Source organism: Methylobacterium sp. NPDC097929, from assembly GCF_049543375.1.
In the GTDB taxonomy this organism is placed as follows: Bacteria; Pseudomonadota; Alphaproteobacteria; order Rhizobiales; family Beijerinckiaceae; genus Methylobacterium.
Genome location: NZ_JBMVEP010000005.1, coordinates 224055 through 279083, shown reverse-complemented (window position 1 = coordinate 279083; position 55029 = coordinate 224055). Strand labels below are relative to the sequence as shown.

General features: G+C 70.1%; 53 protein-coding genes (2 of these 53 running past the window's edge). 23 read left to right on the top strand and 30 right to left on the bottom strand.

The window, feature by feature from the left end; translation table 11 throughout:
• Window positions 1-501, top strand: the 3' end of a protein-coding gene (locus tag ACPCJR_RS15350; RefSeq protein ID WP_391513774.1) for a DNA topoisomerase IB. It extends 681 nt beyond the left edge of the window; only the last 501 of its 1182 coding nucleotides appear in the window; its start codon lies off the left edge, out of view; its stop codon occupies window positions 499-501.
• Window positions 502-523: 22 nt separating this feature from the next.
• Here the strand turns inward: ACPCJR_RS15350 and ACPCJR_RS15345 are convergent, their stop codons facing one another.
• Window positions 524-1606: a methyl-accepting chemotaxis protein gene (locus ACPCJR_RS15345; RefSeq protein ID WP_391513776.1), complete on the bottom strand. Its 1083-nt coding sequence runs from the start codon at window positions 1604-1606 to the stop codon at window positions 524-526.
• Between the two features lie 262 nt (window positions 1607-1868).
• On the opposite strand from ACPCJR_RS15345, the gene ACPCJR_RS15340 reads away from it, so the two are divergent.
• The gene (locus ACPCJR_RS15340) at window positions 1869-3284 is read left to right on the top strand and encodes a cytochrome ubiquinol oxidase subunit I (protein ID WP_391513778.1); all 1416 of its coding nucleotides are present in this window, start codon (window positions 1869-1871) and stop codon (window positions 3282-3284) included.
• Between the two features lie 10 nt (window positions 3285-3294).
• Here ACPCJR_RS15340 and ACPCJR_RS15335 read toward each other — a convergent pair whose 3' ends face one another.
• The 4 genes from ACPCJR_RS15335 to ACPCJR_RS15320 form a co-directional block, all read right to left on the bottom strand.
• Window positions 3295-3981 carry a response regulator transcription factor gene (locus tag ACPCJR_RS15335; RefSeq protein ID WP_391513779.1) on the bottom strand — a complete coding sequence of 229 codons (687 nt, stop codon included), beginning with the start codon at window positions 3979-3981 and terminating at the stop codon, window positions 3295-3297.
• A gap of 185 nt (window positions 3982-4166) precedes the next feature.
• On the bottom strand, window positions 4167-5063 hold the full coding sequence (locus ACPCJR_RS15330; RefSeq protein ID WP_391513780.1) for a GGDEF domain-containing response regulator: 897 nt from the start codon (window positions 5061-5063) through the stop codon (window positions 4167-4169).
• 104 nt (window positions 5064-5167) lie between these two features.
• A complete protein-coding gene (locus tag ACPCJR_RS15325) occupies window positions 5168-5593 on the bottom strand; it encodes a hypothetical protein (protein ID WP_391513782.1) in 426 nt (141 codons plus the stop codon).
• A gap of 184 nt (window positions 5594-5777) precedes the next feature.
• Complete coding sequence (locus ACPCJR_RS15320) at window positions 5778-6026, bottom strand: hypothetical protein (protein ID WP_391513784.1); 249 nt, start codon at window positions 6024-6026, stop codon at window positions 5778-5780.
• Between the two features lie 442 nt (window positions 6027-6468).
• On the opposite strand from ACPCJR_RS15320, the gene ACPCJR_RS15315 reads away from it, so the two are divergent.
• A complete protein-coding gene (locus ACPCJR_RS15315) occupies window positions 6469-7302 on the top strand; it encodes an FTR1 family iron permease (protein WP_391513786.1) in 834 nt (277 codons plus the stop codon).
• Between the two features lie 90 nt (window positions 7303-7392).
• Here the strand turns inward: ACPCJR_RS15315 and ACPCJR_RS15310 are convergent, their stop codons facing one another.
• The 4 genes from ACPCJR_RS15310 to ACPCJR_RS15295 all read right to left on the bottom strand — a co-directional run bounded on the left by ACPCJR_RS15310 (window position 7393) and on the right by ACPCJR_RS15295 (window position 10543).
• Window positions 7393-7866, bottom strand: coding sequence for a low molecular weight phosphatase family protein (locus ACPCJR_RS15310; RefSeq protein WP_391513788.1), 474 nt, complete (start codon window positions 7864-7866; stop codon window positions 7393-7395).
• 236 nt (window positions 7867-8102) lie between these two features.
• The gene (locus ACPCJR_RS15305) at window positions 8103-8618 is read right to left on the bottom strand and encodes a UPF0262 family protein (RefSeq protein WP_391513789.1); all 516 of its coding nucleotides are present in this window, start codon (window positions 8616-8618) and stop codon (window positions 8103-8105) included.
• Window positions 8619-8760: 142 nt separating this feature from the next.
• Window positions 8761-10056, bottom strand: coding sequence for a histidinol dehydrogenase (gene hisD / locus ACPCJR_RS15300; RefSeq protein WP_391513791.1), 1296 nt, complete (start codon window positions 10054-10056; stop codon window positions 8761-8763).
• A 28-nt stretch (window positions 10057-10084) separates the two neighbouring features.
• Window positions 10085-10543: a DUF2948 family protein gene (locus tag ACPCJR_RS15295; protein ID WP_391513793.1), complete on the bottom strand. Its 459-nt coding sequence runs from the start codon at window positions 10541-10543 to the stop codon at window positions 10085-10087.
• A 207-nt stretch (window positions 10544-10750) separates the two neighbouring features.
• On the opposite strand from ACPCJR_RS15295, the gene ACPCJR_RS15290 reads away from it, so the two are divergent.
• Window positions 10751-11122 carry a hypothetical protein gene (locus tag ACPCJR_RS15290; RefSeq protein ID WP_391513794.1) on the top strand — a complete coding sequence of 124 codons (372 nt, stop codon included), beginning with the start codon at window positions 10751-10753 and terminating at the stop codon, window positions 11120-11122.
• A gap of 78 nt (window positions 11123-11200) precedes the next feature.
• On the opposite strand, the gene murA is transcribed toward ACPCJR_RS15290, so the two are convergent.
• A complete protein-coding gene (gene murA / locus ACPCJR_RS15285) occupies window positions 11201-12490 on the bottom strand; it encodes a UDP-N-acetylglucosamine 1-carboxyvinyltransferase (protein ID WP_391513795.1) in 1290 nt (429 codons plus the stop codon).
• 179 nt (window positions 12491-12669) lie between these two features.
• On the bottom strand, window positions 12670-12837 hold the full coding sequence (locus ACPCJR_RS15280; protein ID WP_391513797.1) for a hypothetical protein: 168 nt from the start codon (window positions 12835-12837) through the stop codon (window positions 12670-12672).
• A gap of 526 nt (window positions 12838-13363) precedes the next feature.
• Here ACPCJR_RS15280 and hemA point away from each other — a divergent pair.
• From hemA to ACPCJR_RS15265, 3 genes are all read left to right on the top strand, one after another.
• Window positions 13364-14752, top strand: a complete 1389-nt coding sequence (hemA, locus tag ACPCJR_RS15275) for a 5-aminolevulinate synthase (RefSeq protein ID WP_391513799.1) — start codon at window positions 13364-13366, stop codon at window positions 14750-14752.
• Window positions 14753-14891: 139 nt separating this feature from the next.
• Window positions 14892-15461, top strand: coding sequence for a hypothetical protein (locus ACPCJR_RS15270; protein WP_391513800.1), 570 nt, complete (start codon window positions 14892-14894; stop codon window positions 15459-15461).
• On the top strand, window positions 15458-15901 hold the full coding sequence (locus ACPCJR_RS15265; protein ID WP_391513801.1) for a hypothetical protein: 444 nt from the start codon (window positions 15458-15460) through the stop codon (window positions 15899-15901). Before ACPCJR_RS15270 ends, ACPCJR_RS15265 begins: the two co-directional genes overlap by 4 nt.
• Here the strand turns inward: ACPCJR_RS15265 and ACPCJR_RS15260 are convergent, their stop codons facing one another.
• Complete coding sequence (locus tag ACPCJR_RS15260; RefSeq protein ID WP_391513803.1) at window positions 15902-16444, bottom strand: DUF2059 domain-containing protein; 543 nt, start codon at window positions 16442-16444, stop codon at window positions 15902-15904. It abuts the gene before it with no gap.
• Window positions 16445-16503: 59 nt separating this feature from the next.
• On the bottom strand, window positions 16504-17247 hold the full coding sequence (locus ACPCJR_RS15255) for an MBL fold metallo-hydrolase (RefSeq protein WP_391513804.1): 744 nt from the start codon (window positions 17245-17247) through the stop codon (window positions 16504-16506).
• Between the two features lie 362 nt (window positions 17248-17609).
• Between ACPCJR_RS15255 and ACPCJR_RS15250 the strand changes: the two genes are divergently transcribed.
• The 3 genes from ACPCJR_RS15250 (at window position 17610) to ACPCJR_RS15240 (ending at window position 20764) form a co-directional block, all read left to right on the top strand.
• Window positions 17610-18758, top strand: a complete 1149-nt coding sequence (locus ACPCJR_RS15250) for a helix-turn-helix transcriptional regulator (RefSeq protein WP_391513805.1) — start codon at window positions 17610-17612, stop codon at window positions 18756-18758.
• A 192-nt stretch (window positions 18759-18950) separates the two neighbouring features.
• Entirely contained in the window at window positions 18951-20333 is a 1383-nt protein-coding gene (locus tag ACPCJR_RS15245; protein WP_391513806.1) for a class II 3-deoxy-7-phosphoheptulonate synthase, read from the top strand.
• Window positions 20334-20533: 200 nt separating this feature from the next.
• Window positions 20534-20764 (top strand): hypothetical protein, encoded by a 231-nt coding sequence (locus ACPCJR_RS15240; protein ID WP_391513808.1) that lies wholly within the window; start codon window positions 20534-20536, stop codon window positions 20762-20764.
• Window positions 20765-20955: 191 nt separating this feature from the next.
• Here ACPCJR_RS15240 and ACPCJR_RS15235 read toward each other — a convergent pair whose 3' ends face one another.
• Both ACPCJR_RS15235 and ACPCJR_RS15230 read right to left on the bottom strand, forming a co-directional pair.
• Window positions 20956-21948: a PAS domain-containing protein gene (locus ACPCJR_RS15235; protein ID WP_391513810.1), complete on the bottom strand. Its 993-nt coding sequence runs from the start codon at window positions 21946-21948 to the stop codon at window positions 20956-20958.
• 585 nt (window positions 21949-22533) lie between these two features.
• Window positions 22534-23079 (bottom strand): hypothetical protein, encoded by a 546-nt coding sequence (locus tag ACPCJR_RS15230; RefSeq protein WP_391513812.1) that lies wholly within the window; start codon window positions 23077-23079, stop codon window positions 22534-22536.
• Window positions 23080-23407: 328 nt separating this feature from the next.
• Between ACPCJR_RS15230 and ACPCJR_RS15225 the strand changes: the two genes are divergently transcribed.
• The 3 genes from ACPCJR_RS15225 (at window position 23408) to ACPCJR_RS15215 (ending at window position 25505) form a co-directional block, all read left to right on the top strand.
• A complete protein-coding gene (locus ACPCJR_RS15225; RefSeq protein ID WP_391514067.1) occupies window positions 23408-24271 on the top strand; it encodes a YicC/YloC family endoribonuclease in 864 nt (287 codons plus the stop codon).
• A 34-nt stretch (window positions 24272-24305) separates the two neighbouring features.
• Window positions 24306-24974 carry a guanylate kinase gene (gene gmk, locus ACPCJR_RS15220; protein WP_391513814.1) on the top strand — a complete coding sequence of 223 codons (669 nt, stop codon included), beginning with the start codon at window positions 24306-24308 and terminating at the stop codon, window positions 24972-24974.
• Window positions 24975-25232: 258 nt separating this feature from the next.
• The gene (locus tag ACPCJR_RS15215; RefSeq protein WP_391513816.1) at window positions 25233-25505 is read left to right on the top strand and encodes a hypothetical protein; all 273 of its coding nucleotides are present in this window, start codon (window positions 25233-25235) and stop codon (window positions 25503-25505) included.
• A gap of 6 nt (window positions 25506-25511) precedes the next feature.
• Here the strand turns inward: ACPCJR_RS15215 and ACPCJR_RS15210 are convergent, their stop codons facing one another.
• A complete protein-coding gene (locus ACPCJR_RS15210; RefSeq protein ID WP_391513817.1) occupies window positions 25512-27260 on the bottom strand; it encodes an ABC transporter ATP-binding protein in 1749 nt (582 codons plus the stop codon).
• A 118-nt stretch (window positions 27261-27378) separates the two neighbouring features.
• Window positions 27379-28605 carry an MFS transporter gene (locus ACPCJR_RS15205; protein WP_391514069.1) on the bottom strand — a complete coding sequence of 409 codons (1227 nt, stop codon included), beginning with the start codon at window positions 28603-28605 and terminating at the stop codon, window positions 27379-27381.
• A gap of 344 nt (window positions 28606-28949) precedes the next feature.
• Here ACPCJR_RS15205 and ACPCJR_RS15200 point away from each other — a divergent pair, with 344 nt between their 5' ends.
• The 4 genes from ACPCJR_RS15200 (at window position 28950) to ACPCJR_RS15185 (ending at window position 35457) form a co-directional block, all read left to right on the top strand.
• The gene (locus ACPCJR_RS15200) at window positions 28950-29966 is read left to right on the top strand and encodes an Hsp33 family molecular chaperone (RefSeq protein ID WP_391513818.1); all 1017 of its coding nucleotides are present in this window, start codon (window positions 28950-28952) and stop codon (window positions 29964-29966) included.
• A gap of 490 nt (window positions 29967-30456) precedes the next feature.
• Window positions 30457-32286: a phosphogluconate dehydratase gene (gene edd, locus ACPCJR_RS15195; RefSeq protein ID WP_391513820.1), complete on the top strand. Its 1830-nt coding sequence runs from the start codon at window positions 30457-30459 to the stop codon at window positions 32284-32286.
• A gap of 71 nt (window positions 32287-32357) precedes the next feature.
• Window positions 32358-32975 (top strand): bifunctional 4-hydroxy-2-oxoglutarate aldolase/2-dehydro-3-deoxy-phosphogluconate aldolase, encoded by a 618-nt coding sequence (eda, locus tag ACPCJR_RS15190; protein WP_391513822.1) that lies wholly within the window; start codon window positions 32358-32360, stop codon window positions 32973-32975.
• Window positions 32976-33276: 301 nt separating this feature from the next.
• Window positions 33277-35457 carry a TonB-dependent receptor gene (locus ACPCJR_RS15185; protein WP_391513824.1) on the top strand — a complete coding sequence of 727 codons (2181 nt, stop codon included), beginning with the start codon at window positions 33277-33279 and terminating at the stop codon, window positions 35455-35457.
• A gap of 47 nt (window positions 35458-35504) precedes the next feature.
• Here ACPCJR_RS15185 and ACPCJR_RS15180 read toward each other — a convergent pair whose 3' ends face one another.
• Window positions 35505-35888 (bottom strand): DUF2794 domain-containing protein, encoded by a 384-nt coding sequence (locus tag ACPCJR_RS15180; protein WP_391513826.1) that lies wholly within the window; start codon window positions 35886-35888, stop codon window positions 35505-35507.
• Between the two features lie 427 nt (window positions 35889-36315).
• Between ACPCJR_RS15180 and bluB the strand changes: the two genes are divergently transcribed.
• On the top strand, window positions 36316-36984 hold the full coding sequence (gene bluB, locus ACPCJR_RS15175; RefSeq protein WP_391513828.1) for a 5,6-dimethylbenzimidazole synthase: 669 nt from the start codon (window positions 36316-36318) through the stop codon (window positions 36982-36984).
• A 173-nt stretch (window positions 36985-37157) separates the two neighbouring features.
• Window positions 37158-37673, top strand: coding sequence for a L,D-transpeptidase (locus ACPCJR_RS15170; protein WP_391513830.1), 516 nt, complete (start codon window positions 37158-37160; stop codon window positions 37671-37673).
• A 48-nt stretch (window positions 37674-37721) separates the two neighbouring features.
• Here the strand turns inward: ACPCJR_RS15170 and ACPCJR_RS15165 are convergent, their stop codons facing one another.
• Both ACPCJR_RS15165 and ACPCJR_RS15160 read right to left on the bottom strand, forming a co-directional pair.
• Complete coding sequence (locus ACPCJR_RS15165; protein ID WP_391513832.1) at window positions 37722-39827, bottom strand: carbohydrate porin; 2106 nt, start codon at window positions 39825-39827, stop codon at window positions 37722-37724.
• Window positions 39828-40132: 305 nt separating this feature from the next.
• Window positions 40133-40660: a DUF2147 domain-containing protein gene (locus ACPCJR_RS15160; protein ID WP_391513834.1), complete on the bottom strand. Its 528-nt coding sequence runs from the start codon at window positions 40658-40660 to the stop codon at window positions 40133-40135.
• A 315-nt stretch (window positions 40661-40975) separates the two neighbouring features.
• On the opposite strand from ACPCJR_RS15160, the gene ndk reads away from it, so the two are divergent.
• Window positions 40976-41398: a nucleoside-diphosphate kinase gene (ndk, locus tag ACPCJR_RS15155; RefSeq protein WP_391513836.1), complete on the top strand. Its 423-nt coding sequence runs from the start codon at window positions 40976-40978 to the stop codon at window positions 41396-41398.
• A 148-nt stretch (window positions 41399-41546) separates the two neighbouring features.
• Window positions 41547-41930 carry a hypothetical protein gene (locus ACPCJR_RS15150; RefSeq protein WP_391513838.1) on the top strand — a complete coding sequence of 128 codons (384 nt, stop codon included), beginning with the start codon at window positions 41547-41549 and terminating at the stop codon, window positions 41928-41930.
• A gap of 297 nt (window positions 41931-42227) precedes the next feature.
• Here the strand turns inward: ACPCJR_RS15150 and ACPCJR_RS15145 are convergent, their stop codons facing one another.
• The 7 genes from ACPCJR_RS15145 to ACPCJR_RS15115 all read right to left on the bottom strand — a co-directional run bounded on the left by ACPCJR_RS15145 (window position 42228) and on the right by ACPCJR_RS15115 (window position 49517).
• Complete coding sequence (locus ACPCJR_RS15145) at window positions 42228-43349, bottom strand: M48 family metallopeptidase (protein WP_391513839.1); 1122 nt, start codon at window positions 43347-43349, stop codon at window positions 42228-42230.
• Window positions 43350-43357: 8 nt separating this feature from the next.
• Window positions 43358-44647 (bottom strand): YjgN family protein, encoded by a 1290-nt coding sequence (locus tag ACPCJR_RS15140; RefSeq protein ID WP_391513841.1) that lies wholly within the window; start codon window positions 44645-44647, stop codon window positions 43358-43360.
• Window positions 44648-44987: 340 nt separating this feature from the next.
• The gene (locus ACPCJR_RS15135) at window positions 44988-45221 is read right to left on the bottom strand and encodes a YbdD/YjiX family protein (protein ID WP_110352515.1); all 234 of its coding nucleotides are present in this window, start codon (window positions 45219-45221) and stop codon (window positions 44988-44990) included.
• 9 nt (window positions 45222-45230) lie between these two features.
• Window positions 45231-47288 (bottom strand): carbon starvation CstA family protein, encoded by a 2058-nt coding sequence (locus tag ACPCJR_RS15130; protein ID WP_391513843.1) that lies wholly within the window; start codon window positions 47286-47288, stop codon window positions 45231-45233.
• A gap of 164 nt (window positions 47289-47452) precedes the next feature.
• Window positions 47453-48079 (bottom strand): TPM domain-containing protein, encoded by a 627-nt coding sequence (locus tag ACPCJR_RS15125; protein ID WP_391513845.1) that lies wholly within the window; start codon window positions 48077-48079, stop codon window positions 47453-47455.
• The gene (locus ACPCJR_RS15120) at window positions 48069-48854 is read right to left on the bottom strand and encodes a TPM domain-containing protein (RefSeq protein ID WP_391513846.1); all 786 of its coding nucleotides are present in this window, start codon (window positions 48852-48854) and stop codon (window positions 48069-48071) included. Before ACPCJR_RS15120 ends, ACPCJR_RS15125 begins: the two co-directional genes overlap by 11 nt.
• Window positions 48855-48881: 27 nt before the next feature.
• Window positions 48882-49517, bottom strand: coding sequence for a LemA family protein (locus ACPCJR_RS15115; RefSeq protein WP_391513848.1), 636 nt, complete (start codon window positions 49515-49517; stop codon window positions 48882-48884).
• A gap of 146 nt (window positions 49518-49663) precedes the next feature.
• Here ACPCJR_RS15115 and ACPCJR_RS15110 point away from each other — a divergent pair, with 146 nt between their 5' ends.
• Together ACPCJR_RS15110 and ACPCJR_RS15105 are read left to right on the top strand one after the other, a co-directional pair.
• Window positions 49664-49990, top strand: coding sequence for a SelT/SelW/SelH family protein (locus ACPCJR_RS15110; RefSeq protein ID WP_391514071.1), 327 nt, complete (start codon window positions 49664-49666; stop codon window positions 49988-49990).
• A 193-nt stretch (window positions 49991-50183) separates the two neighbouring features.
• The gene (locus tag ACPCJR_RS15105; RefSeq protein ID WP_391513850.1) at window positions 50184-52325 is read left to right on the top strand and encodes a sensor histidine kinase; all 2142 of its coding nucleotides are present in this window, start codon (window positions 50184-50186) and stop codon (window positions 52323-52325) included.
• A gap of 45 nt (window positions 52326-52370) precedes the next feature.
• Here the strand turns inward: ACPCJR_RS15105 and ACPCJR_RS15100 are convergent, their stop codons facing one another.
• The 3 genes from ACPCJR_RS15100 to glgA form a co-directional block, all read right to left on the bottom strand.
• Window positions 52371-53207, bottom strand: coding sequence for an aldo/keto reductase (locus ACPCJR_RS15100; RefSeq protein WP_391513852.1), 837 nt, complete (start codon window positions 53205-53207; stop codon window positions 52371-52373).
• A gap of 116 nt (window positions 53208-53323) precedes the next feature.
• Window positions 53324-54103 carry a Crp/Fnr family transcriptional regulator gene (locus ACPCJR_RS15095; protein ID WP_391513854.1) on the bottom strand — a complete coding sequence of 260 codons (780 nt, stop codon included), beginning with the start codon at window positions 54101-54103 and terminating at the stop codon, window positions 53324-53326.
• 106 nt (window positions 54104-54209) lie between these two features.
• Window positions 54210-55029, bottom strand: partial view of a glycogen synthase GlgA gene (gene glgA / locus ACPCJR_RS15090; RefSeq protein WP_391513856.1) — the 3' portion only. Its footprint extends 713 nt past the window's final position; 820 of the gene's 1533 nt are visible here — the last part of the coding sequence; the start codon falls outside the window, past its right edge — the gene reads right to left on this strand; the stop codon is at window positions 54210-54212.

Genomic DNA, 55029 nt, shown 5'->3' with positions numbered 1-55029 from the left:
GCGGGCGAGCGGCGCGACGTCACCTCCTCGGACGTGAACGCGTATCTGCGCGAGATCACGGGCGAAGACTTCACCGCCAAGGATTTCCGGACCTGGGCCGGCACGGTGCTGGCGGCGCTGGCGCTGCGCGAGTTCGAGGCCTTCGACAGCGAGGCCAAGGCCAAGAAGAACCTGCGCGCGGCGATCGAATCCGTGGCCTCGCGGCTCGGCAACACGCCGACCATCTGCCGCAAGTGCTACATCCACCCGCAGATTCTCGGCTGCTACCTCGAAGGCGACCTGCTCCTGCAGATCAAGGACGCCGTCGAGGACGAGTTGACGGACAGCCTCGAGGAGCTGCGGCCGGAAGAGGCGGCGGTGCTCAGCCTGCTGCGCGGTCGCCTCGCAGAGGTGGAGCGGGGCGCCGAGGCGCCGCGCCGGACGGGCGGCCGCAAAGGCAAGGCATCGGGGGACAAGGCATCGGGCGCCAAGCGTGCGGCCGGCGGGCGTCGGGCAGCCTAAGGCTTCACCCGCGGGCGCCCGCTCAGCCCTCGGTCTGGACGATGGCGCCGTACCAGCCGAGGCCCCGGTAGGTCTCGTATCCCGGCGTGCGGTGGAAGGCGGTGACGGTTCGCGACCGGGCGTCGCGCGCGACGCCGCTCTCGCGCCCGTCGAACCCGGCCGGCAGCGTCTCGCTGAGCACGCCCTTGCCGTCGGAGGCGGCGAGGATGCGGCGCTGCGCATCCACCAGCAGCACGCGGGTGCGGGCCCGGTCCGCCTCGCTGATGCGCACGCCCTGGACGATCGCCCGAGCCTGCGGCTCCCAGTCGAAATGGACGGCGAGGACGCCGCAGGCGGCGCCGCGGTCGTCGCGGATCGCGGCGGCGTAGGTCGCGACCTGCGCGTTGCCGAGCCGCGGCTCGGCCCGCACCTCGCTGGACACGTAGTCGTCGCCGCTGCGCTGCGCCAGCGCGTCCCGGAACCAGCGCTCGCCCGCGACGCTGGCGCCGCGCAGCTGCGGGTAGCGTCCGGGCCGGCCGTTGGCGAGCACGGTGCCGTCGCGTCCGCACAGCCAGAGATCGAGATAGACCGTATAGGCCGACAGGATCACCCCGAGCCGGGCCGCGGCATGGTCGGCGGCCTCCCGGTCGGGCCGCCCGGCGCAGGCGATCACGGCGGCGTCGGTGGCCCACCAGCGCACGTCGCAGGTGCGCTCGTAGAGATTGCGGTCGATCAGCTCGACGGCGTTGAGGGCGAGATCGACCAGGCGCTCCCCTTGCGTCCTGGCTGCCATCGCATCGACGCTGCGCTGCAAGTCGGCGATGCGGCTGGAAAGGCCGCTCTCCAGTTCCTGCGCCAAGCCCTCGATCGCGGCGCCGATCCCGCGCACCTCCTGGGCGACGACCGCGAAGCCCCGGCCCGCCTCCCCGGCCCGGGCCGCCTCGATCCGGGCATTGAGGGCCAGCATCTTGGCCTGCGCGGTGATCTGCTGGATGCGGCCGATCTTGTCCTGGGCGATGCGCCCGACCTCGGCGGTCAACTCCGCGATGGTCGCCGCCCCGCGTCGCGGGCGGCCCTCCGCCTCGTCTTCGGGGCTTGAGGAGAATGCCAATGCTGGTGCCGCCATGGCGATGACCCGGTCTGCGTGTGGACCATCGTTTCAGCAAGCGTGATTAACATAGATCTAATCCGGCGCAGATTACCGCGCAGGGCGGGTGACAAAGATCGGGCCTCCCGCCTCTCGCGAGGATCGGGGCATGGAAGAGGCAGGGCGAGGACGCATCGTCGCGTGCGCTGATCGGGAGAACCCGCCGCCGCTGAGCCCGGTTGACGGATCAAGCCGGGCGGCGGACCGCGCAGAGATCGGCCCGAATTCGGGAAGGCAGTCCATGGAACTCGATGCCCTGATGCTCTCGCGCATCCAGTTCGGCTTCACGATGGCCTTCCACATCATCTTCCCCGCGTTCACGATCGGGCTCGCCGCCTTCCTCGTTCGGCTGGAGGCGCAGTGGCTCTGGACGGGCAACCCCATGTACCGGGTGCTCTACCGGTTCTGGGTGAAGGCCTTCGCGGTCTCCTTCGGCCTCGGCGTCGTCTCGGGCATCGTGATGAGCTACCAGCTCGGCACGAACTGGTCGGTCTATTCCGATTTCACCGGCAACGTCCTGGGACCGCTGATCCAGTACGAGGTCATCACCGCCTTCTTCCTGGAGGCGGGCTTCCTCGGCATCATGCTGTTCGGCTGGGACCGGGTCGGCGACCGGCTGCACTTCCTGTCGACCTGCATGGTCTCGCTCGGCACGCTGATCTCGGCCTTCTGGATCCTGTCGGCCAATTCGTGGATGCAGACCCCGGCGGGCTTCACCATCGAGAACGGCCGGGCGGTAGCCACGGACTGGCTCGCGGTGATCTTCAATCCCTCCTTCCCGATCCGCTACGTCCACATGGTGCTCGGCTGCTTCCTCACCACCGCCTTCGCGGTGGCCGGCATGGCCGCCTGGATGATCCTGCGCGCCCGCAAGGAGCCGCCGGAGAAGGTCGCGGGCGCTCGGGTCTCGCTCTCCATGGCGCTGTGGTTCGCGGTGATCTTCACGCCGATCCAGATCTTCGTCGGCGACACCCACGGCCTCGGCGTGCTCAAGCACCAGCCGACCAAGCTCGCGGCGATCGAGGCGAACTGGGACCGGCAGGCCAACATGCCGCTGCTGCTCTTCGCGATCCCGAACATGGAGGCGGAGCGCAACGACTTCGAGATCGGGATTCCGCGGCTCGGCTCCTTCATCCTCACCCACGACTTCTCGGGGGTGGTGCCGGGCCTGAAGGACGTCACGCCCGACAAGCGCCCGCCGGTCTGGCCGGTCTTCTACGCCTTCCGCGCCATGGTCGCGATCGGCATGGCTATGCTGGCCCTGAGCCTGTGGAGCCTGTGGCTGCGCCGGAAGGGGACGCTGTTCACGAACCGCGCCTTCCTCACCTGCGCCATGCTGATGACGCCCTCGGGCTTCGGCGCGGTGATCTTCGGCTGGTTCACCGCCGAGATCGGGCGCCAGCCCTACATCGTCTACGGCTACCTCAAGACGGCGGATGCCCACTCGCCGCTCACCGCCCAGGCGGTGACGACCTCGCTGATCGCCTTCATCATCGCCTACGCGATCATCTTCGGCTTCGGCAGCTACTATCTCGCCAAGCTCCTGCGCAAAGGCCCCGAGCCGTTCGAGCCCTCGGTGTCCGGCGAGGAGGTCGGCCGCAAGCCCAAGCGTCCCCTCTCGGCGCTGGACGAGCGCCTGGAGCCGCGCGCGACCTGAGGGCCGCGGGTCAGGCGCGGGCGGCGGCGGCGGCGTGGCGGGCGCTGCCGCGCGGCATCTCGCCGTCCAGCACCGGGGCGAGGCCGAGCTGGCGGGCGAGGGCGACGAGATCCTTGAGGCGGCCGGTCTGCGTCTTGCGGCGCAGGTTCAGCCGGTGGGTCTCGACGGTGCGCACGCTGAGCGAGAGACGCCGGGCGACCTCCTTGTTGCTGAAGCCGGCGCTCAGGAAGCGCAGCACCTCCGCCTCGCGGGGCGTGAGGCCGACGCCGTCGTGCTGCGTCCCCTCGTCGGAGACGGGGCGGGGGGCGAGCGGCCGGGCCTCGGCCAGGGCGAGCACGTTGGCGCAGACCTCGTCCGCCGGCAGGCCCCCGCCGAGGAAGGCGTCGGCGCCGGCCGCGATCAGCCGGGGCATCGCCTGCGCATCGAGGGCCCGCAATACGACGAGGATGCGCAGCCAGGGGCGTCCCTCGCGCAGGGCGGCGATCCGGGCGCAGCCCAGGTCGAGCCGCCGCCCGTCGACGCAGACCAGCGCGACGACCGGCGCCGGGCCGCCCTCCGCCAGCTCGTCCTCGCCGATGGTGCGCAGGGCCGGGGCGTGTTCCAGCCCGGCCCGCATCCGCGCATCCGGGGCGGCCGGCGCCTCGACGATCAGAACCGCGACGGCCCGATCGGTGCTGTGATGGAGGGCCTGACTCATGCCGCTTCCCCTTTTCCGTTCCGCCGCGGTACGAGGCGGCGTGTGCGGACAAGGAAGAACAAGAGTCGTTCCAGCGCCTTAGGGGTGGCGGGCGGCCCCGAATCGCCCCGTTGCGGGCAGGCGGCGGCCGCTGGCGTCCCGCATCGGGACGGGCGGCGTCCTGCCGTCTCCCGGCGGGCGTCCGCTCAGCCGGCCCGGCTGAGCACGAGGTCGGTCATCGCCGAGACGACGCGGTTGCGGCCGGTCGTCTTCGCCTCGTAGAGCGCGATGTCCGCCCGCTTCAGCAGCCCCTCGACGGTCTCGCCCTCGGACCATTCGCTGACGCCGAAGCTGCAGGTCAGGCGCACCGGGCCCTTGGGCGAGCGGATGCGCAGGTCCGAGGCGTTGAGGCGCAGGCGGGAGGCGACCGCCTCGGCCTGGGTCAGGCTGTGGCCGGGGAGAACCAGCGCGAATTCCTCGCCGCCCAGGCGGCCGGCGATCCCCTCCCCCTCGATCAGGCCGGACACGGCCTTGATGGCAAGGTCGCCCACGTCGTGGCCGTGCTCGTCGTTGATGCGCTTGAAATGGTCGATGTCGAGGATCACGGCGCAGATCTGCCCGAACGAACGCGCCTTCTGCGCCGCTTCCCGGGTGCGCTGCAGGAAGGCGCGTCGGTTGAGCAGGCCCGTCAGCGGGTCCGTCTCGGCGAGCCGGATCAGCTCGCCCTGGAGCGTGGTCAGCCGCTCCGCCGCCCGCAGCCGCGCCTGCAGCTCTTCGGCGCCCGGGGGCTTGTCGATGAAGTCGTCCGCGCCGCTGTCCAGCGCCTCGGCGAGGTTGCGGGCGTTCCGAGCCGAGGACATGGCGATGATCGAGAGCGGACGGCTCGACTCGGCCAGCAGGCGCGCCGACCAGCACAGTTCGAGCCCGCTCAAGGGCCGGACCTCCAGGCTGGTGATGAGCGCGCGCACCTTGGGGTTTTCGGCGACGTAGGTCAGCGCCTCGGTCGAGTCGGTGAATTGCGACACCACGTGCCCGCGCGGTTCGAGCATGCCCGCCACGATCCGCAGGACGACCCGGCTCGAATCCACGATGACGATGTGCACGGCCGTTTCTCCCGCTCTCCCGAACGGAGTTGTGCACAAGACAAGTTAAGAGGGCCTCACGAAATCGCGCGGCCTCGTCTGCTCTCGTGGCCGTGCCGCGGCTCTCAGCGCGCCGGAACCCGCACCGAGACGACCCGGGCGCCGGTCTGCTCCGCGTCGGAACGGGGGGACGGCTCGGTCCAAGTGCCGCCCGGCTCCTTCGTCAGCACCCGGGCGCCGCGGCGGGCGGCGATCCGCCGGGCCGCGGCCGGCCGGTCGATGACGGTCAGCGTCGGGCGCGCGGCGGGCGCGTCACGGATGCCGGCGACGGTGGGCACGCCGTAGGTGCCGTAGCCCCAGGCCGGGGCAACGAGCCGGCTCGTGCTCGGAAGCCGGGTGAAGGGCGCGCCGAGATAGGCTCCCTCCAGCGCCGGGCCGGCAAAACGGTAGCCGGCATGGTCGTAGCCGTAGCCGGTGTAGGGGTCGGCCAGCGCGGTCGCGGGCAGGGCGAGGGCGAACAGGGCGGCGAGGCCGACGGAGGATGTGCGCATGGGTCGGGGCTTCTCCGGACCGTGACGTGTCCCCGCGGGACGAAGGGTTCGAGAATCGAAAGCGGGAGACCTCATGCTCGTTCCCCGCGCCCCCGCGCCGCCAGCCGATGCAGAGTGCTGAGGCAGACGCGGACCGGGCTCGTCGCGGCGCCCGGCCCGGATGGCCCCGCCTTCCGCGCAAGGATCAGCGGCAGATGGTGACGCGGCGGACGATCCAGCCCTCGCCCTCGATCCACAGGCGGCGGCGCTGCTTGTTGCAATTGGCGCTGTCCTCCTCGTTCTCGGAGGCGGTCGTGGTCTGGGAGACCTGGGCCACCTCCGCGACCTGCGTCGCGCTGCGGGTGGCGGGCGGAGCGGCCAGGGCGGGTGCGGCGGTCACGCCGATCAGGACGAGGCCGGCAAAGGCGGCCGCGACGGAGGTTTGCGCGATCATGGTATCCTGCCCGCGCGTCTCAGCGAGACGCGCTCCGTGGATTCGGTGGAGCGGCCGGTGGCCTGGGCTGCAGGCGCGGACGCGTCTTTCCTCAACAATCCCCAACGTGGCCGTTAGGTTTCGCGGCCCGCCCGTGAAAACGGCGAAAATTTGTCGGCGCGTCCGGAGGCTGCATGCGTCGCTTCGGCGCGATCTGCCGGAGCCGGTTCGGTGCTTGCGGCCGGGGTGCAAAGAGTTGTACTGGCGCAAGCAAGCGATCAACTGCCACCGTGCCGCGCTTTAGAGTGCGGCTGTTCTTTTCGAGAACGTTTCTAAACTATCATTTGCGTCGAGTGATCATTGCCGCATGACAAGTATTGCGGTGCTGTCGATCGAGGCGCCGCAAGCGACAATTCGAGGTTCGGCGTCGGGAATTCGGCCGGACCGGACCGGGAGTGTTCGGGTGATGGACGGATCGATCTTCGTACAGGCTTTCATGATCCTGTTCCGCGAGGGGCTGGAGGCGCTGCTGGTGATCGCGGCGCTCGCCGCCTTCCTGCGCCGGGCGGACGCGGCGGAGCGGATTCGGCCGGTCTATCTGGGTGCGCTCGCGGCGGTGGTCGCGAGCGTCGGCATGGCCTGGGTGTTCGAGACCTATTACGACGGCAACCACAGCGACCTGTTCGAGGCCGCGGTGATGCTCACGGCGGCCGTGCTGCTGTTCTACATGAGCGGCTGGCTGTTCATCCGGCAGGATCCGAAGGCGTGGCAGGCGGACCTCAACCGTCTCGCGGAGCGCGCCCTCGGCGCGGGCACCGTGCTGTCGCTGGCCGGCATCGCCTTCCTGGCGGTGTTCCGCGAGGGCGCCGAAACGATCCTGTTCCTGCACACCCTGGCCAAGAGCGGCAACGGCTTCGACGGCTCGCTGCTGGCCGGCTTGGCCGTCGCGACCCTGGCGCTCGGGGCGATGTTCGTGGCCATGCAGTGGCTGGCCCTGCGCCTGCCCCTGCGCCCGATGTTCATCGTGACCTCGGCCTTCCTGTTCTTCATGGGCCTGCGCATGGTCGGCGAGGCCTTCCAGGAGCTTCAGGAGCAGGCGCTGGTCCCCTTCACCACCGAGGGCGTGCCCGCCTTCGTCTCCGAGTGGGGTCTCAGCAACGGAAGCTGGGAGGCGCTCGGCACCCAGATCGCGATCCTGCTCGTGGCAGTGGCGGCCTGCCTCGTCAGCCTGACGCGCAAGGGCGGCAAGAGCGCCAAGGAGGCCCGCGAGGGCCGGCCGGTCTCTGCGGCGTCCTGATCCGCGAGCCGGCGCCCGCCCCGAGACGCGGCGGGCGCTGGTCCTGCGAAGATGTCGCCCTCGACGTAGCGGATCTTCATCGGCGGACCGTCACGATTTCAGCCGGGCCTTGATCCGGTAGGTCAGCCCGTCGCGCACGTCGCGGTAGCCGTCGAGGCGCTGCTCGCGGGTACCCTCCTGCACCAGGGTCGGGTCCGGTGTCGGCCAGTACTCGACATCCGCCGCGACCGTGTGGGTCAGTTCGAGCGCCCGGTGGTGGGCCTCCGGCGAGAGGGTGATGATCAGGTCGAAGTTCAGCCCCTCCCAATCCTCCAGCTGCTCGACCGTGCGCGGCTTGTGGCGGGAGGCATCGATGCCGATCTCGTCGAGCGCCGCGACCATGAAGGGGTCGCTCGGTTCACCCGAGCGCACGCCCGCCGACTGCACGTAGATCGACTTGCCGAAATAGTGCCGCGCGATCGCCTCCGCCGCCGGCGAGCGGACCGCGTTGAAATTGCACATGAACAGGACGGACTGTACCCGCCGCTTCTTCGGCCCGGTTCCCGGGATCGCGTCGTCCGCCATATCCCGCCTTAGAGCCTCGTCCCGAACGGGGACGGCCGAGGTTCGGAGGGAGACGATGCGAACACGATGTCCTCTCGCGACAGGCCCGCGCGATCGCGAGCGGGGCCGATGCAACCAAGATCGGGCGTTTCGTGAGGTGCTCCTGCGCAAGTCCGTATAGGACCGCGCGCCGCGTCCCGAAAGCGCATCGTTCTGCCGGACGCCCTCGCCCATCCGGCAGCATGATACCGGAAGCCTCAGCCTTTCCAGTGCAGTGCGAAGATGAGGGTGAACAAGCGCCGGGCGGTGTCATGGTCGAGGTCGACCTTGCCCTCGAGGCGCTGCCGCAGCAGCTCCGAGGCCTCGTTGTGCAGGCCGCGCCGGCCCATGTCGATCGCCTCGATCTGCGTCGGCGAGGCCGTGCGGATCGCGCTGTAATAGCTCTCGCAGATCATCTCGTAGTCGCGGATGACCCGCCGGAAGGGCGTGAGCGAGAGCAGGTGGGTCATCACCGGCTCGCCGGCTTCCGTCGAGATCGCGAAGGAGAGCTTGTTCTCGACGAGCCCGAGCACCAGCCCGTAGGGCCCGGAATCCCGCTCGGGGATGATGAAGACGTTCTCCTCCAGGATGTCGTAGATCGCGATGGCGCGCTCGTGCTCCTGGTCGGGATTGCCGCGGCCGATGGAGGCCTCGTCGAGGCGCACCGCGGCCAGCCGGTTCCGCGGCTTGCCCGGTGCCCCCTCCTGCGCCTCTTGCTTCGCTTCGGCCTTCATTGCCGCCGCCTTCCCGAGTCGGCGCCCGAACCCCCGGGCGCCCGATTGCCGTCACATGAGCCGAAAGCTGCCCTCACAGGCAAGCTTTGCCGCTGCCGAAGTCCGCAACGTGATCGCCGTCCCCCCGGGAAACGCCGTCCCGTCACAGGTTGAGGCGGATCGCCACGGACCGGGCATGCCCGTCGAGCCCCTCCGACTTGCCGAGCGCGATCGCCGCGGGGCCGAGCGCCCGCAGGGCGGCCGGATCGCACCGCAGGATCGTGGTGCGCTTCATGAAGTCGAGCACGCCGAGGCCGGACGAGAACCGGGCCGAACGGGCGGTGGGCAGGACGTGGTTGGGGCCGCCGACATAGTCGCCGATCGCCTCCGGCGTGTGCGAGCCGAGGAAGATCGCCCCGGCGTTCCGAATCTTCTTCGCGAGGGCCTCGGCGTCCTGCGTCTCGATCTCGAGGTGTTCGGGGGCGATGGCGTCGACCAGCGGCACCGCCTCGTCGAAATCACGGACGCGAATGATCGCGCCGTAGTCGCGCCAACTGGCGCGGGCGATTTTCTCGCGCGGCAGGGTCGCCAGGGCGCGTTCCACCGCAGCGTCCGTCGCTTCGGCCAGTTCGTCCGAATCGGTCACGAGCACGGACTGCGCCGCCTCATCGTGCTCGGCCTGGGCGAGCAGGTCGGCGGCGATCCAGTCGGGGTTGGCGCCGGCGTCGGCCAGGATCAGCACCTCGGAGGGGCCGGCGATCATGTCGATTCCGACCTGTCCGAACACCCGCCGCTTGGCCGCGGCGACCCAGGCGTTGCCGGGGCCGACGATCTTGGCCACCGGGGCGATGGTCTGCGTCCCGTAGGCGAGCGCGGCCACGGCCTGCGCCCCGCCGACCCGGTAGATCTCGGTGACGCCGGAGAGGTGGGCGGCGGCGAGCACCAGCGGGTTGAGGTGGCCCTCAGGGGTCGGCACCACCATGACGATGCGCGGCACGCCCGCCACGCGCGCGGGCACCGCGTTCATCAGCACGGAGGAAGGGTAGCTCGCCGTGCCGCCGGGCACGTAGAGCCCGACCGATTCGAGCGCGGTCCAGCGCCAGCCGGCGGTGACGCCGAGATCGTCGGTGGAGAGGTGGTCCTCGGGGATCTGGCGGCGGTGGAAGGCCTCGATCCGCTCGGCGGCCAGCGACAGGGCCGCGCGGGCCTCCGCCGGGCAGGCGTCCACGGCGGCCTCGACCTCCTCCGGGGTGATGCGCAGGGAGGCTTGCGAGAAGTCCTGGCCAAGCCGGTCGAAGCGGCGGGTGTAATCGACGAGCGCGGCGTCGCCGCCGGAGACGACACCGGCGATGATCCCGCGCACGGTCTCGTCCACGTCGTCGGCGATCTCGCGCTTGAGGCCGAGCAGGCGCTTGAACGCCTCGCCGAAATCGGGGGAGCGGCTGTCGAGGCGGATCATCGCAGACTATCGTTCGGTCGGAGGAAGGTCATGACGGGCGGTTCTCGACGAGGCTGCGCACGGCCTCGTGGTCCGGGCGGCCGTCGGCCTCCCAGATCGGTCCGAGATCCTTGAGGCGCACCTCGACGCATTCGAGTTCGAGCCGGATCGCGGCCCCGCCGGAGAAGACCAGCGTGGCGATGCCGGAGGGCGCCTCGGTCTCCTCGAAGGTCACCGCGAGAAGGCTCAGGGGCTCGTCGGACGGGGTGCCCGGCGTGATGCCCCTGGCCTTGACCGAGAGCACCCGCTCGAAATGCACGCCCGTGAGCCGGCGCCGGGGGGGCTGGCCCGGAGGCACGGACCAGTCGAAGCGACGGGCCGCCAGGACGAAGCGGTGCTCGTTCGGCAGCCATGCCAGATCGTCCGCCCGCAGGATCGCATCCTGGAGGTGGGCGGAGATGACGGCCAGATCCTCGGCATCGAGGGCGGCGAGCTTGAGAAGCTCCATACGGATACGCTCCGAGCTCCCCGACCGGATGCGCGGGGAGCGGATTTCGAGGCGTAGGTAGCGAGGCCACCCGGTCGCGGCAACCGCCTGCCCGGTCGTCGGGCGAGGCGACGGGGTGCCGATGGCTCTTTCGGGCTCATCGCGCGTTCATGAGCGCACGGCTACGGTGACCGGGATGGACGGAGCCGTCTGGAGGGGAAGCGGACGATGCGTAACGGAATTCTGGCCGCGGGGCGGGCCCTGGCGGTCACCCTGGCTCTCGGGTTCGTGGTGAGCCCGGCGAGTGCCCAGTATTACGGCGGCGGCTACGACGGCCCGCGCCGGTACGACGATGGTGGCCGGCGCTACCGCGACGATGACGACGGGCGGCGCCGCTACGGCGACGATTACGGCCGCCGCCGCGGCTACGACGAGGACGACGGTCCGCGCTTCCGTGGCCCGCCGCGCGGCGGTCGCGGCGGTGGCAGCCTCTGCGTCACGGCCCGCGGAAACTGTCCGACGGGCTTCGCGCCGGTCAACTCGTCCTGCGCCTGCGACATCCCCGGCTTCGGCATCAAGCGCGGCGCCGTGGCGCGCTGATCGCGCGAGAGGTTGAAGCTTTCCCCTCACCCCGGGTCGGGGTGAGGGGCTACGGCATCGAAGACGTCGCCGGGCGGTTCAGGCCCGCACGCGCTCGATCTGCGCGCCGCAGCGCCCGAGCTTGGCTTCCAGGGCCTCGAAGCCGCGGTCGAGATGGTAGACGCGATTGATCTGCGTCTCGCCCTCCGCCGCCAGCGCGCCGATCACCAGCGAGACCGAGGCGCGCAGGTCCGTGGCCATCACGGGGGCGCCCTTCAGGCGCTCCACGCCCTCGACCACGGCGAGATCCCCATCGAGACGGATCCTCGCGCCGAGGCGGGCCAACTCCTGCACGTGCATGAAGCGGTTCTCGAAGATCGTCTCGCGGATGCGCGACTGGCCCTTGGCCAGCGTCATCAGCGCCATGAACTGGGCCTGGAGATCGGTCGGGAAGCCGGGGAAGGGGTCGGTGGTCACGTCGACGGGGCTGATCCCGCCGCCGTTGCGGCGCACGCGGATGCCGTCGGGCAGGGCCGTGACTTCGGCGCCGGTGGAGGCCAGCGTGTCGAGGGCCGAGGAGAGCAGGTCGGCCCGGGTGTTGACGAGGGAGACGTCGCCCCCGGTCATCGCCACCGCCATGGCGTAGGTGCCGGTCTCGATCCGGTCGGGCAGCACCTCGTGGCGGGCGCCGCCGAGGCGGGCCACGCCCTCCACGACGATGCGGGATTGGCCCGCGCCCTCGATGCGCGCCCCCATCTTGATCAGGCATTCGGCGAGATCGACCACTTCCGGCTCGCGGGCGGCGTTGTCGATCACGGTCGTGCCGTAGGCGAGTGCGGCCGCCATCAGCGCCACGTGCGTGCCGCCGACCGTGACCTTGGGGAAGTCGATCTCGGCGCCGCGCAGGCCGTTCTTCGTGCGCGCCACGACGTAGCCGCCGTCGATCTCGATCTCCGCCCCGAGCCGCTCCAGCGCCATGAGCAGCAGGTCGACGGGCCGCGTGCCGATGGCGCAGCCGCCGGGCAGGGAGACCTTGGCCTCGCCGAAGCGGGCCAGCAGCGGCGCGATCACCCAGAAGCTCGCCCGCATGGTCGAGACGAGTTCGTAGGGGGCGGTGGTGTCGATGATGTTCGAGGCGGTGAGCCGGATGGTCTGGCCCGTCTCGGCGGTCTGGCCCGGACGCTTGCCGACGACCATGTGGTCGACGCCGTGATTGCCCAGGATGCGGGTCAGCGCCGCGATGTCGGCGAGCCGCGGCACGTTGATGAGTTCGAGCGTCTCGCCCGTCATCAGGCTCGCGATCATCAGCGGCAAGGCCGCGTTCTTCGCCCCCGAGATCGGAATGGTGCCGTTGAGCGGCGCGCCGCCGGTGATGTGGATGCGATCCATCGGAGTCCTCGGGGCGCCTCCCGGCCCGGACGGCGGAGGTCGCTTGCGTTCTGAAGGGGCGCGATGCCCCCGCGTTTCGAGGAGGAGGTATAGGCGGTATCCGGCAAAAAGAAGAAGCGTGGCCGCAACGCGTGGGACGCACCTTCGGGGCGCGCCTTCACCGCTTCGGAGAAGCGCGCCTAAGTGCCGTCCGTGCGGGGCCCGGGCGGCGATCCGGGCGCGGGCTCGGAGGGAGACTCGGCCGGCCCGTCCTCGGCGCGGCTCCGGGCCTGCGCCTTGCGCCGCCGCAGGTTGTCGCGCAGGGCCGCCTTGAGGCGGGCGGCGCGTTCCTCGTCCTTGGTCCCCATCCCGTCCCGGTTCTTCGTTCCGTTCCGCCGAACCGTGGCCGGTCCGACGGCGCTTCGATCGCTCGCGGCCCGATCCTAGCAGGAGATCGGCCGGCCTTCGATGCCGCCATCGGCACCTCGGCGGGGGCCGCGCGCCGGGCCGGTGCGCGAGCGCGACCCTTCGTCACCGATCCGTGAACGGGTGCTGTCGGGAGGGGCAATCTGCGTCGATAAGCCGGCGCAAAGCAGGAATGTCTCGAACTCACCTTGAACCAGTTCGAAAATACCTCCTATCTTGCGGTCCCAGCGGCACCGGCAAGAAACGCGTCCAAGGAACGCGTCCTTGAGAGGAAGCGGGCGCCGCCGGTCGAAGGAGATGACGCGCGGTTGACGCCGCGTCGCTCCCCGGGGGGCTGAACCTCGGGAGATCATCGCTGCGGCCGCGAACGGCTCGGCAATGCCCCGAACGGGGCAGGGGCCGGGCCCGAATTCTTTACCCGAGGCGTCCCGAGAAGAACGCCCGGCCAGCCGAAAGCGTCGAGGACGGATGCCCGTGAACCTGATGCCCGTGAACGCTGCCGACAGCGCCCCCGTGTCCGACGAGTCGATCGTCGGCGGCGATGGCGGCGTGGACGAGTCCGGCGTAAGCAACGGCCGGGCCAGGATTGAGCGCCCGCTCGCGCGACCGGCTGGTCCGCGCACCGATTACGACGGCCACTTCCGCTCTGCCCTCGACCGGCTGCACAGCGAGCGCCGCTACCGCGTCTTCGCCGATATCGAGCGCATCTCCGGCCGCTTCCCGCAGGCCACGTGGCGGCGCCCCGAGGGCGGCACCCGCGAGATCACCGTGTGGTGCTCCAACGACTATCTCGGCATGGGCCAGCACCCGGAGGTCGTCGGCGCCCTGACCCAGACCGCCGCCCGCTGCGGCGTCGGCGCGGGCGGCACCCGCAACATCGCCGGCAACAACTCGCCCCTGGTCGATCTGGAGCGCGAACTCGCCGACCTGCACGGCAAGGAGGCGGGCCTCGTCTTCACCTCCGGCTACGTCTCGAACCAGGCCGGCATCTCGACGATCGCCAAGCTGCTCCCGAACTGCCTGATCCTGTCGGACGCCTTCAACCACAATTCGATGATCGAGGGCGTGCGCCATTCGGGCTGCGAGAAGCGCGTCTTCCGCCACAACGATCTGGAGCATCTCGAGCAGCTTCTCGCCGAGGCCGGCGACCGGCCCAAGCTGATCGCCTTCGAGTCGGTCTATTCCATGGACGGCGACGTGGCGCCGATCGCCGCGATCTGCGACCTCGCCGACGCCTACGGCGCCATGACCTATCTCGACGAGGTGCACGCGGTCGGCCTCTACGGCGAGCGCGGCGCGGGCATCAGCGAGCGCGACGGCGTCATGCACCGCGTCGATGTGATCGAGGGCACGCTGGCCAAGGGCTTCGGCTGCGTCGGCGGCTACATCACCGGTTCCGCCACGCTCTGCGACGCGGTGCGCAGCCATGCGGCCGGCTTCATCTTCACCACCGCCCTGCCGCCGGCCATCGCCGCGGCCGCCCGCGCCTCGGTGCGCTACCTCAAGCGCTCGAAGACCGAGCGCGAGGCGCATCAGCGCCAGGCGGCCCGCACCAAGGCTGCGCTGGAGGCTGCCGGCCTGCCGGTGCTCGCCACAGAGACCCACATCGTGCCGGTGATGGTGGGCGACGCCGAGCTGTGCAAGGCGGCGGCCGACCATCTGCTGGAGCGCCACGGCATCTACATCCAGCCGATCAATTACCCCACGGTCCCGCGGGGCACCGAGCGCCTGCGCATCACCCCCTCGCCCTTCCACGACGACAGCCGCATCGCGGCGCTGACCGCCGCCCTGGTCGAGACCTGGGACACGCTCGACCTGCCGCGGGCGGGAACGGTGTTCGCGGCCGCGGCGGAGTAGGCTTCTCTCAGGACCCAGGCGGCCGCTAGACCATCGTGCCAGATATCGTATCCGGCACGATGGTCTAGCCTCTTGTTTCGCATCGTCTTTTTCCGAAAGCCGGCGGCCACCTTTCGGGACGATGCTCTAGAGTCCCGGCATGGCTCAGGTCTTCGATCGCACGCGCCTCGTCGAGGCCTTCGAGCTGCTCGGTGCGGATCTCTCCGCGCGGGGCCTGTTCGTGGAGATGGCGGTCTACGGCGGCGGCGCCCTGATGCTGCAATTCGCATGGCGGCGCGGCACCGACGACGTGGATGCCGTGGTGCGCGAAGGCTACGACGAGGCGGCCATCGCGCCCTCGGTCGCTCACGTGGCCGAGCGGCTGGGTCTGCAGACCGACTGGCTCAACAATGCGGTGGGCATGTTCACGCCGCTCGACGAGGACGAGGGGCTGTTCACCGCTTCCGGCCTCTACCCCGCCCACGGGACGCCCGGCCTGCGCACCGTCCTCGCGAAGCCGCACTACCTCCTGGCGATGAAACTGCACGCCCTCAGGAGTCTCGACCGCGGCGAGCGCGACCTGCGCGATGCCAGAGCGCTCGCCCAGCATCTCGGCATTCGCGACGCGGCCGCGCTCCACGAACTCTACGTCTCGGTCTACGACGAAGACCCGCCGGAGGAGGCAGGCCTTCGCTTCCCGTCCGTCCTCGACGCGGACGCCCCGCGATGAGGCCCGCCTCCCTGCGCGAGGTCGTCGAGCGGGCGCGGGAGGACGGTGACTGGGATCACCATCTGCAGAACTTCCTCGACGCCTTCTACGCCCGCGACGGCGATCTCACCGCCCAAGCCGCGATGATCGCCGAGGAGCCCGGCTTCCTGGGGCAGGCCCGGCCGGATGCCTTCCTCGGCGGGGTCGGCGAGCATCTTGCCCGGCGCTGGCGCCTACCGTCCATCCCGTCCTGGGTTCGCCACGAGGCGCGCTACCTCACGACTGCGATGTTCGTGCCGGACGAGCGGAACCTGCGACAATATCTTCTCTGCGTGAGCCCGGTCTCGTTCCGCCCGCGCCTGATCTTCACCGGCCCTGATCCGCTCCAGCGCGCCCGCTTCCCCTACCATCGCGGCGTGATCCGGATGCCGCTGACCTTTCCGCCCGCCGGCGGCGCGTGATCAGCGCGGCTTGGCCCCGTCCGTCCAGCCATGGGCCGCGGCGGCCTTGGCGATCCGGTCCTTGATCTGCGGCATCAGCCCGCCCATCCATTGCTGCATGCCCGTCAGCATGGCCTGGCTCAGGAGCGGCTGCGCCTTCACGAGACTCTTGCCCGCGGGGGTGGCGTAGAAGGCGGCGATCGCCTTCAGGTCCTCCTTGGTGAGGACGGAGGCGAAGGAGAGCGCCTGGATCGAGAGCAGGTCGTCGTAGTTCTCCGAGAGCGTCGGCATCACGACCTCGTCCACCATCACCTGGGCGCGCTGCGGGTCCTTGACGCCCATCTGCTGCATCATCCCGCCCATCGGTGCCTTCATGGCCGCCAGCACGGCGGCGCGGTCACCCTGCGAGGCCGCGACGACCTCCCGGGCGGCGGCCAGGCGCTCGGGGTCGGCGGTGACCTGCGAGGCGGCGGGTTTCGGCGGCGTCTGGGCCGTGGCCGGCATCGCGGCGGAGCCGAGCAGCAGGCCGAGGCAGCCCAGGCCGTGAAGGTAAACCGTCCGCATGATGTGCCGCTTCCTTAATGGGCGTGGGGCGCGATGAAGACGCCAGATGGCCGGTGCTGTCAAAGCGCGAGCACGAGCCCGTCCTCGGCGGCGATGTAGCCGTCGGGCGGATGGGCGATCATCTCCGGGCTCATATGGGTGAGCATCAGGCGCTTCGGCCCGATCTCGGGGAGGCGCCGCCGCAGCGTCGCCCAATCGAGATGGAACTTGACCGGGCGCTCCACGGTGTAGCCCTCAGCGATCAGCAGGTCCGCGCCCCGCCCGGCCTCGATGATCGCGTCCACCCACTCGGTGTCGCCGGTGTAGCTCACGACCCGGCCCGCGCTCTCGATGCGCAGGGCGTGCGCGGGGGCGCCGGAGGGATGGCGCATGGTGAAGGCGGTGGCCGTGGTGCCCCCGGCCTCGACCGGCCGCCCGGCCTCCATCTCCACGACCTCGACCCTGAAGCGGCGCTCGGCGGTGCTGGAGCCGGGAAACAGCACCTCCATGGCCGCCGGCAGGCGCTCGGCCGTGCCCGGCGGCCCGACCACGGTCAGCGGCTCGGTGCGTCCGCTGACGAGCTGCCCGTCGAGGATCAGCCAGGGCAGGCCGCCGAAATGGTCGCCGTGGAGATGGGTGAGAAACACCGTGCCGATGCGGTTCGGCGCGACGCCGAAGCGGCGGATCGCGATGAGCGCGGAGGCGCCGCAATCGATGAGGAAGGCGCTGCCGGGAGCATCGTCCTGCGGATCGACGTGAAAGCAGGTGTTGAAGCGTCCGCCGGAGCCGAAGGCGTCGCCGCAGCCGAGGACCTGGAGTTGCATGAGTTGTCCCTCCCGTGCCCGTCACGGCCTTCGATCTCGGTCGCGGACGGTGCGCGACAAGAGGGGCGGGCGCCGTCGCGCCGGAGATGTTCGTCGGTGACGCCTGGCGGAGTGATGCGCCGTCGGCATGGTTCGAAGAGCACTACGGAGGTCCGTCTGCGCATTCGTATCGGTGTGGATAGGGTCACGAAGCGCGCAGATGTGCTGCCGGGGTGATCTAAGATTGAACCTGTGCAGTGGATGCAGCATTCCAGCCAGGAATGAGGTGGCATGAAAACCTGCGGGATCGGCCGGATACGACGATCCGGTCCGATGCCGTTGGGGCTGTACGGCTGCGGACATTCGCCAACCTCTCCGGAATCATGTCGATCCTCTCTCACTCCCTGCCGTCCGTGATCCGCTCGGCCTCCGCGGAGCCGGACGGCGCGCTCCCGGCCGGAGCCGCCGGCCTGATCGACCGGATCTACGAGGCGGCGGCCGTGCCCGAGCTGTGGCGGCAGGTGCTGATCGACCTCGCCCGCTTCGCCGGGGCGCCGCAGGCGGTGATGATCGTCACGAGCGGCACCCATTTTCGCGATTGGGTGACGACCTCGCCGGAGTTCGACGAACTGGTGATCGGCCATTTCGAGCGCTTCCCCGACAACGTCCGCACCCGGCGCCTGCTGGAACTGCGCCATGCCGGCTTCCTCACCGACCTCGACGTGGTGTCTCGGGACGAGATCGCGACGCTGCCGCTCTATCAGGACTTCCTGATCCCCGCGGGCTACGGCGCGGGCACCGCGACGGCGGTGATGGTGCCGAGCGGCGACAGCGTGATCGTCCATTGCGAGCGCTCCCGGGCGGAGGGCGATTTCGGGCCGGAAACGATCGCCGATCTCGATATCCTGCGCCCGCACCTCGCCCGCGCCGCCCTGCTCTCGGCCCGCCTGGAGATGGAGCGGGTCTCCGCCACGACGCAGACGCTCGAAGCGCTCGGCCTGCCCGCCGCGGTCCTCGGCAGCGGCGGGCGCGTCATCGCCGCCAACCCGTCCCTCGTGGCCCTGATGCCCGACACCCTGAGCGACCAGCCCACGCGGCTCGCCGCCGTCGATCCGGCGGCCGACCAGCTCCTGCGCGAGGCGGTGGAACGCCCCGGCGAGGAGAGATCGGTGCGCTCGATTCCGATCGCGGCGCGCGAGGAGCGGCCCCCGGTGATCCTGCATCTCCTGCCGATCCGAGGGGCGGCCCACGACGTGTTCGCCCGCGCCCGCTTCGTGCTCGTCGCCACCCCGGTCGTCGCCCGCGACGTGCCGGGCGCGGAGGTGGTTCAGGGCCTGTTCGACCTGACGCCGGCCGAAGCCCGGCTCGCCGCCCTGATCGCGGCCGGCGACGCGCCGATCCCGGCCGCGGCCAAGCTCGGCATCACGCCCAACACCGCCCGCACGGTGCTCAAGCGCGTGTTCCAGAAGACCGGCGTCTCGCGTCAGGCCGAACTCGTCGGCCTGCTCGCGGGCACGGCGCTGCCGCGATAGATCCGCGCCACTCGCTCGCCTTCGACGAAGCGATCCGCTGTTCCGAGGGCGGTCGAGACAGGTTGGCCGAGACCTGCGCGGCTCGCAGGCCTCGCCGCTCGCAACTTGCAAAGATCCGCTCTATAAGCCCGGCTTCGCGCGAGGCGGGAGGGCCCGCGCGCATCACCCGGTGGGGTGAGCGGAGAGAAGATCATGGCCGAGCGGTGGACCCCCAAAACCTGGCGCAACCTGCCGATCCAGCAGGTCCCGTCCTATCCGGATGCGGGCGCTCTACAGGCCGTCGAGGCGCAGCTCGCGAGTTTTCCGCCGCTGGTTTTTGCCGGTGAGGCGCGCAAGCTGAAGGCCGCCCTGGCGCGCGTCGGGGCGGGCGAGGCCTTCCTCCTGCAAGGCGGCGACTGCGCCGAGAGCTTCGACGAGCACTCGGCCGACAACATCCGCGATTTCTTCCGCGTCTTCCTGCAGATGGCGATGGTGCTCACCTTTGCGGGCGGCTCGCCCGTGGTGAAGGTCGGCCGCATCGCCGGGCAGTTCGCCAAGCCGCGCTCCTCGCCGACGGAGACGCTCGACGGTGTGTCGCTGCCGAGCTACCGCGGCGACATCGTCAACGGCCTGACCTTCACCGACGAGGCCCGGATCCCCGATCCGAAGCGTCAGCTCGAGGCCTACCGGCAATCGGCGGCGACGCTGAACCTGCTGCGCGCCTTCGCCACCGGCGGCTACGCCAACCTCGAGAACGCGCATCGCTGGATGCTCGGCTTCGTCAAGGACAGCCCGCAATCCTCGCGCTACCGCGACGTGGCCGAGCGGATGTCGGACGCGCTCGACTTCATGCGCGCCATCGGCATCAACCCGGAGACGCATCAGGAGGTCCGCACCACGGACTTCTACACCAGCCACGAGGCGCTGCTGCTCGGCTACGAGGAGGCGCTGACCCGCGTCGATTCGACGAGCGGCGACTGGTACGCCACCTCCGGCCACATGCTCTGGATCGGCGACCGCACCCGCCAGCCGGACCACGCCCACGTGGAATATGCCCGCGGCATCAAGAATCCGATCGGCCTCAAATGCGGGCCCTCGACCACGGCCGAGGGGCTGATCCGGCTGATCGACCTCCTCAACCCGGAGAACGAGGCCGGCCGCCTCAGCCTGATCTGCCGCTTCGGCGCGGACAAGGTCGGCGACCACTTGGCCGGCCTGATCCGCACGGTGCAGCGCGAGGGCCGCAACGTGGTCTGGGTCTGCGACCCGATGCACGGCAACACCATCGCGGCGGGCCGCTACAAGACCCGGCCGTTCGAGCGGGTGATGCAGGAGATCGAGGGCTTCTTCGGCGTGCACCGCGCGGAAGGCACGATCGCCGGCGGCATCCATCTGGAGATGACCGGCAAGGACGTGACCGAGTGCACGGGCGGCGCCCGGGCTCTGACGGCCGACGACCTTCAGGACCGCTACCATACCTACTGCGACCCGCGCCTCAACGCGGAGCAGGCGCTGGAAGTGGCCTTCCTGACCGCCGAACTGGTCAAGCGCGAGCGCGCCGAGATCGAGCGCCCGCGCCTCGACGCGGCCGAATAGGCGTCCTTTTGCGGCGGCGCGCCGCTCACCGGACGGGCAAAGCGAAGGGGCGGGCGCGATCACGGGATCGCGCCCGCCCCTTCGCGTTCGAGAGGCGAGCCGCGAACGGGCACGCCCCGGCCGAGAAATCGTCGGCGAAGCACCACATCGGCCCGCGTCAAGAATGGTTCTGCGGTCCAAGCTTGGTTAACGCTTCGTGCATGATCGGTTTCGGGGACGGCATGGCGGCGCGGGCAATCAGGAAGACCTCACAGATCCGCAAGCTCTGGCCGGGCCAGGACGTGCGATCGCCCCCCGCCGCGCCCCCGCCGCCGGAGCGGGCCGAGCCCTCCGCGGTCGAACGGCCGGCAAAGCCGTCCCCGCACGAACTCACCGCGCACGAACTCATCGCGATGGCCCGCTCCGCGCGCTCGCGCCGCAGCCCCGCCTGAGAGCAGCCTCGCACCGCGACGCTTCGCGCAACGCCGTGTGGTCGGCCCGCCTCCCTGCCGCGGATCCGGCCCGGGAGGTCCACGATGCTTGCCGCTCCGCTTCATGGGCCTGACACTGCCGCGTCAGGCCGGAGAACGATCTCGCCCCCACTTGGGGGCGGCATGGGCTCGGCCGCGCGACGGCGTCGGGATCACGGCTTGCCGAGCGTCAGGGTTCCGTCATTCATGAAGGAGAAGACGACCCCGTGCTCGCGAAGGGCCGCGAGCGCGGAGCCGCGCGCGTGCTCGGAGGCGCTCGCCTCGTCGTCTTCCAGTCGGCGGACCGTCGAGTAGGACAGCCGGGCGGCGGCGGCGAGTTCGTGCATCGACCAGCCGAGCAGGGCGCGCCCGGCCCGCAGGTGCCGGCCCTGGACGAAGCGTTCCAGGCTGTCGCGCAGCGCGCTGGGGGCGCTTCCCGCCAAGTGGAGCGGGGCGACGTAGTTCATCCATCCCTCGATGCCGCCGCCGGGGCCGCGCATCGGCACCATGACCATGCGGTAGGGGACGATCTCGCCGCTCGCCAGCAGGAGGCGCGGCTGGGTGTGGACCACCTGCTTCGTGAGATAGAGTTCCCGTCCGTGGTCGCGCCAGCGCGCGCGCTCCTCCTTGAGGACCGGCAGGGTCGGCTCTTCGAGGAGAGCCTGCTTCGGCTGGCCGACCAGTTCCAGCCATTCGGGCGAGAAGTCGGTGTAGGGGTAGACCCGCGTCACGGAGGTGAAGGCGCCGGCCTGTTCGAAGATCTTCCGTTTGCGCCGCTGCTCCGCCGCCTGCGCCCGCGCCAGGATCTCGCGGTCGCTCACGTCGATCAGCACGCCCATGGCTTGGACCGGGCGCCCATCCGGTGCCGCGATGATCTCGCCGCGGCTCATCACGGTGCGCAGCGTCCCGTCCGGACGGAGGATGCGAAAGGTCTGCTGGGCCATCCGGCCCGTCTGCAGCAGGTCCGCGGACGAGGCGACGCCGGCGCAATCCTCCGGGTGAACGAGCGCGAGCAGGAGGTCGTACGCAGCCCGGGTCGAGCCGGGCTCGAGGCCGAGGATGCGGAACAGGCCCGGCGACCAGATGTGCTCGTTCGTGGCGAAGGTCCAAGACCACGTCCCGGTCAGCCCGAAGCCTTCCACCATCCTGAGGATGTTGTGAGGCAAGGAAGAACCTGCGGTCTGAAGCATCGTCGGCACGTGCTGATCGATATCGGGCGAATTTGCGTCCGCTCGCGATTTCGTTATCCCTTCGTTGCACGTTGGCGGGACAGTGACTTTTGCAGTCCCGGAACAATCCTTGCCACGCCGGAGCCGAATTGCGTGGCCGGCAGCAGGCCAGTGAGGCTGCCGAGCTGCTCCGGCATGTCCGCTGTTGCGCGCGCCGGAGACGACCTCGCCCACGGCCGTCCGGCTCGACGTCGTGACCGACCCGCACGCCGATGCCAGACAGGTCCGGCGCTCGCGAGGGTGCCCTTCACGATGCCGTCGCCGACGCGTGTCCACGCGGCCGTTCCGTCACCGAACAAGCCCATCGCGCCGATCGCGACTGTCGGCCGGGTGGAGAGGCGGAAAGCCTTCTGCGCGCCCGTCAGCAAGAGAAAGTGGCCGACCGGTCCGGCGGTTGCGTGGCTCGCATTGCGCGAGGAATCGGGCAGCGGTGGAGAGCCGCGTCCGGCGGCGCGGGCCGGCCTTCCGGGCCCGTCCGCTCGGGATCGCCGCCGACGGGGATGCCGGGCGGAGGCGCGTCGTCTACTGCACCAGCGCGAGGCGGCCTCGGGCGGAGGGGGTGTCGGTCCGGATCGGCGGCTCGGCGTGGCCGGCGAAGAAGTCCTCGACCATCTCCCGCAGCACCTCGGCGAGGTCGCCGCCGCGATCCACCTCGACATGCACGTCGTTGCCGACCGAGCGGCCGAGGCCCGGCGCGGCGCTGCTCACCAGCGAGACGAGCCGCTCGTTGTATTCCGCCCCGAGCCCCGTCACGGCGATGAAGTTGCGCCCGCCCAGGACGGGGCCGTACTTCACGATGATGCGGTGCTCGTGGTCGGAGCCGTCCTGCAGCGTTGCGGTGACGCTGACGAAGTCGTCGCGGTCCACCTCCGGGCTGGAGCAGAGTATCCGGCCGTGCTCGATGCCGTCCTCCTCCAGAACCTCGGCCATGAGGGCGAGGACTTCCGTGATCGGGGTGAGCGCCCGCGTCCCCTCTTGGAGGAGCTGGGCACGGACCCGGTTCTTCTGCGCGTCGGCCGCCCGGAGGCGGGCGCGAAAGCGATTCTTGATGTCGAAGGGGTTCGTCATGGAGGGGCCCCGTCTCGAATGTTCGGTGGTGCCGGATTGATTCCAAAGCTAGGAAGCTGACCAATAAACGTCAAGCTGATGCACAGTATTCATGCCTGCTTCGACGGTGAGCTATTGCACGCTTCCACAGCGTGCCCAATTTTTGAGCATAGTCTTCCGCGTCGATATTTGTTGCGTCGCACGCGGTGTTTCGGCCTCGGCCGACCGCGGGGCCCAGGCCGCACGTTGCGCCCGTTCGGGGAAAGCGCGTATCCGGGGGCCTGTTTCCTGCCCTGCACTGCGGGGACGAGCGAGGAGTGAGGCGGAGTTGAGCGCCACCATCGCGAGCATGACGGGCTTTGCCCGCGCCGCCGGCACCACCGGTCCGGTTCAGTGGCTCTGGGAGATCCGCTCCGTGAACGGGCGCGGGCTCGATATCCGGGTGCGCGTGCCGAACGGCTTCGAGGCGGCGGGCGAGGCCGCCCGCGCCGCCCTGTCCAAGGCGCTCTCCCGCGGCCAGTGTCAGCTCGGCCTCACCCTGACGCGCCCCGAGGCCGCGGTGCGGGTGCGCATCGACGAGGATCTGCTCGCGCGCCTCGCCGCGGCGGTGGCCCGCGTGCCGCGCCCCGAGGGCGTCGGCCCCGCCACACTCGACGGGTTGCTCGCCCTGCGCGGCGTCGTCGAGACGGAGGTCGAGGCCGGCGCCGATCCCGATCTGCTCAACCGCGCTCTGGCCGCCGGTGCCGAGCGCTTGGTCGCCGACCTCGTCGCCGCGCGCCGGGCTGAGGGCGCGGCCCTGCGCAGCATCGTGGAGGATCAACTCGGCCAGATCGCCCGCCTGACGCAGGCCGCCGAGGATTGTCCCGCCCGCCGGCCCGAGGCCGTGCGCGCCCGCCTCGCGGAAGCCGTGGCGGCGCTCGTGGGCGCCGGCGGCCTCGACGCCGACCGGCTGCACCAGGAGGCGGTGCTGCTCGCCGCCAAGGCGGACGTGCGCGAGGAACTCGACCGGCTGCGCGCCCACCTCGCCGCCGCGGGCGAGCTTCTGGCCCAGGGCGGCGCGATCGGCCGGCGGCTCGACTTCCTGGCGCAGGAGCTGGGCCGCGAGGCCAACACGCTGTGCGCCAAGGCCGGCGACATCAGCCTGTCGCGGATCGGACTCGACTTGAAGGCCGTGGTGGAGCAATTCCGCGAGCAGGTGCAGAACGTCGAGTGAGGACGTTCGACGTGCGCAGCGGAGAGGACGGTCGATGACGCAGGACGCCACGCAGGGGAGGCCGGACATCGCCCGGCGCGGGCTGATCCTGATCCTGTCCTCGCCCTCGGGCGCGGGCAAGACGACGCTGACCCGCGCCATCGCCCAGGATGGCGGCTGGGGGCTCGATCTGTCGATCTCGGTCACCACGCGCGCGCGCCGCCCTTCGGAGATCGACGGGCGGCACTACCGCTTCATCGAACGGGAGGCGTTCGAGGATCTGCGCGCGCGCGACGACCTGCTCGAATGGGCCGAGGTCCACGGCAATTTCTACGGTACCCCGCGCCGCCCGGTGGAGAAGACGCTGGGCCAGGGCCGGGACATGATCTTCGACATCGACTACCAGGGCACCCGGCAGGTCCGGCAGCGGCTGCAGGACGACGTGGTGACGGTGTTCATCCTGCCGCCGAGCTTTTCCGAGTTGCGCAACCGCCTGGAGCGCCGGGCGGAGGATTCGCCCGAGACCATCGAGCGGCGGCTGGCCAATGCCCGCAACGAGATGCAGCGCTGGAGCGAGTACGACTACGTCATCGTCAACGACGATCTCGACGAGTCCTTCCGCGCTCTTCAGGCGATCCTGACCGCCGAGCGCCTCAAGCGCACCCGCCGCACCGGCCTGCCGGGCTTCGTCGACGGCCTGCTGGCCGAGGCCGAGCGAGGCTGAGGCGTACCATCATGACCCCGAGGCCGGGACGCGACGCCGCCTCGTGCCGACGATCCGACAGGGGAGCGGTGCACACGCCTGTCCCAAGTCACCCGTCGTTCATGGCCGCGCGCTAGACCATCGTGCCGGATATCGTATCCGGCACGATGTTCCAGCCTCTTGTTTCGCATCGTCTTTTTCCGAAAGCCGGCGGCCACCTTTCGGGACGATGCTCTAGAAATCCCGAGGCGCGCTTTTTCAGTCATGAGGGGAGGAGAAGTGAAGTATCGTCCGGCTCTCGCCTGCGCCGTGCTTCTGATCGGCTGCGCCGACGGCAGGGCGGCCTCCGTCGGTTACGGCAACGACGCGCTTCCGAGCGCGGAGGTCAGGGCCTTCCAGCGGCTCGATGCGCGGTTGCGATATCGCGACGCCCGGATCGCGTACGACGGGCGACACTGTGCCGTCTACGAGGGGCGGACGCGCCGCGGGCGCGTCCAGCGGCAGGCCCTTCGGGACGAGCGGGGCCGGCGGCTCTGCACCGGCCGGCCTTGAACCGCATCACTCCGCAGCGTTGCGCGGCACCGTCGTGACGGCGCCCTCGACCTGCGCGGCGTGCAGGCGCCGATAGTAGCCGTCGCCCGCCATCAGCGCGTCGTGGCGGCCCTGTTCGGCGATGCCGTTCTCCGCCACCACGACGATGCGGTCGGCGTGGCGGATCGTGGCGAGGCGGTGGGCGATGACCAGCGTCGTGCGCCCTTCCGCCAGCTCGAACAGCGAGGCCTGAATCTCTCGCTCGGTCTGGGTGTCGAGGGCCGAGGTCGCCTCGTCGAGGATCAGGATCGGCGGGTTCTTGAGGAAGGCCCGTGCGATGGCCAGCCGCTGCTTCTGGCCGCCCGAGAGCTTGACTCCGCGCTCGCCGATCACCGTGTCGAGCCCTTCGGGCAGCGCGGCAATCAGCGTGTCGAGCCGGGCGCGGGCGGCGGCCTCCAGGATCTCGGTTTCGCTCGCACCGAGGCGGCCGTAGGCGATGTTCTCCCGGATCGTGCCGGCGAACAGGAACACGTCCTGCTGCACGATGCCGATCTGGCCGCGCAGCGAGGCCAGCGTCAGGTCGCGGATGTCGTGGCCGTCGAGCGTGATGCGCCCGGCCTCCGCCTCGTAGAAGCGCGGGATCAGCGAGAGCAGCGTGGTCTTGCCCGCGCCCGAGGGGCCGACGAAGGCCACCGTCTCGCCCGCGCGGATGGTCAGGTCGATGCCGGAGAGCACGGGCCGGTCCGGGCTGTAGCCGAAGCGCACGCCCTCGAAGCGGATCTCGCCCTTGAGCGGCGGGGCGGGAATCGCATCCGGCCGGTCGGCGATGTCGGGCTCCTGGGCGAGCAGCGCCTGATAGCGCCGGAAGCCGGCGATGCCCTTCGGATAGGTCTCGATGACGGCGCCGATCTTCTCCAGCGGCCGGTAGAACACGCCCACGAGCAGCAGGAAGCCGACGAAGCCGCCCGCCGAGAGATCGCCCCGTACCACGAAGGCGGCGCCGCCCAGAAGCACCACGATCTGCACGAGGCGTAAGCCCAGATAGTTGATCGAGAGCGCGCCGGCCATGAGCCGGTAGGCTTCGAGCTTGGTGGTGCGGTATTTCAGGTTGTCGGCGGCGAAGAGCGCCCGCTCGTGCGGCTCGTTGGCGAAGGCCTTCACCACGCGGATGCCGCCGACATTCTCCTCGATGCGGGCGTTGAAGGCGCCGACCCGCCCGTACTGGGCCTGCCAGTTGCGGGTCATGCGCCCGCCGTAGCGGATCGTCACGAAGGCGATCAGCGGCAGGATCGCCACCGTCACCAGGGCGAGCGGCGGGTGGACGAGGAACATCAGCACGAAGGCGCCGATCAGCGTCATCACGGCGATGAAGAAATCCTCCGGCCCGTGATGGGCGACCTCGCCGATCTCCTCCAGATCCTTGGTGACGCGGGCCACGAGATGGCCGGTCTTCTGCCCGTCGAAGAAGCGGAAGGAGAGCTTCTGCAGGTGATCGAAGGCGCGGGCGCGCATCTCGGTCTCGATGTTGATGCCCAGCACGTGGCCCCAATAGGTCACCACCACCATCAGGCCGGCATTGGTGACGTAGAGGAGCGTCAGGCCGGCGGCGGCGAGCAGGATCAGGCCCCAATCCTGCTGCGGCAGCAGCTGATCGACGAAGGCTTTGACGGCGAGCGGGAAGCCGAGTTCGAGCAGGCCCGAGAGCACGGCGCAGCCGAAATCTACCAGGAACAGCGTCCGGTGCGGCCGGTAATAGGCGAGGAAGGCCTTCAGCATGGCGCGGATGTGATGTGCATTCTGGCCCGGAAGAGGGCGGCGCGGCGGATCTCCGCCGTTCCTCCGCGCATAGGGGAGGGCGCGCCGATGCGCCAGGAGCGGTGACGCGGTGCGGACCTCATGCCGCTGCCCGATCCGCCGCCCGGTCCGCTTCGAGCGTGCGCGCGATCGCCCGGCGCAGGAGCAGCACGGCGAGCCCGTAGAGCGGCACGGCCAGCGCGAAGTAGGCCGGCCAGCCCAGAGCTCCGGCGAGCGCCGGGGCGCCGACCCGCAGCGGCAGGGCGGCGAAGAAGGCCGCGCCGAACAGCAGCGCGTAGTCGGTGGCGGGCTGCGGCCCCTGCGCCCAGCGGTAGATCATGTTGAAGACCGGCACGCCGAGCCCGCCGCCGCACAGGATGCCGAGGATCGCCGCCGCGATGCCGAGGCCGGGGGAGCCCGCTGCGGTGGCCCCCAGCATCAGCAGGCCCGAGGCCGCCACGCCCGCAGCGGAGACGGTGATGAGCGGCAGCGTGCCGACCCGCCGGACGAGAAACCCGGAGACCAGGGCCATGACGAGGTTGATGCCCGAGGAGAGCCCCCCGGTGACGAGCCCGACCTCGGAGAGCGGTACGCCGAGATCGAGCAGCGCGAGGTTGTTCGAGCCCGACAGCGCGAAGATCGCCGCGAAGTAGAGGCCGAGCACCGCGACGCGCCCGCCGAGACGGCGCAGGCGGCCGAAATCCAGCGCGCCGCGCGCCGATCGGGAAAAGCTCAGGCGCAGCCGCCTCTCGGGATAGAACAGCATCGGCAGGAGGCAGAGCCCGTTGAGGACCGCCACCGCGAGGACGGAGAGTTCCCAGCCGAGCCGGTCGTACTCGGCGATCAGGACGCCGGCGCCGAAGATGCCGCCGAGCGAGGCGCCGCAGAGCTTGGCCGAGGCGACGTAGGGCCGCCGCTCCGGCCCGACCGTCTCCACCACCAGGGCTTCGAGCGCGATGTCCATGGTGGCCACGCAGAAGCAGGTGGCGATGGCGAGCGCGAACAGGGTCGGCAGCGGCCAGGCCTCGCCCCGGCTCAGCACCGCGAGCAGGGCGATGGCGCCCCCCTGCATCAGCACGATCCAGCCGAGCCGGTGGGGCAGGCGCGGCAGGCGCAGGCGGTCCACCAGCGCCGCCCAGAGGAAGGTGAGCCCGACCGGCAGGTTGATGAGCTGGAGGAAGCCGACTTCCGCCAATTCCACGCCGCGCGCCCGCAGGATCAGGGGCGCGCCGCTGATGAGGAAGCCCAGCGTGGTGCCGAAGGTGACGTAGAGACAGAAGAACGGCGCGAGCCGAGCCAGCGCGGTCAGGCCCGTTTCCCGGGGCAGGGCGGTGTCGCGCGCGGCCCCGGGACCGGACGCACTCACTGTCGCGGGCCGGGCCGCAGCCGGGTATCCATGGCGCAGGACCGTGGTTGGAAGGGGCTGGTGCGGGGATACAGGCGTCGGCGGGCGCCGTCGATCCGCCGCGCGGGCATGGCAGGCCCGACCGGTCTCGTCCGGCAGGTGTCCTCGGGCAGGTATCCTCGGGCGGCTCTCGCGTTGCGGCGCGGCAATCCCCATATCCGGGAACACCGAAGGACTTGCGCTGCCGAGCGCGGATCGGCCTGATGGCGTTTCGCCATGCGCCGGCCGGCCTTCCCTTTTTCGCTCAGCCCGGACACGGAGAGCCCATGAGCTCCGGACACGCCCCGACTTCCTCCTCGCCCGCCAACGCCTCCCTTGAGGGCGGCGACGACGCCGTGCTGCCCTTCGCCGTCGAGGCCCTGGACCTGCGCGGCCGCGCGGTGCGGCTCGGGCCCTCGATCGACACCATCCTGCGCCGCCATGGCTATCCGGATTCGGTCGCCCGGCTGATCGGCGAGGCGGCGGCGCTCACCGTGCTGCTCGGCTCCTCGCTGAAGCTCGAAGGCCGCTTCCAGCTCCAGACCAAGACCGACGGGCCGGTCGGCATGCTGGTGGTCGATTTCGAGGCGCCCGACCGTGTGCGCGCCACGGCCCGCTTCGAGGCGGAGCCCGTCGCCGCCCTCGGGGCCAAGGCGCGCGCCGCCGACCTGATGGGCCGGGGCCACCTCGCCATGACCATCGACCAGGGGGCCTCGCAGAGCCGCTACCAGGGCGTCGTCGCGCTGGAAGGGCAGAGCCTGGAGGAGGCCGCGCACCAGTATTTCCGCCAGTCGGAGCAGATTCCGACGCTGGTGCGCCTCGCCGTGGCCGAGCAGATGGAGGGCGGCGAGAGCCGCTGGCGGGCCGGCGGCCTGCTCGTGCAGTTCCTGCCGACCTCGCCCGACCGGCTGCGCCAGGCCGACCTGCCGCCGGGCGACGCGCCGGAGGGGCACGAGATCCTCACCGGCGGACCCGGAGAGGACGATGCCTGGACCGAGGCCCGCAGCCTCGTGAACACCGTGGAGGACCACGAACTGGTCGATCCGGCGGTGTCGAGCGAGCGCCTGCTCTACCGGCTCTTCCACGAGCGCGGAGTGCGGGTGTTCGATGCGCAGGAGGTGGTCGAGCGCTGCCGCTGCTCGCAGGAGCGGGTGATGGGCATGATCCGCTCCTTCTCGCCCGAGGAGCGCCGGGACATGGTGGCCGATGACGGCAGCATCGGTATCACCTGCGAGTTCTGCTCGCGGCGCTACGTGCTCGATCCGGCCGAGGTGGAGCGGGAGATCGCTGCACCCGGAGCGTGAGGGGATGCCTGGTCTGTGTTCTGCAATTGTCGCGGTGGATCTTCGCGATCGTCTCGGACCGGCCGAGATTATCGTGGTGAGGATCGGCGGGTGGCACCCCGCCGGTCCTCTCTCTCGAACGCTTAGAGCGAGAAGAGCGCTCTCGCGGTGGTCACAAACCACGCGGTAGCGTTTTGCTCACGGTGATGGCCAGGATGGGACATCCGACCACCTCCTCTCCAGCCTGCCTATTCAGCCTCGCGGCGGCAGCGGACGGCTAGCTCCGCGGCAGGCCCGGTGTCCGGGCGTTCGCGGCTAGGGGAGTGCGCTTCAGCGGGTACTGCGATCGCGCAGACCACCCAGAAATCAACCTCGCACACCATGCTCGCCTTGGTTGATGAAAACGTTCCCACAAGCGTGATGTGCTCTGGAACCGCTCCATGCTAAGGAGGCCGCGGGCCTCCTTGCGGAACCGCCCATGCCGTCGACATCCGAACGAGGCGAACGAGCCATGCCGGAGCTTCACCCCGTGGTCGCCGCAGTCACCGAGCGCGTGATCGCGCGCTCCCGCGACAGCCGCCGCGCGTATCTGGAGCTGATCGAGCGCGAGAGGGAGGCGGGCGTGCATCGCCCGATGCTCGCCTGCGGCAACCTCGCCCATGGTTTTGCGGCGTCGGGTGAGGACAAGCCGGCGATCATCGCCGGCCGGGCGATGAACATCGGCATCGTCACCGCCTACAACGACATGCTCTCGGCCCATCAGCCCTACGGACGCTATCCGGAGCAGATCAAGCTGTTTGCCCGCGAGGTCGGGGCGACGGCGCAGGTGGCCGGCGGCACGCCCGCCATGTGCGACGGCGTCACCCAGGGCCAGCGCGGCATGGAGCTGTCGCTGTTCTCCCGCGACACCATCGCCCTCTCCGCCGCGGTGGGCCTGAGCCACGGCATGTTCGAGGGCGCGGCCCTGCTCGGCATCTGCGACAAGATCGTGCCGGGGCTGATCATCGGCGCGCTGCGCTTCGGTCACCTGCCCGTGATCCTGATCCCGGCCGGCCCGATGCCCTCGGGGCTGGCCAACAAGGAGAAGCAGCGCATCCGCCAGCTCTACGCCGAGGGCAAGGTCGGCCGGGCGGAACTGCTGGAGAGCGAATCCGCCTCCTATCACGGGGCCGGCACCTGCACCTTCTACGGCACGGCCAACTCGAACCAGATGATGATGGACGTGATGGGCCTGCACATGCCCGGCGCCTCCTTCATCAATCCCGGCACGCGGCTGCGGCAGGCGGTGACGCGCTCGGCGATCCACCGCCTGACCGAGATCGGCTGGAACGGCAACGATTACCGCCCGCTCGGGCGCTGCATCGACGAGAAGGCGATCATCAACGCCATCGTCGGCCTGCTCGCCACCGGCGGCTCGACCAACCACGCGATCCACCTGCCGGCCATGGCGCGCGCCGCCGGCATCGTCATCGACTGGGAGGATTTCGACCGGCTCTCCGGCGTGGTGCCGCTGGTCGCCCGGGTCTATCCGAACGGCGCGGGCGACGTGAACCACTTCCACGCCGCCGGCGGCATGTCCTACGTCATCGCCTCGTTGATCGATGCCGGGCTCCTGCACGACGACATCCTCACCGTGGCGGGCACGCGCCTTCGCGATCACGCCCGCGATCCCAAGCTCCTGGGCGAGGGCAACGATCTCACCTTCGAGGACGCGCCGGCCGAGTCCCTCGACGACACGATGCTGCGTCCGCCGGCCAACCCCTTCCAGCCGGATGGCGGAATGCGTCTGGTGAAGGGCAATCTCGGCCGGGCCACCTTCAAGACGAGCGCGGTCGAGCCCGAGCGCCGCACCATCGAGGCGCCGGCCCGGGTCTTCTCCGATCAGGACGAGGTCATCGCCGCCTTCAAGGCGGGCGAGCTGGAGCGGGACGTGGTGGTGGTCGTGCGCTTCCAGGGCCCGCGGGCGAACGGCATGCCGGAGCTGCACAAGCTCACCCCGCCGCTCGGCGTGCTTCAGGATCGCGGCCACAAGGTCGCCCTAGTCACCGACGGGCGGATGTCGGGCGCCTCGGGCAAGGTGCCGGCGGCGATCCATGTCAGCCCCGAGGCGGTCGGCGGCGGTCCCATCGGCCGCATCCGCGACGGTGACGTGATCCGCCTCTCGGCCGAGGGCGGCCTCCTGGAGGTGCTGGTCGATCCGGCCGAGTGGGAGAGCCGCACCGATGCGGCCCAGCCGCCGCCCGGCCTCGGCACTGGCCGCGAGCTGTTCGCCTTCATGCGCCACGGCGCCGACGACGCCGAGCGCGGCGGCTCGGCCATGCTGGCCGCGGCGGGGCTTTGACCGAAGCGCCGTCCCTGCGAGCGTGAACCCGGGGCACGCGGACCCACAGCACGGAGAGGGGAGAAACCCACATGAGCACCATCGACGCGCTGATGCGCTCCGTTTCCGTCATCCCCGTGCTGGTGGTCGAGGACGCTGCCGACGCCGTGCCGATCGCCGAGGCGCTGGTGGCCGGCGGCCTCACCGCTCTCGAAGTCACCCTGCGCACCCCCGCGGCACTCGACGTGATCCGCGCCATGGCCAGCGTCGAGGGTGCGGTGGTCGGCGCCGGCACGGTGCTGAACGCGCGCGACCTCGACGCCGCCATCGGCGCGGGCGCGAAATTCATCGTCAGCCCCGGTCTGACCGCACCGCTGGCGGAGGCGGCCATCGCCTCGGGCGTGCCCTACCTGCCGGGTGTCGCGACCTCCGCCGACATCATGCGCGGCCTCGACCATGGGCTCGACCGCTTCAAGTTCTTCCCGGCGGAGGCCGCGGGCGGGCTGAAGGCGCTGAAGGCGCTGGCCGCGCCCTTCGGGGCCGTGCGCTTCTGCCCGACCGGCGGCATCACCGAGGCGAGCGCCGGCGAATGGCTCGCCCACCCCTCCGTGCTCTGTGTCGGCGGCAGCTGGGTGGTGCCTGCGGGCAAACCCGATCCCGCCAAGATCCGCGCGCTTGCCGAAGGCGCCGCCGGCCTGCGCCGGAGGTGAGGGCGTCTCGTTCACGGCATCGCCCGCGGCGCGCATCCGGCCGGTGCGAGGGCCCTATCCGGTGTTTTAAAACTGCAACATAAGTTGCTTTTGTGCCCTGCGGTCGAACGTGCCGATCGCGGGGCAGCCACACCAATGTCAATGACTTGATCCGTCTTTTATAATCAGTCTTGTAATGACTATAATGTAGATTTGTTGAAACGGGTTATCCCCAGCTTGATCTTTGTTGAACGGCGTCGCCATGCCTGCTGCGACGACCGCAAAGCGTCGTCGATCCCATAAGAAGACGGCGGGCTGGGTGATGAGACTGAACGGATATACTGGGCTGCACTATGCGCTGCTCACGGGCGCGGCGCTGACTTCGACGTTGCCGGTCCAGGCGCAGACGATTGTTCCGGTCATTGGGGAGCCTGCACTGGTTGCCCTGGATGAGCTGCACGTGCAGGGGCAGGGCGTGGGCGGTGGACCGTTCCGGGCCGAGCCGCAGGGCGGTGTCACGGTCGGCTATCTGACCAAGGCGACCCGCAGCGCGACGAAGACCGCGACGCCCCTGATCGACACGCCGCAATCCGTCAGCGTCGTCACGCGCGAGCAGATCCTCGATCAGGGCTTCCAGTCGATCGGCGAGGCCCTGCGCTACGTCCCCGGCGTCGTCCAGGCTCAGGGCGAGGGCAACCGGGACGAACTCGTCATTCGCGGCCAGCGCTCGAACGCCGACTTCTTCGTCAACGGTATCCGCGACGACGTGCAGTATTATCGCGACCTCTACAACACCCAGCGCATCGAGGTGCTCAAGGGGCCCAACGCGATGATCTTCGGCCGCGGCGGCGGTGGCGGCGTGGTCAACCGCGTGCTCAAGGAAGCCGACGGGGTGCCGATCCGCGAAGTGGTGGCGCAGGGCGGCCAGTTCGCCAACAAGCGCGTGGCGCTCGATGTCGGGGATCGCGTCTCCGACAGCGTGTTCTTCCGCATGAACGGCGTGTTCGAGGATACCGGCACCTACCGCGACTTCGTCGATATCCGCCGCTACGGCGTGAACCCGACGATGACTTTCCTGCTCGGGCCGCAGACGACCTTGCGGCTGTCCTACGAATTCTTCCACGACGACCGCACCACGGATCGCGGCCTCCCCTCGCAGTTCGGCCGGCCCTATCGCTACCGCGAGAACACCTCGACCTATTTCGGCAACCCGTTCCTGTCGCCGACCTACGTCAACGCGCATATCGCGACGGCGCAGCTCGACCACGTCTTCGAGAACGGCGTCGTGATGCGCAGCCAGTCGCGCATCGCCGATTACGAGAAGTTCTACCAGAACGTCTTCCCGGGCGGCGCGGTGAACGCGGCCGGCACGGCCGTCAACATCTCGGCCTATAACAGCCAGACCGACCGGACGAACTACTTCAACCAGACCAACTTTACCTACCGGTTCGTCACGGGGCCCTGGAAGCACACCCTGCTCGGCGGCTTCGAGCTCGGCTACCAGGAAGGCCTGAGCCTGCGTGAGGACGGCTTCTTCGCGACCACCGGCACGCAGACCCTCGTGGTCAACCCGCTCGCGCCGCTGACGCGCGTCGGCATCACCTTCCGCAACATCGCCAGTGGCGCCAACAGCACCTACGATCTCGGCCTCGCCGCCGCCTACGTGCAGGACCAGATTGAGCTGAACGAGCACGTGCAGTTCATCGGCGGCCTGCGCTACGACCATTTCGACTTCGCGGCGACCGACCGGCGCACCAACGTCACCAATGCCCGCGTGGACGACCTGATCTCGCCGCGGGCCGGCCTCGTCGTGAAGCCGCTGCCGAACCTCGCCTTCTACACGAGCTACAGCATCTCCTACCTGCCCTCCTCGGGCGATCAGTTCAGCGCCCTGACGCCGGGGCTCGTCATCGCCCAACCGGAAAGGTTCGAGAACACGGAAGTCGGCGTGAAGTACGACGTTTCGCCCGTGCTCCAGCTCACCGGCGCGCTGTTCAACCTCGACCGCACCAACCAGCGCCTCGCCGATCCGAACCGGCCCGGCTTCTTCCTGCTCTCGGGCCAGACCAACACGCAGGGCGCGGAGATCGGCGCCAACGGCTACGTCACCGACTGGTGGTCGATCGCGGGCGGCTACGCCTTCACCGACGCGCGCATCACGAACCGTCTCTCGGATACGATCGTTGCCGGAAACTTCGTCGGCCTCGTGCCGCTGAACTCGTTCACCCTGTGGAACAAGTTCGACATCGACCGGCACTTCTCGGTCGGCGTCGGCTTCATCAACCAGTCCCACTCGTTCGCGACCTCGGACAACACGGTCCGGCTTCCGAGCTACTCCCGCTTCGATCTGGGACTGTTCTACCGGATCAGCGAGAATGTGCGCGCGCAGGTCAATATCGAGAACCTGTTCGACCGCAGCTACATCGTCTCGGCGCACAACAACAACAACATCCTGCCCGGCGCCCCCCGCACGGTCCGGGCGCAGGTCATAGTGCGCTGGTAGCGGCCGTCCGCACCGATCCCGGGTCCGGACGACATCCGGAGGCGGGATCACACCGCGCGCAACGGCTTCTCCAGAACGCCGATGACGCGGGCGAGGTCGTTGCCGCGCTTCATCACGAGTCCGCTCGCCGCGATCACCGCGTAGGCACCCTGGCGGTTGGCGAGCTTGGGATCCTTCTCGATCCGGTAGAGCGGCATCTCGGAGGCGCGGCGGTAGATCGAGAACACGGCCTTGTCGCGGCGGAAGTCGAGGGCGTAGTCGCGCCACTCGCCCTCGGCGATGCGCCGTCCGTAGAGGTTGAAGATGGTCCGCAGCTCGTCGCGCTGGAAGGCGACCTGCGGCGCGGAGGAGGACGGGAACGGGATCACCTGCGGCGGCGCCTGGGCATCCCGCTCGCGTGAGCGCTGATCGACGCCCTGTCCTTCGCTCATCGTCGCTCCCGTATCGGTGCCGTCACCCGGCGGCGTGAGGGAGGATGATGGGCCTGCGGGCGGGCGCCCGCAAGGTGCTTCGCCGGCCATCCGTCCGGCCAGCGGCCTGTCCGCCGATGTGCGTCCTCGCACGGTGAGGCGGCAAACATCACGGTCTCGCCGCGATCTCGCCTTGCCAAGGTCACGGCGAAAGGCTTGAACTGTGGCTTGAAACCTCGTCGGCCCGGTCACCGCGGCGGCGCCCGAAACCCGAGCTCCCCAGCCCTCGGGCGGTGCTGCGGACCCGATCGGTCCGACATCCGGAGGTTTCGAGACCCAAGGACTTCAGGCGGCCTCTTCGGAGCGCCGCCCTTTTTTCGTCCGAAGCCCGACGGCACCCGCCGATGCCGCTTGGCAGCCGCGCCCGACGGCGCGACAAGCGGCGGCGATGTCCGAGCCCGCCCCTCCCGCGCGCGAAAGCGAGCCACCCGTCTTCGACGACGCCTTCCGCGGGCGTCTGGCCGACCTGCTCGCGTGGCGCCGGGACGTGCGCCGCTTCCGCACCGATCCGCTCGACGAGGCTGTCCTGCGCAGCTGCCTGGATCTGGCGGCGCTGGCGCCCTCCGTCGGCAACAGCCAGCCCTGGCGCTTCGTGCGGGTCTCGGACGCCGGTCGGCGCGCGGCCGTGGCGGAGAACTTCGAGCGCTGCAACCGGGCCGCCAGCGCGAGCTATGAGGACGAGCGGCGCACGCTCTACGCCCGGCTCAAGCTCGCGGGCCTGCGCGAGGCGCCGATCCACCTTGCCGTGTTCTGCGATGCTGGCACCGAGGCCGGCCACGGCCTCGGCCGGGCGACCATGCCGGAGATGCTGCGCTACTCCGTGGCGGCCTGCGTCCACGCCTTCTGGCTGGCCGCCCGCGCCCACGGGATCGGCGTCGGCTGGGTCTCGATCCTGGAGCCGGCGACCGTGACGCGGCTCCTCGACGTGCCGCAGACCTGGGAGCTCGTGGCCTATCTCTGCGTCGGCCTGCCGGTGGAGGAGCACGCCGACCCCGAACTCGTCCGCCACGGCTGGCAGGAGCGCCGCCCGGACGCCGCGCGCCTGCACGAGCGCTGAGGCGGTGCCCGCCCGTTACTTAAACTTTTCCGGAAATCCCGAGGGCAAGATTCGCCTTGGCGCGAACAGGCCGTGCATGACGCGCGGATTTCGCCCTGCGTGAAGCAGAGCGGAAAGCTGGAACGTTGGATCGTCTTCGTCAGTTACGCTCCAGCTTGGAAAGGCGATCTTCGATGTTCGGAAGAGGGAAGTACAGGGTGCGTCTCGCGGGCGCGCTCACGGCGGTGCTGTGCGCGGCGGGCGCCGCACAGGCGCGGGAGATCGTCCCCTTCGCGGAAGGGGTCGGGCCGGGCAGCATCGTGGTGCGCACCGGCGAGCGCCGACTCTACCTCGTCAACGGCGACGGCACGGCGATCCGCTATCCCGTGGCGGTCGGACGGCCGGGCAAGCAGTGGAGCGGCGCGACGCAGATCGACGGCAAGTATTACCAGCCCGACTGGTCGCCGCCCGCGGAGGTGAAGCGCGACAACCCCCGCCTGCCGAACCTCATCCGCGGCGGCTCGCCGAGCAATCCGATGGGCGTGGCGGCGATGACCCTGCGCGGCGGCGAGTACGCCATCCACGGCACCAACCGGCCGAACTCGATCGGCACCTTCGCCTCGTACGGCTGCATCCGCATGTACAATCAGGACATCGCGGACCTGTTCGAGCGCGTCCCGGTCGGCACGCAGGTCTACGTCACCCGCTGAGGGGCCGGCCTCGTCATCGCGTCCTCGCCTCGCGATGATGGGCGCGTCTCAGAAGTCCGTGTGCAGCCGCGTCCCGATGAAGTCCGCCGGGCCGCGGTCGCGGTTGTAGGCGGGGTTCTCGACGTGCTGGTAGTCGAAGGTCATCGTCACCGCCTTCGTCAGATTCAGCGCGTAGTAGACCTCGACCGCCCGCTCGGGCGCGTAGGTCAGGCGCCCGTCGCCGATCAACAGGCCCAGGCCTCCGTTGGCGAAGTAATCGCGGTGGGAGGACGAGATGCGGTTGGCCGCGGCGCCGAGGCCGATCGTGTCCTGCGGCCGGCCCCAGGCCGTGCCCTTGAGCGACAGGCCGCCCGAGACCGAGCCGTCGATGTCGGTGAAGGACAGGCTCTCGTTGCGCCCGTCATTGACGCTCGCCCGGGCGAACAGGCCGAGATCGGGGGTGAGCGCCTGCTCCAGGTTGACGTAGGCGCCGCTCTTGCGCCGGGGCTCCCGGCTCGCCGCGACGGCGGTGTTGATGTCGGGGAAGGCGCCGGCCTGGGTCAGCGCCACGACCTGCCGGAAATTGGCGGTGTTGCCGACATTCGAGAACAGGCCGAGCCGCAGCTTGCCCGGCTGCTCCAAGACGGGGAGGGCGTAGCGTCCCTCGAACTCGACCACGGCGCCGGCCCGTTCGAAGATGCGCGGGTCGAGCACGTCCGAGGAGGGCTCCTTGGGCACCTGCGTGTAGGCGGCGCGGATCGCGAATTCCGCGCGGTTGTACTCGACCATCAATCCTTGCGTGAAGCCGGGAAGGTTGGCCGGGAAGTCCCAGGCCGCCGAGGCCCATAGGCCCCAGTTCATGAAATCGACCCTGGGATCGTGGGCGTAGACGTTGCCGTCGAAGAAGTCGCCGAGCGCGAACTTGCCGGCGATGACGGTGATGCGCTCGACATCGCGGGTGCCGGCGATGGAGTTCGGGCCGTCGGACACTTCCTCGGTCTCGCCACCCAGGCCGAAGGTCTGGCGCAGGAAGTAGCGGTTGGAGCGCAGCTTCGGGAAGGGCGCGCCGGCCTTCTGCGCCTCGCCGTTGACGAAGCCGGCGACGCCCAGCGTCCGCGACAGGCCGAAGCCCTGGCTGAATTCCGGATTGTAGTAGAGTTCGGTGTTCTCGAAGAGCTTCAGGCCGAGGAAGAGCGTCGCCGTGGTCGTCGCCTGCGCTTGGTCCGGCACGAGGCTCTGAGGACCGCGATAGGGCGAGCGGAAGCCGGTCACGCCCTGGTTCACGAAGGTGGTCTGGCCGTGCAGCGAGAAGCGCGCGTCCTTGACCGGCTCGCTTTCGTCGTCCGGCACCAGGGTCAGCGGCTCCGGGTGCCAGATCAGCCGGGCCATCATCTGGTTCGAGACGAAGCCGGTCCGGGTCGTCACCGCGCCGCCATCGGCCCCCGGCACGGCGCCCAGGCCGAAGCGACCGCTCTCGCCGAGATCGCTGTAGCGATAGTCGATCCCGAGGGAGAGATGGGGATCGACCGCGAACTGCACGCCCGCGCCCAGGGTGAAGCCGAGATAGGACACGTTCCGAGAGGCGGTCGCGGTGGGGCCGCCCGCGAGATCGGGATAGGTCGCGAGCACCCGCCCGTTGGCGCCGGCAAGCCCGAAGGTCGCGTAGATCAGATTGTTGCCGAAGGCGTAGCCGAGCCGTCCGCGAAGCGTGCCGAACAGGTCCGTCTTCTCGCGGATCAGGGCAAAGGGCGGGTCGACCGCCTCGTAGCCGAAGCTGAGCGCGTCGGAGCGGGCGCCGCGCTTGAGGTTCGCGCCGACGAGATCCGCCTCGACGCCGTAGACGAAGGCGCCGTCCTGCCAGGTCCAGCCGGCGAAGGCGCCGCCGACCACCGTGGTGGCATCGGCGCCGAGATCCCGGCTGCCGGTGGCGTCGCCGGTCGAGACGGCGGGCACCCGGCGGGGGCCGATCGTGGTGGGGCCGAAATCGTAATTGCCGAACGAGGCGCCGGCGCTGCCCTGCATTCCGGCATAGCCCCCCGACCAATCAAGGAAGCGGGGCCGCGCCGGTGCGAGATCCGCGGCGAGGGCGGCTCCGGCCTGAACGCCCAGAAGTGCGGCGAGACCTGCCGCGGTCGCGCGCCGATGCCCGCTCCGTCCCGCCCGCTTGATGAGCACCGCGCCAGCCCCCTGCCGCCACCATTCAGCGGACTAGCAGATGCCGATGCCGCCGCAATGCGCCCGCATCGTGCCGAAGCACGAGGCTTCGTCACGGTTGCGCGGGCGCCACGGCGGTGACGTTGAGCCCGTCATCCCGACAGGAGGATGACGGTAGCGTGCGGGGGACGGGGAAAGCGGTGCCGAACCCCGTTGCCGCGGACCAGCGTGGCCCTACTTCAGCGGGGCTTGGACCCCCATCAGGTTCGGCACAGACTTCGGGGCGCGTCCGGCAACGGCGCGCCCTTTTTGCTGCGTGCCGGCTTTCATTGCGCCGGAGCGGCCTTAGCCGAAACCTTGGCGGCAGCCTTCGGGGCCGGCTTGGCCGGCGCTTCGACGGGCGCAGCCGCGGCCTGCTGGTTCACGTCCGGCACCCGGGTCCAGGTCTGCGAGCCGCACAGCACCTTGAGCATGCAGCCCTGAACGGCCAGCTCGCTCTCGCTCTCGCGCTCCAGGGTGACCTGATAGATCTTGCCCTCGTCGGCATTGTAGATGTCGCCCGCGAAACCGGCCTCTTCGGGCTTGAGGTTGTCGAGCAGCGTCAGGCCCATGACCGGGCGGGCGCGCTTCTTCGGATCGGGGTTCTTCAGGTCGGTGCGCGCCGCGCCGGAATCGTCGGTCGGCGACTTGAGCCACACCACCTTGCCGCAGGCATTGCCGCCGGCCGGGCCGCAGCGGTCGATGCGGATCTTGGCGCGGCCGTCCCCGGTGAGCCAAGTTCCGGAGAGATCCTTCGGTGCGGCGATGGCGGCGCTGGAGACCAGAAGGGCGGCGCAGGCGAGGGCGAGACGCATGGAAGGCTCCTGAGGCTGGGCCCGGGGACGGGCGAGGGCTTGCGGAGGGGCCGTCCCGGCGGGCCGGGGCGGCGGAACGTCGCTCGAATACGCCCTCGCAATCGGGCGATTTTTCGGCGGTGTTGCGTAGAAGCCATGGCGAGGCCGAAAAAGGCCACGCTCTTCATCTGGCTCTCCGTGTTCTCCGGCGTCGGTTGAGGGGGCTCGGCTCCACGGCTATAAGCCCGGCGCGCCGACGGCCTCTCCGGCAGGGTCGAACCCGCCATTCCCAGCGCGTCGCGCGACCCCTTTCTCCAACGACATCGGACCGGACCCATGGCCCTCGAGCGCACCTTCTCCATCCTCAAGCCCGACGCCACCCGCCGCAACATCACCGGCGCCGTCAACGCCGTGATCGAGGCCGCCGGCCTGCGCATCGTCGGCCAGCGCCGCATCCAGATGACCCGCGAGCAGGCCGAGACGTTCTACGAGGTGCACAAGGAGCGCCCGTTCTACGGCGAGCTCGTCGAGTTCATGACCTCGGGCCCGGTCGTCGTGCAGGTGCTGGAGGGCGAGAACGCCGTCGCCAAGTACCGTGAGGTGATGGGCGCCACGAACCCGGCCCAGGCCGCCGAGGGCACGATCCGCAAGCAGTTCGCCGAGTCGGTCGGCGAGAACACGGTTCACGGCTCCGACAGCGCCGAGAACGCCAAGATCGAGATCGCGCAGTTCTTCACCGACGCCGACATCGCGGCTTAAGCGGAATGCTTGCGCCGGTTCCGGCTCTCGCCGGGGCCGGCGACGCGCATTCCGGCCCGGTGTGACTCTGCTGCCCTAGCGGCGCAGGGCCTTGCCACCGGAAACAGGGTCCCTCGACGATTTCCCGTCACTCTCGGATCCCGCTTCCATGCGCCTCACGTTTTCGCGCAGCGGCCGCCTGCTCGCCGCGGCCGGCCTCGTTTCCCTGCTGGCCGCCTGCAACTCCGCCGGCAGCACCGCGCAGTACAGCTCGCTCGAAGGCTTCGTGCCCGATCCGGCGCTGAAGACCGCCTCCAAGAGCAACCTCACCGGCCGCGTCCGCCACGCCTGCACGGTCACCCAGGCCAAGCTGCAGAAGGTCGAAGAGACGACGCTCGCCGCGCCCTGCGGCTGCTACGCCGAGCGCACCCTGTCCGCCCTCGACCGGGACGAGGTCGCCTCCTACCGCGCCACCGGCTACTTCAACGACAGCGCCCGCGCCAAGGCGCTGAGCGCGCTCGACAGCTGCAAGCTGCCGCGCCCGGTGGTCTGAGACGGCTTATCGGCCGATCTCTTCTTGTCATCGCGAGGCGAAGCCGAAGCGATCCAGAGCGCAGGCCTAGACCATCGTGCCGGATACCGTATCCGCACGATGGTCTAGGCTCTTGTTTCGCATCATCTTTTTCCGAAGGCCGGCGGCCACCTTTCGGAACGATGCTCTAGCCGGCATGGTCATGCCCTGGACGGCTTCGCTCCGCTCACGGTGACGGGACCGAAGCCGTCAACCGGGCTGCCATGATGTGCGAACCCGGCGCGGCCGGGCCGTGGCCGGGCGGTGACGGGGGCGCGCTCACAGCTTCTCCACCGGAGCCGGCGCCTTTCCGTCCGCCGGCTTCGGCTTCGGCGGACAGATCTTTTTCAGCACCTGCCACTCCGCCTCGGACAGGATGCCGGGGCCGGCCGGCTTGTCGCCCGCCAGCGCCCGGATCCGCGCCGCCCGCTCGGCCGTGAATGGATGAGAGCGCAGGAACGACGTCGCTCCCGGCTTCTCGTCGTCGGCATCGGTGATGCGCTCCAGGATCGCCGCCAGCGCCCGCCCATCCCCGCCGGCCCGGCCGACCGCCGCCACGGCAAAGGCGTCCGCCGCCCGCTCCGCCTCGCGCGAATAGCCCGCCGAGATCGCCGCCTGACCGACCGCCACGAGCACGGTCGAGCCCGTGAGATCGCCCAGCACGAGACTCAGCAGGAACGAAGTGCCGCCCGCGGTGATGACCGCCCGCATCGGATCGCGAGCGGCGACGTGGCCGAACTCGTGGGCGAGGATGCCGGCGAGTTCGTCCCCGTTCTTCGCCTTGTCCAGGATGTCGGAGAGCAGGATCACCCGGCCGCCCGGCAGGGCGAGCGCGTTGGCGATGGCGTGGCGGCGCACGCTCACCTGGGGGATCGCCGGCAGCGCCATGCCCTCGGTGAGCCGCGCCGTCAGCCGGTCGAGCACGGCACGCGCCTCCGGCGCCTCGCAACGGGGCGGATTTCCGAGCAGGCCGACGATCTGCCCGTCCACGCCCTTGGCCAGACGGGCCTCGACCGATTGCGGCACGAGCGGCGCGATCACGCCGGAGGCGGCCGGCACGCCGTAGATGGCCGTGAGCAGGACGGAGATGCCGGCGGCGATCGACCAGAGCACGAGTCGGGTGAGCCCGCCCTGCTTTTCGGTTCGGCCGAGATCCGGGCAGCGCGCGTCGAGCACCCCCGCGAAGTCGGCATCCGCGAACTCGACGCTTTCCGGCCCGGGCGCGTGGAGGATTCGGGTCAGCGGCGGCGCCGTCTCGGCTCGGCGCAGATCGAGCAGGCTCCAGTCGCGGCGCACGTCGCCGCCGACGATCACCAGCCGATGCGTCAGATGCAGGGTGACCGGACGCGGCCGGGCGCTGCGTCCGTCGAAGAAGGTGCCGGCCGTGGATCGCGCTTCCATCGCCCGGCCTAGAGCCCGATCTCGAGGGCGCCGCCCACGTCGAGCGCGTCGGCGAGCCCCTCGTTGAGACCGCTGCCCGGCGGACGCGCCGAGGCCAGCACGGCTTCCAGCGCCGGCAGGTTCTCGATCTGCGTCGTGCTCGCCACCGCGTGCCAGAGCCGAACCGTGATGGCGCGGACGTAGAGCACGGCGGCGCCGAGCATGGCGCCGAGATAGAGCAGCACGATCGAAACCATGAAGAAGGCCTGCACGCCGGCGTTCGGACGCTCGGTCGCGAGCAGCGGAACCAGGATGGCGAAGATGATGCCAATCACGATGACGAAGCCGATGACCACGAGCATGTAGAGAATGTAGGGCCAGTAGAACTGGCGCGCCCGCAGCGAGGAGGTCAGCCGCGCCTCGCCCAAATGCGCCGCACGCATGAACGCACGGGTTTCACGGGCGCGGTAATAGGGGAACAGGATCAGCGCCAGCGGGATCGACGCGCTCGCGACCGCCGCGACGATGCCGCTGTAGAGCGCGAGCGGCGTGTCCGCGTAGGCCGGATTGAAGATCAGCTTGCTCTCGCGGCCGGTGGGATCCTCGATCATCAGGTCGCCCGGCAGGTCGAAGCCGTTCGCGGCCAGCAGAGCCAGAACGCTGATCAGGATCGGCAGGAGCCCGACGGCGTAGAGCGTCAGCCACGGCAGCAGGATCGAGCGCCCGGTGGCGGTCGAGTGCATCCGGCTCTGGCCGACGAGCGTGTGGTTGATGCGGTAGCGCTCCAGCGAGGCGCGCTGGAAGGGAAAGGTGAGGCCGAAGGTGACGAGGGTGGCGAGCCACCACAGGCTGGCCCGGCCCGCATAGGCAAGCCCCGATCCGTCCTGCGCCAGCCGGATGCCGCGCCAGCGGGTGCGCGAGGCGCGGTAACGCCGGCCGCGAAAGAGGGCGTATTGCCCGAGCACGAACAGGAAGAGGAAGGAAATCGGTGCCGCGAGTGCGGCCAGCACCGGGCTGGCGAAGCTGAGCAGGAAGAGGACGAAGTAGATCGGCACGAGGATGGCGAGCGCCACCAGGAAGCCGAGGAACAACTCCTTGCCGGTGCCGAGATACTCGGCCGGGCAGCCGGCCACGAGCGTCCGGCTCCAGAAGAAGCGCCGCAGATTGGTGATGTACCAGAACCGGTAGATCGAGAAGGTGACCAGCGAGAGCAGGAAGCCTTTGACGACGATGCCCGTCAGCCCGTGTGCCCGTCGATCGAACGCGATCGCACCGGTTTGCGCCGGAGCCGGGCTCGGCACAGCTTCGTACTGGTTCATTCTGGCGGTCCCCTCCGACGCGGGAGGAGACTAGAGCCCTGGTTGGTTGCAGTGCAACCGCCGCTGCCTCCGATTGGCGTTCGCCGGCTCCTTGCCAGTGGATACGGAGGGCGCGAATGTAGCTTAATTTCACGTGAAAACGGCCAGGGCCGTCACGTCTCGCGGCGGTACGCCTTGGCCGGAACCCAGGCTGGGCGGGCAGATTGTGCCGAACCCGTTGATCCGCGACGGGCCCCAGCCATGTGTCGTGCTGGCTCGTGCCGGACATGGTGATCAGGGCCTGAAACGAAACGAGCGGGCCGAAAGCCCGCTCGTTTGTCCGTGTGGCTGAGAGCCGCCTTCAGCAGCAGCGGAAGCCCGACGTGTTGCCGACGCCGAAGCGGGCGTTCTCGCGATTGCGAAAGAACTCACGCTCCGTCATCGGCGCCTGGTCCGGATGGGTCTTCTGGATGTGGGCGACATAGGTGCCGTAATCGCCCTGACCCACCATCAGACGCGCGCCGTCGCAGACGCATTTGTTGAAGGCCCGGAGGCGATCACGAAAGTTGAGCGACGGCGCTGCGGTGCTCGACATGAGGCAACCTTACTCTGCGGGTGCGAGCTTCGGGTCGGCTTCGAGGGCGGTCCAGCGGTCGGCGCGGTAGGCCTTCACGCAGGCCATCACGCCGAACACCACGATCGCGATCACGAGGCCGACGAAGAACACGGCAAGGGCCGCGTCGATGCGGTCGTTGAAGACGATCTTGTGCATGTCGTCCATGCTCTTGGCCGGCCCGAGCACCTTGCCCTCGGCGATCGCCGCCGAGAAGCGGTCGGCGTGGCTGAGGAAGCCGATCTTCGGGTCGGGCGAGAAGATCTTCTGCCAGCCGGCGGTCAGGGTGCAGATGCAGAGCCAGATTGTCGGAATGATCGTGACGAAGGCGTAGCGCTCGCGCTTCATCTTGAAGATCACCACCGTCGCGAGCGTCAGCGCCACCGCCGCGAGCATCTGGTTCGAGATGCCGAACAAGGGCCACAGGGTGTAGATGCCGCCGAGGGGGTCCGTGACGCCCTGATAGAGGAAGTAGCCCCAGGCACCCACGCAGAGGGCGGTCGCCACCACGCTCGGTCCCCAGGACGACGTGTCCTTGAAGGACGGCGAGATCAGGCCGAGCAGATCCTGCAGCATGAAGCGGCCGGCGCGCGTGCCCGCATCCACCGCGGTGAGGATGAAGAGCGCCTCGAACAGGATGGCGAAGTGGTACCAGAAGGCCATCATCGCCTTGCCGCCGATGGCCGAGGAGATGATGTGGGCCATGCCGACCGCCAGCGTCGGGGCGCCGCCGGTGCGGGAGATGATCGAGTGCTCGCCCACGTCCTTCGCGGTCTGGGCGATCACGTCCGCGCCGATCGGGAAGCCGAGCTTGGTCACGGCCGCCGCCGCGGTTTCCGGCGAGGTGCCGAGCAGGGCACCGGGCGAGTTCATGGTGAAGTAGATGCCCGGATCGATCACGCTCGCGGCGACCAGCGCCATGATCGCGACGAAGCTCTCCATCAGCATGCCGCCGTAGCCGATGAAGCGGGTGTCCATCTCGTTGTCGACGAGCTTCGGCGTCGTGCCCGACGAGATCAGGGCGTGGAAGCCCGAGACCGCGCCGCAGGCGATGGTGATGAACAGGAACGGGAAGAGCGAGCCCGCCCAGACCGGGCCGGTGCCGTCGACGAACTTCGTGGTGGCCGGCATCTGCATGTGCGGAGCGACGACGACGATGCCGAGCGCGAGGCCGACGATGGTGCCGATCTTGAGGAAGGTCGAGAGGTAGTCGCGCGGGGCCAGCAACAGCCACACGGGCAGGATCGCGGCGACGAAGCCGTAGCCGATCAGCATCCAGGTCAGCTGGGTGCCGGTGAAGGTGAAGGCCGGGCCCCAGGTCGGATGCTCGTTGATCTGTCCGCCGCCGAGGATCGCGGCCATGAGCAGGACGAAGCCGATGATCGAGACCTCCCCGATCTTGCCCGGCCGGATGTAGCGCGCGTAGAGGCCCATCAGGATCGCGATCGGGATCGTGGCCGCCACCGTGAAGGTGCCCCAGGGGCTCTCGGCCAGCGCCTTGACCACGATCATCGCCAGGACGGCGAGCAGGATCACCATGATCATGAAGGTGCCGAACAGCGCGATCACGCCGGGGATCACGCCGAGCTCGGCCCGGATCAGCTCGCCGAGCGAGCGCCCGTCGCGGCGCATCGAGATGAACAGGATCATGAAGTCCTGCACCGCGCCCGCGAGCACGACGCCCGCCAGGATCCAGAGCATGCCGGGCAGGTAGCCCATCTGCGCCGCGAGCACCGGACCGACCAGCGGGCCCGCGCCGGCGATGGCCGCGAAGTGGTGGCCGAACAGGACGGTCTTGTTGGTGGGAACGTAGTCGAGGCCGTCATTGTGACGGTGAGCGGGGGTCTCGCGCTTCGGATCGAGGCGCATGACGTTGTTTGAGATATAGAGGGAGTAGTAGCGGTAGCCGATCAGGTAGACGCAGACCGCGGCCACGACGACCCACAACGCGTTGATCGATTCCCCGCGTTCCGTGGCGACGACCGCCAGCGCAGCGGCCCCCAACGCCCCGACCAGGGCCCAGGGCCCGTGCTTTTGTAATGCGCCCATGCGACGCCTCGCTCCGTAATCAGCCGCATTCTTGATGCAGGCGGCTTTCGCGGATCTGTTTGGCGCAATTTTTCCGGCGAGGCCAGTCGCGGGAACCACACAGCCGCCGGCTCTATCAGTGATCGTGGTGACATCTGCCGACCAGCGTCACTGGAACGTTGGGATCAATCGAGGACGATCACCCGGTTCGGGAGTTCGTTGTCACTGCGGCGTCCCGGCAACGCGGTCGCCAGGACGGTTCCGACACCCTCCACGGTCGTGACCAGACCGTCGCCCAGAGCGTGGCGCCCGGCGGCACCGAGGAGGTCGGAGACGATGGCGCGCCATTGCGCCTCCTCCACACGGACACGAACGCCCTTGTCCGCGACGATCTCGGCGTAGCGTTCGGCGAGTGCGACGTAGATCAGCACCCCCGTGCGCCCCCGCGTTCCGGTCAGGCCGTGAGCGAAGAACTCGCGGCGGGCGGCGGCGTGGGCGCGCTCCCGCCGCCACCGGCGCGGGGTGAGGGCGACCCGCAGGCGCAGGTTCAGGGAGAGAAGAAGCGTGCCGAGCACGAGACCCGCCTGTGCGAGCGCGATCTCCCCGGCACCGAGATCGGTGAGCAGGATCAGCGGCCAGGGCAGGGCGAGCCCGAGCGCCAGCGCGAGCGCGAGGCCGGGCGAGCGGTAGAGCCCGGCGCTGGCGGCCACGAGCACCACGATCTCGCCGGTCGTGCCGGCTTCCGCGCGGCCGATCGCGGCGGCGATCCGCTCCCGCTCGGCGTCCGTGAGGATGGTCTGGCTACCAGTCACCGGACGCGCCTCCGCCGCCGAACGAGCCGCCCCCGCCCGAGAATCCTCCCCCGCCGCTATCCGAGAAGCCGCCGCTCCAGCCGCCGGAGGGCCCCGGAATGACGACGAAGCCGCCCCCGCCGCCGCGGCCCCCGCGCCCGCCGCCGCTCAGGCGCGTCAGGACGATGACGAGCACGACGATGACGACGATCCAGAAGATCACCGTGACGGGATCGACCGCATCCTCCCGCACGGGAGCGCGGCGCTGCCACTCGTCGGCATCGCCCGCGAGGATGGGCAGGATCGCGTCCACGCCCGCCTCCACTCCGCCGGAGAAGTCGCCCTGCCGGAAGCGCGGGGTGATCGCGCTGGTGATGATGGTCTTGGACAGGGCGTCGGTGAGCGCGCCTTCGAGGCCGTAGCCGACCTCGATGCGGACCTTGCGCTCCTTGGGCGCGACCAGCAGCAGGACGCCGTTATTGGTCTTCTTCTGGCCGAGGCCCCAGGCCCGGGCGAGGCGGTTGGCGTAGTCCTCGACCGTCAAGTCCTGAAGGTTCGGAACGGTGGCGACGACGAGCTGGTCGCCCGTCCTGTCCTCGTGGGTTTTGATCTTGCCGTCGATGCGCGCGCGCGCCTCCGGCGAGAGGATGTCCGCCGCATCCACGACGCGGCCCGTGAGCTTCGGGAAGTCGGGATCGGCGGCGAGGGCGAGTCCGGCGACGATCAGCAGGGCGAGCGGAAGCGCCGCGAGGCAGCCGATCGCGCGGGCAACGAGTCCGTTCGGTCGGCGTGTCACCGGGGCGGGGACCGGACCAGCCGGGGCCTAGAACTTCACGTTCGGCGCGCGCTCCGAGCCCGGCGTGGAGGTGAAGGTCTCCATCGGCTTGGCCTCGGGGTAGAACCACGCGGCAATCCAGCGGCCCGGGATGGTGCGGATCTCGGTGTTGTAGGCCTGGACGGTCTGGATGTAGTCGCGCCGCGCCACCGCGATGCGGTTCTCCGTGCCTTCCAGCTGCGATTGAAGCGCCAGGAAGTTCTGGTTCGACTTCAGGTCGGGATAGGCCTCGACGGAGGCGAGCAGCCGCCCGAGCGCGCCGGAGAGCTGGTTCTGCGCGTCCTGGAACTGCTTGAACTTTTCGGGGTCGCTCACCGTGGAGGCATCGACCTGGACGCTGGTGGCCTTGGCGCGGGCCTCCGTCACCCGGGTCAGCGTCTCCTGCTCCTGCTTGGCGTAGCCCTTCACGGTCTCGACGAGGTTGGGGATCAGGTCGGCCCGGCGCTGGTACTGGTTCTGCACCTCGCTCCAGGCGGATTTCGCCTGCTCCTCCAGGCTCGGCACCCGGTTGATCGCCCCGCAGCCCGAGAGGCAGGTCGCCAGCCACAGGGCGGCCAGGGCTGAGACGATCCGCCCGAGCACCGAGCTGCGGGCTGGCGCCGCGGGGCTGAAGGAGAGGGACATGGCGGCTGGTCTCCGAGGCGAGCTTGGCGGCAAGTTTGCGACAGGAGATAGGAACCCCCGCCCGCTCCGGAAAGGGCGGCCCGGCCAATGCCGCCGACGCATCGAAGCGGTTGACAAGCCGGGCCGACCGACATGCCATGCCGGGCATGACCGACGCCCCAATCGAAATGGCCCCGACCCGCGCGCACCGCCCGCGCATCGCGATCACCTACTGCACGCAGTGCCAGTGGCTCCTGCGCGCCGCCTGGATGGCGCAGGAACTCCTTTCCACCTTCCGCGACGACATCGGCGAGGTCGCGCTGCGGCCCGGAACCGGCGGGGTGTTCGTGATCGAACTAGACGCCGAAACGATCTGGGAGCGGGTGCGCGACGGAGGCTTTCCCGACGTGAAATCGCTCAAGCAGCGCGTCCGTGATCGGCTCGATCCGGGACGCGATCTCGGGCATGTCGATCGACCGGGACGCGGGGCCTGATCGTCTCTCGGTTCCGGGCCGGCGCCGCGTCGGTCGGAGCGGGGGCGGCCTGTGACCGGGGGAATAGGTGTGGCTCCCCGAGCCGGAGGGAACAAGGACAGTTGGCACCTGCGCCTGCGCTGGGGCATGATGCGTCCGCGCCGAGCCCAAAAACTCTCCAGAGCGTGAAACGCGGGACGCCTTGATCCGACGCATGCTCTCCCGGCTCGGCCAGCGTGGCTTCTCCACGCAATTCTACCTCATCATGCTGGTGATCGCGCTGATCGGGCCCGGCCTGATCTTCACCGCGATCCTGCTGACCCGCTACGCCGCCACCGAGCGTGCCCGCTTCGAGCAGGATGCCCGGGAGAACGTGCGCGGCATCGCCCTGTCGATCGACCGCGACACCGCCGGCCTCGTCTCCGTGCTGCAGACGCTCGCGACCTCGCCGCGCATCCGGGAGGGCGAGTTCGCCAATTTCGAGAACCAGGCCCGCCTCGTGCGCGAGGCGGTCGGCCTCGATCTCGTGCTGCGCCGCCCGGACGGCCAGCAGATCGTCAACACGGCGCTCAAGCCCGGCGCGCCGCTGCCGGTCACGTCGCTGCCGATCGACCGGGAACTGATCGAGGGCGGGCAGCGCTCGATGGTCACCGGCTATCTTGCCGGAGCCAATCCGGAACACGCGCACTATGCCGTCGCGGTGCCGGTTCGGATCGACGACGCGGTCAGCTACATCCTCAGCTTCTCGGTGCCGCTGACCCGCGTCGCCGGCATCCTGTCCCGCGAGCAGGTCAAGGGATGGGTCTCCGGCGTCTCGGATCGGGACGGCGTTCTGCTGGCCCGCCTGCCGGAACTGCCGGGGTCCATCGGGCACGCCCGGCTCGCGACCCTGCGGCAGAAGGCGACGGGCACGCCCGGGGTGTGGGAGGGGCGCGACCGCGACTTCAAGCCCGTCACCGTCGTCGAGGCGCGCTCGCGGCTCAACGGCTGGACCGCCGGGGCGAGCATTCCGCACGCGCTGGTCGAGGCGCGGCTGCGGCGCTGGATCTGGGCCTTCGGCGGTTTCGGCCTCCTCGTGCTCGCGACCTCCTCGGTGCTCGCGGTGCATCTCTGGTCGCGGGTCTCGAAGCCCCTGCGCCAGCTCGCGGCGTCCGGCCCGGCGCTGGCCCGCGGGCAGGCGATCCCGCGGGTCGCCTCGCCGATCCACGAGATCCGCCGCCTCGCCGACGTACTCTCGGAGGCCTCGCTGCGGCTGCGCACCCGCAGCGAGGAGCGCGACCGGGCGCTCGCCGAGACGCAGCGCGGCCTCTCCGCCCTGCGCGAGAGCGAGGCGCGCTTCCGCCACATGGCCGATTCCGCGCCCGCCCTGATCTGGATGACCGACGAGACGGCGAAGGTTGTCTTCGCCAACATGCATTTCGACCACCTGTTCGGCCGTCCCGCCGCGGAGATGACCGGCGAGGGATGGGCAGCGATCATCCATCCGCCCGACTTGGCCGGCTTTCAGGCGCTGTTTCAGGACGCCTTCGAGAATCGCCGCCCGTTCCGGGCCGAGGTGCGGGTGATCGACCGCAACGGCGAGATCCGCTGGCTGCGCTGCGAGGGCGTGCCGCGGCTCGACGACAACGGCACCTTCCTCGGCTTCACCGGCTGCAACGTCGATGTCTCCGACGCCAAGCGGGCCGAGGAGCATCTGCGGCTGCTCATCAACGAACTGAACCACCGGGTGAAGAACACGCTGGCCACCGTCCAGTCGATCGCCATGCAGTCCCTGCGCGGTCTCGACGGGGAGGAGGCGCAGGCGGCCAAGGCCGCCTTCGAGGCCCGGCTCCTGGCGCTGGCCCGGGCGCACGATGTCCTGACCCGCGAGAGCTGGGAGGGCGCCGAGCTGAAGACCGTCGTGGCCGATGCGATCCGCCCGCTGGAGGCGGCCGACGATCAAGCCTCGCGCTTCGCGGTGTCGGGGCCTCGGCTGCGGCTCGCGCCCCGGCTCGCCCTCTCCATCGCCATGGCTCTGCACGAACTCGGCACCAACGCCGTCAAGTACGGCGCCCTCTCGCGGGAGGGGGGCAAGGTGACGATCACCTGGACCGTGCAGCGCCGGCCGGAGCTGCATCTTTCGCTGCGCTGGAGCGAGAGCGGGGGGCCGCCCGTCACGCCGCCGACGCGGCGGGGCTTCGGTTCGCGCCTGATCGAGCGCAGCCTCGCGCGGGAACTCGCCGGGACGGTGGAACTGCTCTACGAGCCGGAGGGCGTGATCTGCATCATCGAGGCGCCGGTGCCGCCGCCGGGCCTGCTCGAGCGCAAGGGCGGCACGCAGCTCGCCGCGACCAAGCCCCTGCCGCTGGCGGGTTAGCCGAACCTCCCGAAGCGCCGGCCCGCTCCGGGAGAGGGCAGCACGCTACTGGAAGGTCACCGGGTCCGGGCCGATGCGCCCGTCGGCCCGGTCGAGCCCGGCGATCGCCCCGTGGTCCTCCGCGGTGAGACGAAAGCTGAACAGGTCGATGTTCTCGTGGATGCGGGCCGGCGTCGCCGATTTCGGGATCGCCACGAAGCCGCTCTCGATGTGCCAGCGCATCACGATCTGGGCGGGGGTGCGTCCGAGGCGGTCGGCGATGCGGGCGATGACGGGCTCGTCCAGCACCTGGGCTTGACCCAGCGGGCTCCAGGCCTCGGTGACGATGCCGAGCCGGGCATGGGCTGCCCGCAGGGAATGCTGCTGGAAGCGGGGATGCAGCTCGATCTGGTTGACGGCGGGCGCGACGCCGGTCTCGGCCACGAGCCGGTCGAGCTGATCCTCGGTGAAGTTCGAGACGCCGATCGAGCGCGCACGGCCCTCCTCGCGCAAGCGGACCAGGGCGCGCCAAGTCTCGAGATAGAGGCCGCGCGCGGGGCAGGGCCAGTGGATCAGGTAGAGATCGACGCTCTCCAGGCCGAGCCGTGCGAGGCTGTCGTCGAAGGCCCGCAGCGTCGCGTCATGGCCCTGGTTGTCGTTCCAGAGCTTGGTCGTCACGAACACGTCGGAGCGCGGCACCACCGTCTCGCGCAGGCCCCGCCCGACGCCGCCCTCGTTGCCGTAGATCGCGGCGGTGTCGATCGAGCGATAGCCGCTGCCGAGCGCCGTGCCGACGAGCGCCGGCGTGTCCGCCTCCGGCATGCGCCAGACCCCGAAGCCGAGTTGAGGGATCGACCGCCCATCGTTGAGGGCGATCTGCGGGACGGGATCGGGGGATGTCATGGCCTGCCGGCTGCGGTGCACGGCCCCGGACGACGGCCGGGGCAACGGGCCGGGAGAATCTGCACGATCTTGCCTGTCGTACAGGCGCTCAGCCGAGGGGCTGGCCTGCATTTCCGTCAGGGCCCGGTCCCCGAGAGCGGTTCGAACGCACCCTGCTCGGGCGTGTTCACGAGGTGAAGGTAGGCCGGGTCGAAATCGCAGAAGGCCCGCAGGCGCGCCACGTCCGGGATGTGGAGGTGGCGATCCTTCAGCTCGATCAGACCGGCCTCGCGCAGATCGCGCAGGATGCGGCTGACGTGGATCGGTGTGATGCCGAGGATATCGGCGAGCATGGGCAGGGTCAGCGGCAGCGGACAATCGCGTGCGCCGGCGGCGCCGACGAGCTGCAGGCGCAGCAACACCTCGCAGAAGAGGTGGGCGATCCGCATGTCGGCGGGGCGCTGGCCCATGTTGGCGAGCCACTCGCGCAGGACGCTCTCGTCCACGAGCGTGGCCCACCACAGAACCCGGGCGACGCGCGAGTCGCGGAAGATCAGGGCGTCGATCTGCTTCTGCGGCACGTCGGCGATGATGCAGGCGGTCAGCGCGGCGATGTAATGGTCGGAGGTGCCGAGCACGACCGACTGGAGGTCGCAGAAATCGCCGGGCAGGAGCAGACCGAGGATCTGCCGCCGCCCATCGCTGACGAGCTTGTAGCGGAAGGCGAATCCGTCAAGGACGAGGTGGACGCCGCTTGCCCTCTCGCCGGCCCGGACGATGTCCTGCTGCGGATCGAGCGTGCGGGTCGCCCGGAACGCGTCGCCGAGCAGCCCCCGATCCCCGGCATCGAGATCCATGCCGTAGCGGAGTTTCAGAAGCAGAGGATTGACACGCGGGAGCGTGACGGTCGCGTCCATGGACGCACAACGCCGGGGGGCGCCGATCCGTGCCACGAAAAATGTTCCGGACCGCGCATTCTCGCTCGCGGTCGCGAAGCTGGAGGCGGCCCGGACCCTGCGGACCTCAGGCCGCCTTCCAGCGCCGGGCGGTGTGGTTGCCGAAGGCGCGGGCGTAGAGGTCGCAATAGTTCAGCGCCGCCCCGTCCCAGCCGAAGGAGCGGGACATGGCGCTGCGGCGCATGGTGTTGAGACGCTTCTTCTGGCCGAAGGTCTCGAAGGCGCGCCGGATCGCGGAGCCCAGTCCCCGGGGCGAAGCCTCGCCGAAGGTGAAGCCGGTGACGCCGTCCTCCACCGTGTCGTTGAGGCCGCCGGTGCGCCGCACGATCGGCAGGGAGCCGAAGCGTTGCGCATACATCTGCGCCAGCCCGCAGGGCTCGAAGCGCGAGGGCATCAGCAGGAAGTCGCTGCCGGCGAAGATGCGGCGCGCCTCGGTTTCGCGGAAGCCGACATGGACGCCGACATGGTCTGGATGGCGCCCGGCGAGATCCCGCAGCGCCTCCTCGAAGCGGCCCTCGCCCTGGCCGATCACCACGAGCTGCCCGCCCTCGGCGACGATCGACTCGGCGGCAGCGATGCTGAGGTCGATTCCCTTCTGGTGGACGAGCCGGGAGACGATGGCGAAGAGGGGGCCGCGCGAGACCGCCATTCCGAACTGCTTGCGGACCTCGTCGGCATTCGCCCGCTTGCCCTTCCAGTCGTCGGGCTCGAACCGGGTGGCGAGGTGGGGATCGGTGCGCGGGTCCCAGCTCTCGTCGATGCCGTTGAGGATGCCGGTCAGCCGGCCCTGCGCGGCGCGGGTGCGGAGCAAGCCGTCGAGGCCGCAGCCGCCCTCGGGCGTGGTGATCTCGCGGGCATAGGTCTCGCTCACCGTGGTGACGTGCGAG

Coding starts and splice junctions, on each gene's coding strand:
- bluB (WP_391513828.1), top strand. CDS start 36,316: ATGTCCGAGCCCGCCCCTCCCGCGCGCGAAAGCGAGCCACCCGTCTTC.
- ACPCJR_RS15335 (WP_391513779.1), bottom strand. CDS start 3,981: ATGAGTCAGGCCCTCCATCACAGCACCGATCGGGCCGTCGCGGTTCTG.
- ACPCJR_RS15345 (WP_391513776.1), bottom strand. CDS start 1,606: ATGGCGGCACCAGCATTGGCATTCTCCTCAAGCCCCGAAGACGAGGCG.
- hisD (WP_391513791.1), bottom strand. CDS start 10,056: ATGATCCGCCTCGACAGCCGCTCCCCCGATTTCGGCGAGGCGTTCAAG.
- ACPCJR_RS15170 (WP_391513830.1), top strand. CDS start 37,158: ATGTTCGGAAGAGGGAAGTACAGGGTGCGTCTCGCGGGCGCGCTCACG.
- ACPCJR_RS15250 (WP_391513805.1), top strand. CDS start 17,610: ATGTCGATCCTCTCTCACTCCCTGCCGTCCGTGATCCGCTCGGCCTCC.
- ACPCJR_RS15180 (WP_391513826.1), bottom strand. CDS start 35,888: ATGAGCGAAGGACAGGGCGTCGATCAGCGCTCACGCGAGCGGGATGCC.
- ACPCJR_RS15110 (WP_391514071.1), top strand. CDS start 49,664: ATGACCGACGCCCCAATCGAAATGGCCCCGACCCGCGCGCACCGCCCG.
- ACPCJR_RS15305 (WP_391513789.1), bottom strand. CDS start 8,618: ATGAAGGCCGAAGCGAAGCAAGAGGCGCAGGAGGGGGCACCGGGCAAG.
- ACPCJR_RS15230 (WP_391513812.1), bottom strand. CDS start 23,079: ATGACGAACCCCTTCGACATCAAGAATCGCTTTCGCGCCCGCCTCCGG.
- ACPCJR_RS15245 (WP_391513806.1), top strand. CDS start 18,951: ATGGCCGAGCGGTGGACCCCCAAAACCTGGCGCAACCTGCCGATCCAG.
- ACPCJR_RS15225 (WP_391514067.1), top strand. CDS start 23,408: ATGACGGGCTTTGCCCGCGCCGCCGGCACCACCGGTCCGGTTCAGTGG.
- ACPCJR_RS15140 (WP_391513841.1), bottom strand. CDS start 44,647: ATGAACCAGTACGAAGCTGTGCCGAGCCCGGCTCCGGCGCAAACCGGT.
- ndk (WP_391513836.1), top strand. CDS start 40,976: ATGGCCCTCGAGCGCACCTTCTCCATCCTCAAGCCCGACGCCACCCGC.
- ACPCJR_RS15295 (WP_391513793.1), bottom strand. CDS start 10,543: ATGGAGCTTCTCAAGCTCGCCGCCCTCGATGCCGAGGATCTGGCCGTC.
- ACPCJR_RS15115 (WP_391513848.1), bottom strand. CDS start 49,517: ATGTCCCTCTCCTTCAGCCCCGCGGCGCCAGCCCGCAGCTCGGTGCTC.
- ACPCJR_RS15135 (WP_110352515.1), bottom strand. CDS start 45,221: ATGTCGAGCACCGCAGCGCCGTCGCTCAACTTTCGTGATCGCCTCCGG.
- ACPCJR_RS15130 (WP_391513843.1), bottom strand. CDS start 47,288: ATGGGCGCATTACAAAAGCACGGGCCCTGGGCCCTGGTCGGGGCGTTG.
- ACPCJR_RS15290 (WP_391513794.1), top strand. CDS start 10,751: ATGCGTAACGGAATTCTGGCCGCGGGGCGGGCCCTGGCGGTCACCCTG.
- eda (WP_391513822.1), top strand. CDS start 32,358: ATGAGCACCATCGACGCGCTGATGCGCTCCGTTTCCGTCATCCCCGTG.
- ACPCJR_RS15100 (WP_391513852.1), bottom strand. CDS start 53,207: ATGACATCCCCCGATCCCGTCCCGCAGATCGCCCTCAACGATGGGCGG.
- gmk (WP_391513814.1), top strand. CDS start 24,306: ATGACGCAGGACGCCACGCAGGGGAGGCCGGACATCGCCCGGCGCGGG.
- ACPCJR_RS15160 (WP_391513834.1), bottom strand. CDS start 40,660: ATGCGTCTCGCCCTCGCCTGCGCCGCCCTTCTGGTCTCCAGCGCCGCC.
- ACPCJR_RS15260 (WP_391513803.1), bottom strand. CDS start 16,444: ATGCGGACGGTTTACCTTCACGGCCTGGGCTGCCTCGGCCTGCTGCTC.
- ACPCJR_RS15095 (WP_391513854.1), bottom strand. CDS start 54,103: ATGGACGCGACCGTCACGCTCCCGCGTGTCAATCCTCTGCTTCTGAAA.
- ACPCJR_RS15240 (WP_391513808.1), top strand. CDS start 20,534: ATGATCGGTTTCGGGGACGGCATGGCGGCGCGGGCAATCAGGAAGACC.
- ACPCJR_RS15265 (WP_391513801.1), top strand. CDS start 15,458: ATGAGGCCCGCCTCCCTGCGCGAGGTCGTCGAGCGGGCGCGGGAGGAC.
- ACPCJR_RS15280 (WP_391513797.1), bottom strand. CDS start 12,837: ATGGGGACCAAGGACGAGGAACGCGCCGCCCGCCTCAAGGCGGCCCTG.
- ACPCJR_RS15210 (WP_391513817.1), bottom strand. CDS start 27,260: ATGCTGAAGGCCTTCCTCGCCTATTACCGGCCGCACCGGACGCTGTTC.
- ACPCJR_RS15200 (WP_391513818.1), top strand. CDS start 28,950: ATGAGCTCCGGACACGCCCCGACTTCCTCCTCGCCCGCCAACGCCTCC.
- ACPCJR_RS15105 (WP_391513850.1), top strand. CDS start 50,184: ATGCTCTCCCGGCTCGGCCAGCGTGGCTTCTCCACGCAATTCTACCTC.
- murA (WP_391513795.1), bottom strand. CDS start 12,490: ATGGATCGCATCCACATCACCGGCGGCGCGCCGCTCAACGGCACCATT.
- ACPCJR_RS15185 (WP_391513824.1), top strand. CDS start 33,277: ATGAGACTGAACGGATATACTGGGCTGCACTATGCGCTGCTCACGGGC.
- ACPCJR_RS15320 (WP_391513784.1), bottom strand. CDS start 6,026: ATGATCGCGCAAACCTCCGTCGCGGCCGCCTTTGCCGGCCTCGTCCTG.
- ACPCJR_RS15310 (WP_391513788.1), bottom strand. CDS start 7,866: ATGGCGGACGACGCGATCCCGGGAACCGGGCCGAAGAAGCGGCGGGTA.
- hemA (WP_391513799.1), top strand. CDS start 13,364: ATGCCCGTGAACCTGATGCCCGTGAACGCTGCCGACAGCGCCCCCGTG.
- ACPCJR_RS15145 (WP_391513839.1), bottom strand. CDS start 43,349: ATGGAAGCGCGATCCACGGCCGGCACCTTCTTCGACGGACGCAGCGCC.
- edd (WP_391513820.1), top strand. CDS start 30,457: ATGCCGGAGCTTCACCCCGTGGTCGCCGCAGTCACCGAGCGCGTGATC.
- ACPCJR_RS15340 (WP_391513778.1), top strand. CDS start 1,869: ATGGAACTCGATGCCCTGATGCTCTCGCGCATCCAGTTCGGCTTCACG.
- ACPCJR_RS15255 (WP_391513804.1), bottom strand. CDS start 17,247: ATGCAACTCCAGGTCCTCGGCTGCGGCGACGCCTTCGGCTCCGGCGGA.
- ACPCJR_RS15150 (WP_391513838.1), top strand. CDS start 41,547: ATGCGCCTCACGTTTTCGCGCAGCGGCCGCCTGCTCGCCGCGGCCGGC.
- ACPCJR_RS15325 (WP_391513782.1), bottom strand. CDS start 5,593: ATGCGCACATCCTCCGTCGGCCTCGCCGCCCTGTTCGCCCTCGCCCTG.
- ACPCJR_RS15270 (WP_391513800.1), top strand. CDS start 14,892: ATGGCTCAGGTCTTCGATCGCACGCGCCTCGTCGAGGCCTTCGAGCTG.